Origin of the sequence: Phenylobacterium sp., from assembly GCF_035944335.1 — a bacterium.
Lineage (GTDB): Bacteria > Pseudomonadota > Alphaproteobacteria > Caulobacterales > Caulobacteraceae > Phenylobacterium.
Window position 1 is genome coordinate 55,628 of record NZ_DASZBG010000085.1, and the last position, 54,278, is coordinate 109,905.

General features: G+C 70.1%; 55 protein-coding genes (2 of these 55 running past the window's edge). 26 read left to right on the forward strand and 29 right to left on the reverse strand.

Annotation, left to right across the window (positions count from 1 at the left end):
- Positions 1–167, reverse strand: partial view of a sensor histidine kinase gene (locus VGT80_RS14205; RefSeq protein ID WP_327456884.1) — the beginning only. 1,153 nt of this gene lie to the left of the window's left edge; only the first 167 of its 1,320 coding nucleotides appear in the window; it begins with the start codon at positions 165–167; its stop codon lies off the left edge, out of view.
- Positions 157–696, reverse strand: coding sequence for a response regulator (locus tag VGT80_RS14210; RefSeq protein WP_327456886.1), 540 nt, complete (start codon positions 694–696; stop codon positions 157–159). Before VGT80_RS14210 ends, VGT80_RS14205 begins: the two co-directional genes overlap by 11 nt.
- Before the next feature lie 209 nt (positions 697–905).
- On the opposite strand from VGT80_RS14210, the gene VGT80_RS14215 reads away from it, so the two are divergent.
- Genes VGT80_RS14215 through VGT80_RS14230 form a run of 4 tightly spaced genes read left to right on the forward strand, consistent with a single transcriptional unit; the run spans position 906 to position 5,803 of the window.
- Positions 906–2,165: an efflux RND transporter periplasmic adaptor subunit gene (locus VGT80_RS14215; RefSeq protein ID WP_327456888.1), complete on the forward strand. Its 1,260-nt coding sequence runs from the start codon at positions 906–908 to the stop codon at positions 2,163–2,165.
- A 28-nt stretch (positions 2,166–2,193) separates the two neighbouring features.
- The gene (locus VGT80_RS14220) at positions 2,194–2,874 is read left to right on the forward strand and encodes an ABC transporter ATP-binding protein (RefSeq protein WP_327456890.1); all 681 of its coding nucleotides are present in this window, start codon (positions 2,194–2,196) and stop codon (positions 2,872–2,874) included.
- Between the two features lie 13 nt (positions 2,875–2,887).
- The gene (locus VGT80_RS14225) at positions 2,888–5,344 is read left to right on the forward strand and encodes an FtsX-like permease family protein (protein WP_327456892.1); all 2,457 of its coding nucleotides are present in this window, start codon (positions 2,888–2,890) and stop codon (positions 5,342–5,344) included.
- 9 nt (positions 5,345–5,353) lie between these two features.
- Positions 5,354–5,803, forward strand: coding sequence for a DUF2147 domain-containing protein (locus VGT80_RS14230; protein ID WP_327456894.1), 450 nt, complete (start codon positions 5,354–5,356; stop codon positions 5,801–5,803).
- A gap of 45 nt (positions 5,804–5,848) precedes the next feature.
- Here the strand turns inward: VGT80_RS14230 and VGT80_RS14235 are convergent, their stop codons facing one another.
- Both VGT80_RS14235 and VGT80_RS14240 read right to left on the reverse strand, forming a co-directional pair.
- Positions 5,849–6,232 carry a nuclear transport factor 2 family protein gene (locus VGT80_RS14235; RefSeq protein WP_327456896.1) on the reverse strand — a complete coding sequence of 128 codons (384 nt, stop codon included), beginning with the start codon at positions 6,230–6,232 and terminating at the stop codon, positions 5,849–5,851.
- 6 nt (positions 6,233–6,238) lie between these two features.
- Positions 6,239–6,889, reverse strand: a complete 651-nt coding sequence (locus VGT80_RS14240; RefSeq protein ID WP_327456898.1) for an alpha/beta hydrolase — start codon at positions 6,887–6,889, stop codon at positions 6,239–6,241.
- 189 nt (positions 6,890–7,078) lie between these two features.
- Here VGT80_RS14240 and VGT80_RS14245 point away from each other — a divergent pair, with 189 nt between their 5' ends.
- Genes VGT80_RS14245 through VGT80_RS14290 form a run of 10 tightly spaced genes read left to right on the forward strand, consistent with a single transcriptional unit; the run spans position 7,079 to position 14,647 of the window.
- The gene (locus VGT80_RS14245; protein ID WP_327456900.1) at positions 7,079–7,513 is read left to right on the forward strand and encodes an Rrf2 family transcriptional regulator; all 435 of its coding nucleotides are present in this window, start codon (positions 7,079–7,081) and stop codon (positions 7,511–7,513) included.
- The gene (locus tag VGT80_RS14250; RefSeq protein WP_327456902.1) at positions 7,510–8,685 is read left to right on the forward strand and encodes a cysteine desulfurase family protein; all 1,176 of its coding nucleotides are present in this window, start codon (positions 7,510–7,512) and stop codon (positions 8,683–8,685) included. The genes VGT80_RS14245 and VGT80_RS14250 overlap by 4 nt, the downstream gene beginning before the upstream one ends.
- Entirely contained in the window at positions 8,685–10,154 is a 1,470-nt protein-coding gene (gene sufB, locus VGT80_RS14255) for a Fe-S cluster assembly protein SufB (protein ID WP_327456904.1), read from the forward strand. The genes VGT80_RS14250 and sufB overlap by 1 nt, the downstream gene beginning before the upstream one ends.
- Complete coding sequence (locus tag VGT80_RS14260; RefSeq protein WP_327456906.1) at positions 10,151–10,561, forward strand: hypothetical protein; 411 nt, start codon at positions 10,151–10,153, stop codon at positions 10,559–10,561. Before sufB ends, VGT80_RS14260 begins: the two co-directional genes overlap by 4 nt.
- Entirely contained in the window at positions 10,561–11,307 is a 747-nt protein-coding gene (gene sufC, locus VGT80_RS14265) for a Fe-S cluster assembly ATPase SufC (protein ID WP_327456907.1), read from the forward strand. Before VGT80_RS14260 ends, sufC begins: the two co-directional genes overlap by 1 nt.
- On the forward strand, positions 11,304–12,335 hold the full coding sequence (sufD, locus tag VGT80_RS14270; RefSeq protein ID WP_327456909.1) for a Fe-S cluster assembly protein SufD: 1,032 nt from the start codon (positions 11,304–11,306) through the stop codon (positions 12,333–12,335). Before sufC ends, sufD begins: the two co-directional genes overlap by 4 nt.
- A gap of 4 nt (positions 12,336–12,339) precedes the next feature.
- A complete protein-coding gene (locus VGT80_RS14275; protein WP_327456911.1) occupies positions 12,340–13,554 on the forward strand; it encodes a cysteine desulfurase in 1,215 nt (404 codons plus the stop codon).
- A gap of 3 nt (positions 13,555–13,557) precedes the next feature.
- Positions 13,558–13,920: an SUF system Fe-S cluster assembly protein gene (locus tag VGT80_RS14280; protein WP_327456913.1), complete on the forward strand. Its 363-nt coding sequence runs from the start codon at positions 13,558–13,560 to the stop codon at positions 13,918–13,920.
- Between the two features lies 1 nt (position 13,921).
- Positions 13,922–14,317, forward strand: coding sequence for an iron-sulfur cluster assembly accessory protein (locus tag VGT80_RS14285; RefSeq protein ID WP_327456915.1), 396 nt, complete (start codon positions 13,922–13,924; stop codon positions 14,315–14,317).
- Between the two features lie 48 nt (positions 14,318–14,365).
- On the forward strand, positions 14,366–14,647 hold the full coding sequence (locus tag VGT80_RS14290; RefSeq protein WP_327456917.1) for a 2TM domain-containing protein: 282 nt from the start codon (positions 14,366–14,368) through the stop codon (positions 14,645–14,647).
- A gap of 3 nt (positions 14,648–14,650) precedes the next feature.
- Here the strand turns inward: VGT80_RS14290 and VGT80_RS14295 are convergent, their stop codons facing one another.
- From VGT80_RS14295 to VGT80_RS14330, 8 genes are all read right to left on the reverse strand, one after another.
- Positions 14,651–14,839 (reverse strand): hypothetical protein, encoded by a 189-nt coding sequence (locus tag VGT80_RS14295; RefSeq protein ID WP_327456919.1) that lies wholly within the window; start codon positions 14,837–14,839, stop codon positions 14,651–14,653.
- A 24-nt stretch (positions 14,840–14,863) separates the two neighbouring features.
- Positions 14,864–15,667 carry an enoyl-CoA hydratase/isomerase gene (locus VGT80_RS14300; RefSeq protein WP_327456921.1) on the reverse strand — a complete coding sequence of 268 codons (804 nt, stop codon included), beginning with the start codon at positions 15,665–15,667 and terminating at the stop codon, positions 14,864–14,866.
- A 71-nt stretch (positions 15,668–15,738) separates the two neighbouring features.
- Positions 15,739–16,794, reverse strand: coding sequence for a GGDEF domain-containing protein (locus tag VGT80_RS14305; protein ID WP_327456923.1), 1,056 nt, complete (start codon positions 16,792–16,794; stop codon positions 15,739–15,741).
- Positions 16,795–16,895: 101 nt separating this feature from the next.
- Positions 16,896–18,488, reverse strand: a complete 1,593-nt coding sequence (locus VGT80_RS14310; RefSeq protein WP_327456925.1) for a DEAD/DEAH box helicase — start codon at positions 18,486–18,488, stop codon at positions 16,896–16,898.
- A 211-nt stretch (positions 18,489–18,699) separates the two neighbouring features.
- A complete protein-coding gene (locus VGT80_RS14315; protein WP_327456927.1) occupies positions 18,700–18,912 on the reverse strand; it encodes a hypothetical protein in 213 nt (70 codons plus the stop codon).
- Positions 18,913–18,948: 36 nt separating this feature from the next.
- Positions 18,949–20,214: an FAD-dependent oxidoreductase gene (locus VGT80_RS14320; RefSeq protein WP_327456929.1), complete on the reverse strand. Its 1,266-nt coding sequence runs from the start codon at positions 20,212–20,214 to the stop codon at positions 18,949–18,951.
- A gap of 9 nt (positions 20,215–20,223) precedes the next feature.
- Positions 20,224–22,185 (reverse strand): PQQ-binding-like beta-propeller repeat protein, encoded by a 1,962-nt coding sequence (locus tag VGT80_RS14325; RefSeq protein ID WP_327456932.1) that lies wholly within the window; start codon positions 22,183–22,185, stop codon positions 20,224–20,226.
- A gap of 108 nt (positions 22,186–22,293) precedes the next feature.
- Positions 22,294–22,893: a hypothetical protein gene (locus VGT80_RS14330; protein ID WP_327456934.1), complete on the reverse strand. Its 600-nt coding sequence runs from the start codon at positions 22,891–22,893 to the stop codon at positions 22,294–22,296.
- Positions 22,894–23,152: 259 nt separating this feature from the next.
- On the opposite strand from VGT80_RS14330, the gene VGT80_RS14335 reads away from it, so the two are divergent.
- A complete protein-coding gene (locus tag VGT80_RS14335; RefSeq protein ID WP_327456936.1) occupies positions 23,153–25,183 on the forward strand; it encodes a hypothetical protein in 2,031 nt (676 codons plus the stop codon).
- 84 nt (positions 25,184–25,267) lie between these two features.
- Here VGT80_RS14335 and parE read toward each other — a convergent pair whose 3' ends face one another.
- Positions 25,268–27,334, reverse strand: coding sequence for a DNA topoisomerase IV subunit B (gene parE / locus VGT80_RS14340; protein ID WP_327456938.1), 2,067 nt, complete (start codon positions 27,332–27,334; stop codon positions 25,268–25,270).
- Positions 27,335–27,540: 206 nt separating this feature from the next.
- Here parE and VGT80_RS14345 point away from each other — a divergent pair, with 206 nt between their 5' ends.
- Positions 27,541–27,720: a hypothetical protein gene (locus VGT80_RS14345; RefSeq protein ID WP_327456940.1), complete on the forward strand. Its 180-nt coding sequence runs from the start codon at positions 27,541–27,543 to the stop codon at positions 27,718–27,720.
- A gap of 63 nt (positions 27,721–27,783) precedes the next feature.
- On the opposite strand, the gene VGT80_RS14350 is transcribed toward VGT80_RS14345, so the two are convergent.
- The 3 genes from VGT80_RS14350 to VGT80_RS14360 form a co-directional block, all read right to left on the reverse strand.
- Positions 27,784–29,709, reverse strand: a complete 1,926-nt coding sequence (locus tag VGT80_RS14350; protein WP_327456942.1) for a peptidase M61 — start codon at positions 29,707–29,709, stop codon at positions 27,784–27,786.
- Positions 29,710–29,838: 129 nt separating this feature from the next.
- Positions 29,839–31,248, reverse strand: a complete 1,410-nt coding sequence (gene glnA / locus VGT80_RS14355) for a type I glutamate--ammonia ligase (protein WP_327456944.1) — start codon at positions 31,246–31,248, stop codon at positions 29,839–29,841.
- Between the two features lie 39 nt (positions 31,249–31,287).
- Positions 31,288–31,626, reverse strand: a complete 339-nt coding sequence (locus VGT80_RS14360; protein WP_327456946.1) for a P-II family nitrogen regulator — start codon at positions 31,624–31,626, stop codon at positions 31,288–31,290.
- 259 nt (positions 31,627–31,885) lie between these two features.
- Between VGT80_RS14360 and VGT80_RS14365 the strand changes: the two genes are divergently transcribed.
- The 4 genes from VGT80_RS14365 to VGT80_RS14380 all read left to right on the forward strand — a co-directional run bounded on the left by VGT80_RS14365 (position 31,886) and on the right by VGT80_RS14380 (position 35,835).
- The gene (locus VGT80_RS14365) at positions 31,886–33,427 is read left to right on the forward strand and encodes an acetyl-CoA acetyltransferase (protein WP_327456948.1); all 1,542 of its coding nucleotides are present in this window, start codon (positions 31,886–31,888) and stop codon (positions 33,425–33,427) included.
- A 4-nt stretch (positions 33,428–33,431) separates the two neighbouring features.
- Positions 33,432–34,001 carry a histidine phosphatase family protein gene (locus VGT80_RS14370; protein ID WP_327456950.1) on the forward strand — a complete coding sequence of 190 codons (570 nt, stop codon included), beginning with the start codon at positions 33,432–33,434 and terminating at the stop codon, positions 33,999–34,001.
- Positions 34,002–34,014: 13 nt separating this feature from the next.
- On the forward strand, positions 34,015–35,460 hold the full coding sequence (locus VGT80_RS14375) for an NAD(P)H-hydrate dehydratase (protein WP_327456952.1): 1,446 nt from the start codon (positions 34,015–34,017) through the stop codon (positions 35,458–35,460).
- Between the two features lie 117 nt (positions 35,461–35,577).
- Positions 35,578–35,835, forward strand: coding sequence for a hypothetical protein (locus tag VGT80_RS14380; protein ID WP_327456954.1), 258 nt, complete (start codon positions 35,578–35,580; stop codon positions 35,833–35,835).
- Positions 35,836–35,908: 73 nt separating this feature from the next.
- Here VGT80_RS14380 and VGT80_RS14385 read toward each other — a convergent pair whose 3' ends face one another.
- The 9 genes from VGT80_RS14385 to lptF form a co-directional block, all read right to left on the reverse strand.
- Positions 35,909–36,940 (reverse strand): DUF2891 domain-containing protein, encoded by a 1,032-nt coding sequence (locus VGT80_RS14385; protein WP_327456956.1) that lies wholly within the window; start codon positions 36,938–36,940, stop codon positions 35,909–35,911.
- The gene (locus tag VGT80_RS14390; RefSeq protein ID WP_327456958.1) at positions 36,918–37,874 is read right to left on the reverse strand and encodes a DUF979 domain-containing protein; all 957 of its coding nucleotides are present in this window, start codon (positions 37,872–37,874) and stop codon (positions 36,918–36,920) included. The genes VGT80_RS14385 and VGT80_RS14390 overlap by 23 nt, the downstream gene beginning before the upstream one ends.
- Entirely contained in the window at positions 37,871–38,563 is a 693-nt protein-coding gene (locus VGT80_RS14395) for a DUF969 domain-containing protein (protein WP_327456960.1), read from the reverse strand. Before VGT80_RS14395 ends, VGT80_RS14390 begins: the two co-directional genes overlap by 4 nt.
- 210 nt (positions 38,564–38,773) lie before the next feature.
- Positions 38,774–39,565, reverse strand: a complete 792-nt coding sequence (gene rsmA / locus VGT80_RS14400) for a 16S rRNA (adenine(1518)-N(6)/adenine(1519)-N(6))-dimethyltransferase RsmA (RefSeq protein ID WP_327457000.1) — start codon at positions 39,563–39,565, stop codon at positions 38,774–38,776.
- A gap of 53 nt (positions 39,566–39,618) precedes the next feature.
- Entirely contained in the window at positions 39,619–40,626 is a 1,008-nt protein-coding gene (gene pdxA / locus VGT80_RS14405; protein ID WP_327456962.1) for a 4-hydroxythreonine-4-phosphate dehydrogenase PdxA, read from the reverse strand.
- Positions 40,623–41,993, reverse strand: coding sequence for a peptidylprolyl isomerase (locus VGT80_RS14410; protein ID WP_327456964.1), 1,371 nt, complete (start codon positions 41,991–41,993; stop codon positions 40,623–40,625). The genes pdxA and VGT80_RS14410 overlap by 4 nt, the downstream gene beginning before the upstream one ends.
- 42 nt (positions 41,994–42,035) lie before the next feature.
- Positions 42,036–44,408, reverse strand: coding sequence for an LPS-assembly protein LptD (locus tag VGT80_RS14415; protein ID WP_327456965.1), 2,373 nt, complete (start codon positions 44,406–44,408; stop codon positions 42,036–42,038).
- Between the two features lie 78 nt (positions 44,409–44,486).
- A complete protein-coding gene (locus VGT80_RS14420) occupies positions 44,487–45,590 on the reverse strand; it encodes an LptF/LptG family permease (protein WP_327456966.1) in 1,104 nt (367 codons plus the stop codon).
- Complete coding sequence (gene lptF / locus VGT80_RS14425; protein WP_327456968.1) at positions 45,587–46,723, reverse strand: LPS export ABC transporter permease LptF; 1,137 nt, start codon at positions 46,721–46,723, stop codon at positions 45,587–45,589. The genes VGT80_RS14420 and lptF overlap by 4 nt, the downstream gene beginning before the upstream one ends.
- 148 nt (positions 46,724–46,871) lie before the next feature.
- Here lptF and VGT80_RS14430 point away from each other — a divergent pair, with 148 nt between their 5' ends.
- Together VGT80_RS14430 and VGT80_RS14435 are read left to right on the forward strand one after the other, a co-directional pair.
- Positions 46,872–48,332, forward strand: coding sequence for a leucyl aminopeptidase (locus tag VGT80_RS14430; protein WP_327456970.1), 1,461 nt, complete (start codon positions 46,872–46,874; stop codon positions 48,330–48,332).
- Positions 48,333–48,339: 7 nt separating this feature from the next.
- Positions 48,340–49,026, forward strand: coding sequence for an alpha/beta fold hydrolase (locus VGT80_RS14435; RefSeq protein ID WP_327456972.1), 687 nt, complete (start codon positions 48,340–48,342; stop codon positions 49,024–49,026).
- 4 nt (positions 49,027–49,030) lie between these two features.
- On the opposite strand, the gene VGT80_RS14440 is transcribed toward VGT80_RS14435, so the two are convergent.
- Positions 49,031–50,044 carry a lysylphosphatidylglycerol synthase domain-containing protein gene (locus VGT80_RS14440; protein WP_327456974.1) on the reverse strand — a complete coding sequence of 338 codons (1,014 nt, stop codon included), beginning with the start codon at positions 50,042–50,044 and terminating at the stop codon, positions 49,031–49,033.
- Positions 50,045–50,188: 144 nt separating this feature from the next.
- Here VGT80_RS14440 and VGT80_RS14445 point away from each other — a divergent pair, with 144 nt between their 5' ends.
- On the forward strand, positions 50,189–50,797 hold the full coding sequence (locus tag VGT80_RS14445; RefSeq protein ID WP_327456976.1) for a BON domain-containing protein: 609 nt from the start codon (positions 50,189–50,191) through the stop codon (positions 50,795–50,797).
- A 13-nt stretch (positions 50,798–50,810) separates the two neighbouring features.
- On the opposite strand, the gene VGT80_RS14450 is transcribed toward VGT80_RS14445, so the two are convergent.
- On the reverse strand, positions 50,811–51,248 hold the full coding sequence (locus VGT80_RS14450) for a hypothetical protein (RefSeq protein ID WP_327456978.1): 438 nt from the start codon (positions 51,246–51,248) through the stop codon (positions 50,811–50,813).
- A 68-nt stretch (positions 51,249–51,316) separates the two neighbouring features.
- Between VGT80_RS14450 and VGT80_RS14455 the strand changes: the two genes are divergently transcribed.
- Positions 51,317–51,625, forward strand: coding sequence for a polyhydroxyalkanoic acid system family protein (locus VGT80_RS14455; protein WP_327456980.1), 309 nt, complete (start codon positions 51,317–51,319; stop codon positions 51,623–51,625).
- A gap of 39 nt (positions 51,626–51,664) precedes the next feature.
- Positions 51,665–51,946, forward strand: coding sequence for a hypothetical protein (locus tag VGT80_RS14460; protein ID WP_327456982.1), 282 nt, complete (start codon positions 51,665–51,667; stop codon positions 51,944–51,946).
- A 51-nt stretch (positions 51,947–51,997) separates the two neighbouring features.
- On the opposite strand, the gene VGT80_RS14465 is transcribed toward VGT80_RS14460, so the two are convergent.
- The gene (locus VGT80_RS14465; protein ID WP_327456983.1) at positions 51,998–52,978 is read right to left on the reverse strand and encodes a YihY/virulence factor BrkB family protein; all 981 of its coding nucleotides are present in this window, start codon (positions 52,976–52,978) and stop codon (positions 51,998–52,000) included.
- Positions 52,979–53,110: 132 nt separating this feature from the next.
- Here VGT80_RS14465 and VGT80_RS14470 point away from each other — a divergent pair, with 132 nt between their 5' ends.
- On the forward strand, positions 53,111–54,007 hold the full coding sequence (locus tag VGT80_RS14470; RefSeq protein ID WP_327456984.1) for an ion channel: 897 nt from the start codon (positions 53,111–53,113) through the stop codon (positions 54,005–54,007).
- Here the strand turns inward: VGT80_RS14470 and VGT80_RS14475 are convergent.
- On the reverse strand, positions 53,980–54,278 hold the final stretch of the coding sequence (locus VGT80_RS14475; protein WP_327456985.1) for an ABC-F family ATP-binding cassette domain-containing protein. Its footprint extends 1,582 nt past the window's final position; only the last 299 of its 1,881 coding nucleotides appear in the window; its start codon lies beyond the right edge, outside the window — the gene reads right to left on this strand; its stop codon occupies positions 53,980–53,982. The genes VGT80_RS14470 and VGT80_RS14475 overlap by 28 nt on opposite strands.

Sequence of the window (54,278 nt, forward strand, 5' to 3'; positions counted from 1 at the left end):
AGGTCGAAGGCGACGAGCAGCAGGAGGGCCGCCAGCACCATCGTGGTCGCCCACAGATGCCGTTCGGCGGCCAGGAACGCCCCGAACGCCAACAGCCCCATGGCGCCGGCCCGCAGGCTCGCGCCCAGGGCGAAGCTCGCCGCGCCGGCCGGCGGCCTAGAGGCCATGGCGCGCCATGCGGCGGTAGAGGGCCGGCCGCGTCAGGCCGAGCGCCAGGGCGGCGCGCGAGACATTGCCCTCGTGGATCGCCAGGGCCCGTTCGATGGCCCGCCGCTCCAGATCGTCGAGGTTGAGCGGCGCCCCGGCCCGTCGCTCGGCGGTCAGCCGGGCCGCGGCGGCCATGGCGTCGGCCAGCGCCTCGTTGCGCCAGGGCTTCAGCACGAAATCGACGGCCCCGCGCTTCAGCGCCTCCACGGCCAGGGCCACGCCGCCATAGGTGGTCATCAGCACGACCGACAGGGAAGGGTCCGCGTCCTGCAGGGCGGCGAGCGCGTCGAAGCCCTCCGCCCCGCTGCGCGCGCCGGCCGCGAAGTTCATGTCCAGCAGGACGGCGGCGGCGCCTTGCGCCTTGGCCGCCAATCCCTCGGGGGAGGCCACGGCCTCAACGTGGACGCCGGGACGCATCAGGGCCGTCGCGGCGGCCTTCAGCACGTCGGCGTCGTCGTCCACCACCAGATAGGATTGGGCCCGCTCCACACCCAGACTCTACGGCGCGCCGCGGGGTGCGGCAAAAGCCAGGCTGTTCAACGGCTTACCGTGCCGGGCGGCGGCGACGGCGAGCGCCACTGTTCGAAATCGGACAGCTCAGCTTCCGGGGAGGACCGGAATTTCAGCTAAGTCTCTGATCTGGCAGAGTTTCCGCAAACGCGCACTCGGCTTGATACTGATCCGGCATGACGAACCTGATGGACAAACCCTTGTCCCGCCCCTGGTGGCGGAGCCGGCGCACCCTCGTCCCAGCGGCGGTCGCGGCGGCCGTCGGCATCGTCGTGCTTCTAGGCCTCGGCCTCGCCGCCGGAGCCCGCACCTCCCTGCGGACGCCGGCGGCGAACGTCACCCTCGGCACCGCGCAGATGGGCGTCTTCCATGACGTCACCACCCTGCGGGCCAAGGTGGCGCCGCGCGACGTGGTCTATCTCGACTCCCTGGAAGGGGGTCAGGTGGAGCAGGTCTTCGCCCAGGCCGGCGACACCGTGGCGGCCGGCCAGCCGCTGGTCAGGTTCCGCAACACCGAACTGGAGCTGGAGGTCCTCGACCGCGAGGGCCGGCTCGCCGAATCCATCACCCAGCTGCAGGCCTACGAGAAACAGCTGGAGGACGCCCGCGTCGCCAATGAGCGGGCCGTCGCCCAGATCGACTACGACATCACCCGCCTGTCGCGCGACGCCCACCGCGCCGACACCCTGATCGGCAAGGGGTTCGTGCCGCGCCAGCAGTACGAGGCGGTGCACGACGAGCTGGACCACAACCGGCGCCTGCAGCCGCTGCAGACCTCGATCAACCAGGAAGAAGAGGTGCTGCGCCAACGCCAGCTGCCGCAGATCAAGACCGAGCTCTCCAACCTGCAGGCCAGCCTTGGCGTCGCCCGTTCGAAGCTCGACAGCCTGACCCTGCGCGCGCCCGTGGCCGGTGCGCTCACCGACATGCACCTCAACATCGGCGAGATCAAAAACCGCGGCGAGCGGCTCGGCCAGATCGTGCCGCCCACCGGCTTCAAGATCGAGGCCCACGTGGACGAATACTACCTCGACCGCGTCCATCCCGGGCAGATGGGCGAGGTGGACGTCGGCGGCCGCCCGTTCGCGCTGCGCGTCACCCGCGTCGATCCGACCGTCAAGGACGCGACCTTCCTGGTGGAGCTCGCCTTCGTCGGCCCGATGCCCAAGGACGTGCTGCCGGGCCAGGCGCTCGACGGCCGCCTGACCCTGGGCGGCGACCGCCAGGCCCTGATCCTGCCGGCTGGCGGCTTCCTGGAGCGCACCGGCGGCGACTGGGCCATGGTGCTCGACGCCGGGGGCGATCGCGCCGAGCGGCGCCGCATCAAGGTCGGCCGCCGCAGCGCCGACCAGGTCGAGGTGCTCTCGGGGCTCCGGCCCGGCGAGCGGGTCATCACATCGGACTACACCGGCTACGAGAAGATCGACCGGATCATCCTGACCAAATGAACTGCCAAATGAACGGACGGAGGGGCCAATGCTGAAGCTCGAGGATATCTCCAAGGTCTATCGCACCACCGAGGTGGAGACCCTGGCGCTGGGCGGGGTGTCGCTGCAGATCGACCCCGGCGAGTTCGTGGCCATCATGGGTCCGTCCGGCTGTGGGAAGTCGACGCTCCTGAACCTGCTGGGCCTGCTCGATAGCCCGACCAGCGGCGTCTATTCCTTCTTCGGCCAGGACGTCGCCCGCCTGCCCGAGGCGCAGCTGACCAAGCTGCGGCGCGACAACATCGGCTTCGTCTTCCAGAGCTTCAACCTGATCGACGACCTGACCGTCGCGGAGAACGTCGAGGTCGCGTTGCTCTATCGCAGCGTCGGCGCCGCGGAGCGCAAGCGCCGGGTCGCCGAGGCCCTGGAGCGGGTCGGCATCGCCCACCGCGCGCGCCACCGTCCGCAGCAGCTCTCCGGCGGCCAGCAGCAGCGCGTGGCCGTCGCCCGCGCCCTGGTCTCCGAGCCCAAGCTGATCCTCGCCGACGAACCGACCGGCAACCTCGACACCGCCAACGGCGACGAGGTCATGCGCCTGCTCACCGAGGCCGCCGCGGCCGGGGTGACCGTGATCATGGTCACCCACTCCCTGGTCCACGCCGCGGTGGCCCAGCGCACCATCAAGCTCTTGGACGGCCGGGTGGTCTCCGAAACGCTCTTGGCCGCTTGAGGAGGCTGGATCGATGTTCCGCAACTACCTCGCCGCGGCGCTGCGCAACCTGGCGCGCAACCGGCTCTATGCCGGCATCACCATCGTGGGCCTGTCGGTGGGCTTCGCCGCCGCCCTGCTGATCGCCCTCTTCGTGCGCGATGAGTTCAGCTACGACCGCTTCTTCCCCGACTACCGGCAGATCTACCGGCTCTCGACAATCGTCGCCACCAATGGCGGGGCGCCGTCCGAAGGCGAATACACCCCCATTCCGCTGGCCGAGGTCCTGCGGCTCGACTTCCCGCAGATGCAGCTCGTCGCCCGCTATGGCGCGGCTGGCTATCCGCCGGACGTCAAGCACGGCGAGATCAGCGCGGCGGAGCAGAACGTCGCCTGGGCCGACCCCGAGCTCTTCCAGTTGATGCCCTTCCCGACCGTCGCCGGCGATCTGGCCCATGCCCTCGATGCGCCCGACAGCGTGGTCATCGATCAGACCATGGCCCGGAAGTATTTCAGCGCCGACGCGCCGCTCGGCCAGACCCTGTTCATCGACAAGCACCCCATGCGGGTGACCGCGGTGATCAAGGACCTGCCGTCCAACACCCACATCCTGGGCGAGATCTTCCCGTCGGGCCGAGCGCCCTGGGGGATCATGCACAACATCGAGTCCAGCCAGGGCTTCGGGTCGAACCGGGTGCAGACCTACTTCCGCCTGCGTCCCGGCACGTCGGTCGCCTCCGTCGAGAGCCAGCTCCCCGCCTTCATCCAGCGCCGCTACGGCACGGCGCTGCAGGGCGACGCCAAATACTGGCTGACCCCGGTCAACATCGGCGACATCCACCTGCGCCCCTCGCGCGCCTCGCAATTCACCAAGGCCTCGGGCGATCCCAAGGTGGTCATGGCCATCGCCGCGGTGGGCGTGCTGATCGTCGTGGTCGCCGCCATCAACTTCGTGACCCTGATGACCGCCAGGGCCGCGCGCCGCGCGGTCGAGGTGGGCGTGCGCAAGTCGGCCGGCGCCTCGCGCCGCGACCTCATCGTGCAGTTCATGGGCGAGGCGCTGATCTATGTCGCCGTGGCCGGGGTGGTCGCGATCGCCCTGGCCGAGCTGCTGCTCCCGGCGTTCAACGCCCTGGTGCAGCGGCGGATCGGCTTCGACTACCTGCACGACGCCAGGCTGGCCGCCGGCATGGTGGGGGTCCTGCTGGTCGTCGCCCTGTTGGCCGGCGCCTATCCGGCCCTGGTGATGTCCGGCTTCCGGCCCGCGGCGGTGCTGAAGGGCGGCGTGGTCCAGAGCATCGGCGGCGCGCGCGTCCGCCAGGCCCTGGTGGTGATCCAGTTCGCGGTGCTCGTCGCCCTGATCCTCGGGGCTGGCTCGATCTATCGCCAGACCATGTTCGCCCTCAACGACGCGACCCACCTGGACAAGAAGGACGTCCTGCTACTGCTCGCCAAGCCCTGCACGCGGAACCTCCGCGACCAGATCCGCCAGGTTCCCGGCGTGGTGACGGCGGCCTGCACCTCGGCCTATGCGATCAATGTCGCCGACAATGAAACCACAGCCACCTCCGGGCGCATCCACACCACCGTCGCCATCAATCCCATCGACTATGGGTTCCTGGAGACCTTCCGGCTGAAGCCCCTGGCCGGGCGGCTGTTCGACCCCAATCGCCCCGGCGACGCCGCCTACGGGCTGGATTTCCACCAGCCGCTGGTGATCAACGAGACCGCGGCGCGGGCGCTGGGCTTCGCCCGCCCGGCCGAGGCGGTCGGCAAGTCCATCGTCTGGAACGGCGTCATGGATTACGGCCTGCCGGAGGCGGCGCGTGGGCAGTACATGCAGAATTCGCCCTCGACCATCATCGGCGTCCTGCCGGACTTCACCTTCGGTTCGGCGCGCGCCAAGATCCAGCCGCAGATCTACGTGATCGGACCCAAGGTGGGCGGGCCGTTCGATTCCCTGGCGCTGGCCGTGCGCCTCGACCCCAACCACAAGGCCGAGGCCCTGGCCGGCATCGACCGGCAGTGGAAGCGCACCCAGTCGGGACCCATGACCACCTACTTCGTCGACCTCTTCATGCTGCGGCTCTACGTCGACACCATCGTCCAGGGCGCGATGATCACCGCCTCGGCCATCGTGGCGCTCTCCATCGCAGCGCTGGGCCTGTTCGCCATGTCGGCCTACACCACCGAGCGGCGCACCAAGGAGATCGGGGTGCGCAAGGCCATGGGCGCGAGTTCGGGCGATGTCCTGAAGCTCTTGTTGTGGCAATTCACCAAGCCGGTGATCTGGGCCAACCTCATCGCCTGGCCGGTGACCTGGTTCATCCTGCAGCGGTGGCTCTCCAGCTTCGCCTACCACGTCGACCTGCCGCTCTGGACATTCCTGGCGGCCGGCGCGGCGGCCCTGGTGATCGCCTGGGCGACCGTCTTCTTCCATGCGCTGAACGTGGCCCGCTCGAAGCCCGTCGGCGCGCTCCGCTACGAATAGGAGGCGACCATGTTGAAGTTCTTGGCCACGGCAGGCGTCTGGCTGGCCTTCGCAGGCGTCGCCCACGCGGCGAGCGCCGCGTCCGATCCGGTGGCCGGCGACTGGATGACGCCGGGGGGCAGTGCGAAGGTGCACATCGCCGCCTGTCCGGCCAACCCCAGCCAGCTCTGCGGGATCATGGTCTGGCTGAAACAGGGCCTCGATGCGGCCGGCAGGCCGGCGCTCGATCGCGCCAATCCGGACCCGGCGCTGCGCACCCGGACGCTGGTGGGGATGCCCTTCATCACCGGCTTCACGCGCGAGGCCCAGGGCCGCTGGAGCGGCGGGCGCATCTACGATCCCGACAGCGGCAAGACCTACAGGTCGAAGATGCGCATCAACGACGACGGGACCCTGAAGCTGGAAGGCTGCGTCCTCATCATCTGCCAGGCGCAGACCTGGAAGCGGCCGGCGCCGTAGCCGCCTGAGGTCGAAGCCGGCGGCGTCCTGAGGCGCGGGCGAGCCTCAAGTCTCCGCCAGGGTGATGTAGAGCTCGCTCTCGATCACCCATTGGCCGGTCTGCCGGCGCCAACAGGCGAGGTAGCGGCCGCTCATCTCGCCGCCTTTCCAGCGGGCGGTCCAGCGGCCGGTCTCGGCGGCGCGGTCCCCCGCCCGGTCGATCTCCACCGTCTCGGCGTCTCGGACATAGGTTTCGAAGTCCGGGTCGGCGAACTGTCGGGCGAAGGCCTCGACGATGGCCGCTCCACCCAGGATCAGGCCGCCGTCGCCGGCGATCAGCCGGGCGTCGGCCGCGAAGAACGGCCTCAGTCGCGCGGCGTCGTGACCCGCGATCAGCTTGTTGGTCAGCTTGCGCCGCGCCCGGATAGCGTCTTCAGGCGCGACAGCCACGCCGCGCTAGGCCGGCTGGGCGGCCAGGCGCTTGTCGAGATAAGCCCCGACCCGGCCTTCCAGGTCGGGCAGGTTCTCGGCCCAGAAGTGGCTGGCGCCCTCCACCACGTCGTAGTCGATGGTGATGCCCTTCTGGGTGCGCAGCTTGGAGACCACGCGCTCCACGTCCACCGAGGGGACCACGCTGTCGGCGCTGCCGTGCAGGATCAGGCCCGAGGCCGGGCAGGGGGCCAGGAACGAGAAGTCGTAGGCGTTGGTCGGCGGCGACACCGCGATGAAGCCGTCGGTCTCGGGCCGGCGCATCAGGAGCTGCATGCCGATCCAGGCGCCGAACGAATAGCCGGCCACCCAGCACTGCGAGGCGGCCGGGTTGGTGGACTGCAGCCAGTCGAGCGCGGTCGCCGCGTCGGCCAGCTCGCCGATGCCGCCGTCGAACTCGCCCTGGGAGCGTCCGACGCCGCGGAAGTTGAACCGCAGCACCGAGAAGCCGCGCTTCATGAACAGGTGGAAGAGCTGCACGGTGACCGGATTGTTCATCTGCCCGCCCGCCTTGGGGTGCGGGTGCAGGATCAGCGCCACGGGCGCCGTCTCGGTCTTGCCCTGGGAGTACCGTCCCTCGATCCGCCCGGCCGCGCCGGTCAGAACCACCTCTGGCATGCGAACCCTCTTGCAACCTCGGCCCAGGAAACCCGGCCTGAATACTTGACTGCTGCGCTTGGTCTTCCTAAGTCCCAACCCTGACGGCCGGACCGGGCAGGCGAGCCCCGCGCAAGGCGGCGGCTTGTAGCATAGCCGGGCCGCGATGCGCGGAAAAACGACTGCGCGGAAAACGATGAGGGTGAGACCATGCGCCTCTCCACCAAGGGCCGATACGCCGTCATGGCGATGGTCGACCTCGCGCGCCGCGAAACCGACGCCGTGCGCGCCGTGGCCCTGGCCGACATCGCCGCCCGCCAGGAGATCTCGCTCTCCTACCTCGAGCAGCTGTTCGCCCGCCTGCGTCGCCGCGGCCTGGTGACCAGCGCCCGGGGTCCCGGCGGCGGCTATCGCCTGGCCCGGGGGCCGCAGGACACCACCATCGCCGACATCGTCCATGCCGTGGACGAGCCCTTGCGCGCCACCCGCTGCGGGGCCGGCAAGGGCTGCATGATCAAGGGCGAGCGCTGCCTGACCCATGACCTGTGGGCCGATCTCGGCGAACACATCGAGGACTATCTCGCCTCCGTCAGCCTGGCCGACGTGGCGACCGGCCGCCTGACCGCCGATCGGCGCGCCGCATGACCGCCAATTCGAACCCGCGGGTCTATCTCGACTACAACGCCACCGCCGTGGTGCGCCCGGAAGCCGCCGCCGCGGTCGCCCATGCGCTGGAGGTGGGGGGCAATCCCTCGTCCGTCCACGCCGCCGGCCGCGCCGCCCGCGCGCTGGTCGAGCAGGCGAGGACCGATGTCGCCGCCCTGATCGCAGCGCCCACCTCCACCATCGTCTTCACCTCGGGCGGCACCGAGGCCAATGCGCTGGCTCTGGAAAGCGCCATCGCCGCAGGCTCGAAGCGCCTGCTGATCTCCGCCATCGAGCACGACAGCGTGCGCGAGACCGCCCAGGCCTCCGGCCTCGCGGTCGAGGCGATCCCCGTCGATCGCAGCGGTCGCGTGGACTTGACCTGGCTGTCCGAGCGCCTGGCGCGCTGGGACGCCGCCGACGGCAAGCCGTTCGTGGCCCTGATGCTCGCCAACAACGAGACCGGCGTCATCCAGCCGGTCGCCGAGGCCGCCGAGCTGGTCCGGGCCGCCGACGGTTGGCTGCACGTCGACGCGGTCCAGGCCGCCGGCAAGATCGCCGTCGACAGTCGTGCGCTCGGCGCCGACACCCTCTCCATCTCCGCCCACAAGATCGGCGGCCCGCAGGGCGTCGGCGCCCTGACCTTCGGCCCGCGCGCCGTGCTGTCCCGCCGCCAGCACGGCGGCGGCCAGGAACGCGGCCGCCGAGGAGGAACCGAAAACGTATCTGGAATCAATGGGTTCGGCGCAGCGGCTACGGCAGCACGTGAAACACTTGAGCAGCCCGTCGATGTTGAAGGAAAAGCCGCCTGGCGCGACGCCGCCGCCGCCCGCTTGAAATCCGCCGGCGCCGTCGTCGTCGGCGAGGCTGCCCCGCGCCTTCCGAACACGCTCTGCGTCGCGGCCCCCGGCTTCGCCGCCGACACCCAGGTCATGGCCCTCGACCTGGCCGGCGTCATGGTCTCGGCCGGCGCCGCCTGCTCGTCCGGCAAGGTCAAGGTCTCGCCGGTGCTGGCCGCCATGGGCCTCGGCGACCTCGCCGGCTGCGGCATCCGCGTCTCCGGCGGCTGGAAGAGCACCGAGGCCGACTGGAACCGCTTCGTCGACGCCTGGTTCGAGGCCTATCGGCGCCACACAGCGCGCCACGCGCCCGCCGCCGCTGGAGCCGCCTGATGGCCGCCGTCCGCCAGACCGTCGAACACGTCGAGAGCCTCGAGCGCTACAAGCACGGCTTCGTCACCGACGTGGAGCAGGAGTTCGCCCCCAAGGGTCTGAACCCCGACATCGTCCGCTTCATCTCGGCCAAGAAGGGCGAGCCGGAGTGGATGCTGGCTTGGCGCCTGGAGGCCTTCGAGCGCTGGCTGGCGCTGGATGAGCCCAACTGGGCCAAGGTCAGCTTCCCGCGCATCGACTACCAGGACAGCTACTACTACGCCGGTGGCCCGAAGGGTCCGAAGCCGAAGAGCCTCGACGAGATCGATCCGGAGATCCTGGAGACCTACAAGAAGCTGGGCATCCCGCTGCGTGAGCAGGAAGTGCTGGCCGGGGTCGAGGGCGCGCCGCGCTACGCCGTCGACGCCGTCTTCGACAGCGTCAGCGTCGTGACGACGTTCAAGAAGGAGCTGGCTGAGGCCGGCGTCATCTTCTGCCCGATGAGCGAGGCGATCCGCGACCACGGCGAGCTCGTGCGCAAGTACCTGGGCTCCGTCGTGCCGGTTTCCGACAACTATTTCGCCTGCCTGAATTCGGCGGTCTTCTCCGACGGCAGCTTCGTCTATGTGCCGCCGGGCGTCCGCTGCCCGATGGAGCTGTCGACCTATTTCCGGATCAATGCCGAGAATTCCGGCCAGTTCGAGCGCACCCTGATCATCGCCGACAAGGGGTCCTACGTCTCCTACCTCGAAGGCTGCACCGCCCCGATGCGCGACGAGAACCAGCTGCACGCCGCCGTCGTCGAGCTGGTGGCGCTGGAGGACGCGGAGATCAAGTACTCGACGGTCCAGAACTGGTACCCGGGCGATCCGGAAACCGGGAAGGGCGGCATCTACAACTTCGTCACCAAGCGCGCCGACTGCCGCGGCGACCGCTCGAAGGTCTCCTGGACCCAGGTGGAGACGGGCTCGGCGATCACCTGGAAGTACCCATCCTGCATTCTGCGCGGGAACGAGAGCACGGGCGAGTTCTACTCCATCGCCATCACCAACGGCCGCCAGCAGGCCGACACCGGCACCAAGATGATCCACCTGGGCGCCAATACCCGCTCGCGGATCATATCCAAGGGCATCTCCGCCGGCCGATCGTCCAACACCTATCGGGGTCTCGTCTCGGCGCACCCGAAGGCCAAGGGCGCCCGCAATTTCACCCAGTGCGACAGCTTGCTGATCGGCAAGCACTGCGCGGCCCACACCGTGCCCTATGTCGAGGCGCGCAACGGGCAGGTGGTGTTCGAGCACGAGGCGACCACCACGCGGCTCTCCGACGACCAGCTGTTCTACGTGATGCAGCGAGGCCTCTCCCAGGAGGAGGCGGTCCAGTTGCTGGTCAATGGCTTCGTCAAGGAGGTGCTGCAGGAGCTGCCCATGGAGTTCGCCGTGGAAGCCCAGAAGCTGGTGGCCATTTCGCTGGAAGGGAGCGTTGGATGACCTCGAAGACCCGTAAAGGCGCGGCGCGCAAGCTGACGCTGAAGGACGCCTTCGAAGTGGAATTCGCCCGCCGGGAGATGGAGCGGCGCGCCCGCGACGAAGCCGAGCGCAAGCAGCAGGAAGAAGATCTCGCCCGCGCCACCCAGCTCCTGGAGGCGCTGCAGGCCGACCCCGAGTTCCTGGCCAAGCGCGCGCTGGTCGCCGACCGCCGCCGCTACACGGTCTCCATCGATCACAGCGATTTCCGCATCGCCGCCTATTTCGAAGCCGGCAAGGCGAGCGTGACGCTGTCGGACAAGCGCACCACCACCCCGGGGGCCGCCGCGCCCCGCAAGCAGCTGACCGTCGAGACCCTGGAAGACGCCCTGGCCGTGATGGCCCAGTTCCTCGTCGACGAGACCCGCTGATGCTGACCGTCAAAGACCTGCACGCCACCGTCGGCGAGACCGAGATCCTCAAGGGTCTGTCGCTCGACGTGCCCGCGGGCCAGGTGCACGCCATCATGGGCCCGAACGGGGCGGGGAAGTCGACGCTGTCCTATGTGCTGACCGGCCGCCAGGGCTATGAGGTCACGCAAGGGTCAGCCACGCTGGATGGCGAGGACCTGCTGGCGCTGAACCCGGACGAACGCGCCGCGCGCGGGGTCTTCCTGTCGTTCCAATATCCGCTGGAGATCCCCGGCGTTCCGGCCCTGACCTTCATCCGCACCGCGCTCAATGCGCAGAAGAAGGCCCGCGGCGAAGACGAGGTCGCCGCGCCGGCCTTCCTCAAGCTCGCCCGCGAGAAGGCCGCCGCGCTTAAGATCGACTTCGAGATGCTCAAGCGCCCGCTCAACGTCGGCTTCTCCGGCGGCGAGAAGAAGCGGATGGAAATCCTGCAGATGGCGATCCTTTCGCCCCGCATGCTGATCCTCGACGAAACCGACTCCGGCCTCGACATCGACGCCCTGAAGATCGTCGCCGAGGGCGTCAATGCGCTGCGCGCGCCCGATCGCGCCATGCTGGTGATCACCCACTATCAGAGGCTGCTGGACTACATCCGCCCCGACCGCGTGCACGTGCTGGCCGGCGGCCGCATCGCCGCCTCCGGCGGGCCTGAGCTGGCGCTGGAACTGGAGCGCGAAGGCTACGACAAGTACGCGAGGGCGGCTTGAACCTCGCCGGCGCCATACGCGACCTCGATCCGGCGCAACTGCCCGGCAAGCGCGACGAGGACTGGCGCTGGACCGATTTGCGCGGCCTGGTCCGCGTGGTGCCGGAGCCCTCGACGCCGGTCGACCCGCGTGACGTGGGTCAGGGCCCCTTCGAGCACCTCGTCAGCGCCTCCTATGTCGTGGCCAATGGCGCCGGGGACGTGCGGATCGAGGTCGCTGCCGGCGAGGACAAGACCCTGGCGCTGCGCCTGCTCTCGCGCGGGGCGGGCTCGCACACCGCCCGCGTGGAGGTCGAGGTCGCCGCTGGCGCCCGCCTGACCTTGCTGGAGACCTATGAAGGCGACACCGGCGGCTATGTGGCCCATGCGTCGCTGGCGGTTAGCCTGGGCGACGGGGCCGTGCTGGAGCGCATCGTGCTGGCCGCCGACGGCGCCGAGGGCGTCTCGGTCAGCGAAGCCGAAGTTCGGCTCGGCGCGGGCGCCGACTACGGCCAGACCGTGCTGCTTTCAGGCGCCCGCCGGCAAAGGGTCGAGACCCGCGTCGCGCATCCGGGCGGCGGGGCGAAGCTGCGGCTCGACGGGGTCTATCTGGTCGCCGACAAGCGCCACGCCGACCTCACCACGGTCGTGACCCACGACGGGACCGACGGCGTCACCATGCAGATGGCCAAGGGCGTGGTCCGCGATCAGGCGCGCGGCGTCTTCCAGGGCCGCATCGTGGTGGCGCGCGGCGCGGACCGAACCGACGCCCGGATGGAGCACCACGCCCTGATCCTCTCCGACCGCGCCGAGGTGGACGCCAAGCCCGAGCTGGAGATCTACGCCGACGACGTGGCCTGCAGCCACGGCAACACCGTGGGCGCGCTGGACGAGGACGCCCTGTTCTACGCCCGCCAGCGCGGCATCCCGGAGGCGCAGGCCCGTGGCCTGCTGACCGAAGCCTTCATCGGCGAGGTCATCGACCGGATCGCCCACGAGGGCGCGCGCGGCATTGTGCGGCTGTGGGCGGCGGAAAGGCTGACGGGCTGATCCCATGTCCTTCGACGCCGAAGCCGTCCGCGCCGAATTCCCGATCCTGTCGCGGCAGGTGAACGGCCATCCGCTGGTCTATCTCGACAGCGCCGCCTCGGCCCAGAAGCCCAGGGCCGTGATCGAGGCCATGACCCACGCCATGGAGTTCTCCTACGCCAACGTGCACCGCGGCCTGCACACCCTCGCCAACGAGACCACCGAGGCCTACGAGGGCGCCCGCAAGAAGGTCGCCGCCTTCATCGGCGCGGCGCCGGGCGAGATCGTCTTCACCAAGGGCGGCACCGAGGCCATCAACCTGGTCGCCGCCGGGCTGGGCGCCACGCTGCAGGCCGGCGACGAAGTCCTGCTCACCGAGATGGAGCACCACGCCAACATCGTGCCCTGGCACTTCCTTCGCGAACGCCAAGGGGTGGTGCTGAAGTTCTGCCCGATCACCGACGACGGCGCGCTCGACCTGGAGGCCTTCCAGCGCCTGCTGGGGCCGCGCACCCGGGTCGTGGCGCTGAGCCACATGTCCAACGTCCTGGGCACCATCAATCCAGTGATGGACCTGACCCGCATGGCGCACGAGGCGGGCGCCCTGGTGCTGCTCGACGGCTGCCAGGCCATCGTCCACAAGACCGTCGACGTGAAGCAGGTCGACGCCGACTTCTACGTCTTCTCCGGCCACAAGCTCTATGGCCCGACCGGCATCGGGATCCTCTACGGCAAGGCTGAGCAACTGGCGGCGCTGCGTCCCTATCAGGGCGGCGGCGAGATGATCGGACAGGTCTCGCTCGACGAGATCACTTATGCCGACCCGCCGCACCGCTTCGAGGCGGGCACGCCGCCGATCCTCGAGGCGATCGGCCTGGGCGCGGCCATCGACTGGCTGTCGGGTCTCGATCGCGTCGCCGTCGGCGAGCACGAGCACCGGCTCTACGCCCGGGTGCGCGAGGGCCTCTCGGGCGCCAACTGGCTGAAGGTGCTGGGCGAGGCGCCGGGCAAGGGCGCCATCCTGTCCTTCACCGTGCAGGGCGCGCACGCTCACGACGTGGCGCAGATCCTCGATCGTTACGGCGTGGCGATCCGCGCCGGGACCCACTGCGCCGAGCCCCTGATGCGGCGTTTCGGCGTCACATCGAGCGCGCGGGCCTCCTTCGCCCTATATAACACCGAAGGTGAGGCCGACTCGTTCGTCGAGGCGCTCACCAAAACCCAGGCTTTCTTCGCGTAGATCATGGACGACGCCGCTTCCACCCTCGGACAGACCGCCACACCGCTCTCGCAGGCGGAGTTGGATGCGATCACCGATCAGCTCATCGAGAAGCTGAAGACCGTCTACGACCCCGAGATCCCTGTCGACATCTATGAGCTCGGCCTCATCTACAAGGTCGACGTCTCGGACACCAAGGACGTGGTCATCGACATGACCCTCACCGCGCCCGGCTGCCCGGTGGCCGGCGAAATGCCGGGCTGGGTCGAGGACGCCGTGAAGGAGATACCGGAGATCAAATCCTGCAAGGTCGAGCTGGTGTTCGATCCGCCGTGGGATCCCTCGCGGATGTCCGACGAGGCGAAGCTGCAACTGAACATGTTTTGATATGCCCGAGCTTTCCGTCACCCCAGCCCCGCGAGGGCGCCGCCCCCGGCCCAAGGTCGTCACCTTGAGCGACGCCGCCGCGGCGCGCGTCAAGGAGATCATGGCCAAGGCCGAGCGGCCCTATGCCGGTCTGCGGGTGGGCGTGAAGAACGGCGGCTGCGCGGGCCAGGAGTACGTCCTGCAATACGCCGAAGCCGCTGAGCCGCTCGACGAGGTGGTCGAGGACAAGGGCGTCACCATCCTGATCGAGCCCAAGGCCGTGCTGTTCCTGATCGGGACCGAGATCGACTACGAGACCTCGAAGCTCGCGGCCAAGTTCGTGTTCCGCAACCCCAACGAGACCGACGCCTGCGGCTGTGGCGAGAGCGTCACCATCGAGCCGGCCAAGCTGGATTAGGTCTGCCGATCGGCGTTATGGTCGCGGGGCCAAGTCCGGGAGCCGCACATGACCGACGACGCCGACCTGCGCCGCATCGCCACCCATCGCGCCGACATGAAGCTCGGCTTCCGCAGCCACGTGATGGCCTATGCGATCGTCAACGCCGGCCTGTTGGCGATCAATCTGGTGACCTCGCCCGATCACCTCTGGTTCTACTGGCCGATGATCGGCTGGGGCATCGGGTTGGCGGCCCATGCGGCCGCGGTCTACGCCGACGGCGAGCACATCCGCGAGCGGATGATCGAGGAAGAATACGAGAAGCTGCGCCGCCGCGCGGCCGGGCTTTGAACCTCAGGCCGCCGGCCTGCGCCCCGCCCACATGATGACGCCCCACCCTGCGGCGGCGAGCACGGCGCCGTAGATCGTCCACTGGATGTGGCCGGTCATGAAGCTGCCGGGGAGGATGTTTAGCCCCTGCAGCATCCACACCGCGCCCATCAGCATCATCAGCATGCCGGCGATGGTGAGAACCCACTTCATCGGTCTTCCCTCTGCGAAGGCGCCTCAGCGCCCCTTGAATTCGGCCGGCCGTTTCTGGACGAAGGCCATGATGCCTTCGCGGGCGTCCTCGCTGCGAGCGGCGTCGCCCTGGGCGTAGGCCTCGGCTTCGACCTGCATGTGCCATTGGGCGTCGAGGGCGTCCCATATCAGGTTGCGGGTCATGCCGAGCGAACTTGGGCCGTTGGCCAGGGCGACGGCCAGTTGCATGGTCGTGGTCATCAGGTCCGCGTCGGGAACGCAGCGGTTGATCAGGCCCCAGTCGCGGGCCGTGGCGGCCGGCAGCTTCTCGCCCAGCAGCATCAGCTCCATGGCGCGCGCCTTGCCGATCAGCCGCGGCAGCAGGTAGGTCGCCCCGCCGTCGGGAACGAGCCCGACCCGCCGGAAGGCCAGCAGGAAGTAGGCGCTCTCGGCGGCCACGATGAGGTCGCAGGCCAGGGCCAGCGAGACCCCGACGCCCGCCGCCACGCCGTTCACCGCCGCCACCAGCGGCTTGGGGGACTTGCGAAGCGTGCTGACGAACGGGTTGTAGACCTTGAGCAGGCTTTCGTTCGGCCCCTTCGAGCCGCCGCCGCGCCCCGCGACGCTGCCGCCGGAGAGATTCGCGCCGGAGCAGAACCCGCGGCCCTCGCCGGTGATGACGATGGCGCGGACGGCGTCGTCATGGATGAAGCTGTCCACCGCGGCCTGTAGCTCGCTCATCAGTTCGCCGCCGGCGGCGTTCAGCGTCGAGGGATCCGACAAGGTGATGACGCCGACCCGGTCGGTGACCTCGGTCTTGACCTTCGGGGCTGCGGAATTGCCGTCCATCGCGTCCTCCTCGAACCTTGTTCGTTCGATCTAAGGGCGCGGACGCGGCGTCAGGCTAGCGAAAAACGTCGTCAGGCGGCCTCGGCGGCGATCGGATCGGCGGCGGAGGTGCGGTTGCGGCCACCGCGCTTAGAGGCATAGAGCGCTGCGTCGGCCCGTTCGATCAGGGCGGCTGGGCCTTCGCCCGCGTGCCGTTCGGCGAGGCCGGCGGAGAGGGTGACGGCCCCCAGGTCCTCGTTGGTCGAGCGGCGCTTGAGCACCCGGGAAGCGACCTCCAGGCGGATGTCTTCCAGCATGGCCAGGGCGGCGCGCGCGGTCTCGCCGGGAAAGATAAGGGCGAACTCCTCGCCGCCGTAGCGCGCGGCGGTGCGCGGCGCGTCACCGAAGCGGCCGATGACGCTGGCCACATAGCGCAGCACCTGGTCGCCGGTCTGGTGGCCCCACGTGTCGTTGAAGGCCTTGAAGTGGTCGATGTCCAGGACGGCGAGGCTGAGCGTGCCCCCTTCGGCCTCGGCCTGTTGGCAGGCATGCTCCAGCGCCTCGTCGAAAGACTTGCGGTTGGCGAGACCGGTCAGGCCGTCCGTCATGGCCTCGCGACGGGTCTGCTCCAGGTGCTCGCGCAGGCGGCCGACCTCGGCGGTGGTGTCGGCCAGCTGGCTCTCCAGCGTCTGGTTCTCCTGGCGGACCCGCTGGGTCGCCTGGGTCAGGGTCTCGACCATGGATTTGATCTTGCCGGTGTCCTCGCCGGCCAGAGACTCTGAGGCGTTGGCCAGTTCCTGGTCGTAAGCCTCGCTGGACTCCCGCGCCGAGACGATCGCCCGGGTGACGCTGTCCAATTCCTTCGACAGGGCGTCGCCGGTGTCGAGGATCTCGCTGGACAGCTTCTGCTTGGGCAGGAACTTGGCCGCGAGCGTCTCGCCGACCGCGTCGGTGAACGGCTCGTTGGCCTCGAGCATCTGGTCGATCTCGGCGCCCAGCGGGCTGTCCTTGGCGGCCACATAGTGGACCCACAGCTCGAAGTTCAGCGCCGTGGGCCAGACCTTGTGGGTCTCCATGGCGGCCAGCGCCGTGCGCGCCAGCTCATAGGCCTGCGGCGCGCGGAGTGAGGTTTCGACATCGGCCGACATGGTCGTTTACGTCCCCAAGCGTGCGCCGCCGGCCGGGCGGCGCAGGATTCCCCGAGGTTGTAAGTCTATCCCGGCAGGTTCAAACGCCGGGTTAAGGCCGCTCAGTCTTCGGAACGCCGGGGTCCGGGCGGCCGGGCCAGGAAAGCCGGCACGTCGCTGCCGAAGCCCACCACGCCGTCACCGCCCTCATCGCGGTCGCGCTGCCGACGGTCGTCGCGGCGGGGCGGACGCTCGGCCTGGACCGGCGGCGGGGGCAGGGGACGCTCCGGCCGGGGTCGACGTTCGCGGGTTCTCGGCGCCTCGACCTCGGGCTCGGCCGCCCGTGCGCGGGGCTCCGGAGGCGGCGGGGCCGCCCGCGCAGGCGGCGGGGCCGCCGGCTCGGGCGCGGGCTGGGCCCGCGGCGCCTCGGCTTCGGCGTGGGCGCGGGGTTCGCGCCGCGGCCGTTCGCCACGGCCGCCGCTGCGCTCGCCGCCCCGGCCAGAGCGCTCGCCACGACCACCGCCGCGCTCACGACCACCGCGCTCCCGGCCTCCGGCGCGGGGCTCGTCCTTGATATTGGCCCAGTCGAAATCGAGGGTGATTTCTTCGGGCGTGTTGCCGGTCAGCTTCAGGATCTTGTCGAGGTTCCGGGCGTCGGCCGGGGTGACGATCATGAAGGTCTGGCCCGACTTGCCGGCCCGGCCAGTGCGGCCGATCCGGTGCACATAGTCGTCGGCGTGGTGCGGCACGTCATAGTTGAAGACGTGGCTGACATCGGGGATGTCGAGGCCGCGGGCGGCGACGTCGGAAGCGCACAGGAGGCGAAGCTCCCCCGTGCGGAAGGCCGCCAGCGTGCGCATGCGGGTCTGCTGGTCGAGGTCGCCGTGGATCGGGGCGGCGTCCAGGCCGTGCTTGCGCAGCGACTTGGCGACGACGTCGACCTCGGACTTGCGGTTGCAGAAGACGATGCCGTTCTTCACGTCCGCCCGGTCGATCAGGGCGCGCAGCGCGGTGCGCTTGGCCTTCGGATCGGTGGTCGGGATGCGCACCAGGTTCTGGGTGATGGTCTCGGCGGTGGTCGCCGGCCGCGCGGCCTCGATCCGCACCGGGTCCTTGAGGAACTGCTTGGTGAGGCGGGTGATCTCCGGCGGCATGGTGGCCGAGAAGAACAACGTCTGCCGCTTGGGCGGCGTCAGCTTGAAGATCCGCTCGATGTCGGGGATGAAGCCCATGTCGAGCATGCGGTCGGCCTCGTCGACCACCATCATCTGCACGCCGGTGAGCAGGAGCTTGCCGCGCTCGAAGTGGTCCAAGAGCCGGCCGGGCGTGGCGATCAGCACGTCGACGCCGCGATCCAGCTTGGCTTCCTGGTCGTTGAAGGAGACACCGCCGATCAGCAGGGCCCAGGTCAGCTTTTGGCCCTTGGCGTACTTCTCGAAGGCTTCCGACACCTGGTCGGCGAGCTCGCGGGTCGGCTCGATCACCAGCGCGCGGGGCATCCGGGCCCGGGCCCGGCCGGCGGCCAGTTTGTCGATCATCGGCAGGGTGAAGGCGGCGGTCTTGCCGGTGCCGGTCTGGGCGATGCCCAGCACGTCGCGGCCTTGCAGCACCACGGGAATGGCGTCGGCCTGGATCGGGGTAGCGGTGTGGTAGCCCGCGTCGGCGACGGCCTGAAGGGTCGCGGACGACAAGCCAAGTTCGGAAAATTCGGTCATTCGTTACAGATTGAGCGGGGACCCGCCCGGTGTCTGGGGGGTGGACCGCGGCGGCGCAGGCGGAGATCGCCGCGCGCGGCGGAAGATAGGGGCGATGTCGCCCAAGTCAACGCGTGCCGCGCTGCGGGGTTCAGAAACACGCTCGCGGCGGCCGGAGCTTCGGCGCAAAACCGGGCTCCGGGCCGCGCGCGGGAGCTTCGGCCAAGGACGCTCAGGTCAGGCCCGCCTCGACGGCGGGGGGATTTTTCTTGGACGCTATGTCGTCCTTGATCTGCTTGGCCCTGGCGATCATCACCGCCTCGGCCAGCAGCGCCGGGCCCGTGGGCGAGGCGATGAGCTCCCCCAGCGGCCCCTTGCGCACCGACTTCGGCACCTTCACGCCAGCGATACGCTTGGGCAGATAGGTCTGGGTCTTCTTCGCCATGCCGAAATCTCCACGTCGCCTGCAGTTCAAACGTGCTCATGATCGGCCACGTTCCGGCGTCGTCCGAAGCAGGGCCGGATCGACGTGCTCGGGCCGCGCGCCGAGGCCAACGAAGCGGGCCGGGAAGCGGCGCAGGAACGGCACGGCGGTCACCAGCCGCAGCGGCCAGGGCACGCCGGTCGGGCGGTCCCGGCCCAGGAATCGGTCGATGACGCGGTCCTGGATGAACACCTGGGCGGCCTGGGTGATGCGGGTCGGCGGCTCGCGGCGGGCCTGGACGGCGGCGAGGTCGGCGGCGGAGAGGCGGCCCTCGCGCAGGGGCGCGGCCAGGTGGTTGGCGGCGGCGACCGCGTCCTGGATGGCCAGGTTGATGCCGATCCCGCCGATCGGCGACATGGCGTGGGCCGCGTCGCCGATGCAGATCAGGCCCGGGCGGCTCCAGCGCTCCAGCCGGTCGACCTTGACGCTCAGCAGCTTGACGTCGTCCCAGCTGCGGAGCTCGGCCAGCCGCGCGGTGAAGGATGGCTCGGCGATGGCGACCTCGGCCTTGAACGCCTCGAGGCCGCGGGCGTGGACGGTGTCGAGCCCGCCCTTGCGGATGATATAGGCGCACTGCCAGTAGTCGCCGCGATCGATGGTGACCAGGAAACGGCCGCGCCGCAGCCGGCCGAGCGTCGGGCCGCCGTCGCCGGGCTGTTTCGACAGCCGCATCCAGAGCACGTCGATGGGGACGCCGATGTCCTGCACCTTGAGCCCGGCGGCGTCGCGCACCAGCGAGCCGCGGCCGTCGGCCCCGACCACCAGGTCGGCGCGGACCTCCAGCGGGCCCTCGGGCGTGCGAACCTTGAGGCCGACGACGCGGCCGGCGTCCTCGACGACGCCCTGCGCCTCCGCCTGCAGCATCAGGGTGAAGGCGGGCAGCTTGCGCCCGGCCTCGGCCAGCAGGTCGAGGAAGTCCCACTGGGGCATGAGGGCGATGAACTTGCAGCGGGTCGGCAAGCGGCGGAAATCGGCGACCTTCAGCTCGCGGCCCTCGATGACCACCTTGATCTCGGCGAGCCGATCGGGGTTGCGGGCCAGGAAGCCGTCGAGGAGGCCGATCTCGGCGAGCACATCGAGCGTCGAGGGGTGGACGGTGTCGCCGCGGAAATCGCGGAAGAAGTCCGCGTGCTTTTCCAGCACCACGACCTCGACGCCGGCGCGCGCCAGGAGGTAGCCGAGCATCACCCCGGCCGGGCCGCCGCCGGCGATGACGCAGCGGGTCTCGATCCGCCGCGCCTTCGAGGTCGCCGATCTCGCCATGCGTCGAGGCTAGCGGCCGTCCACCGAATAGGCGAGCAGCACGTTCACCCCGTTGCCGCCGGTGCGCGAGGCGCCGTTGAAGCCGCTCATCACATAGACCATGCCGCCCGCGATCGCGGGACCCAGGCCATCGATGCTGCCGCCGGGCTGGTCCTTGACCTGGTTGACGGTGTCGTAGGTCCGCGCCGTGGTCGAGCTTTCCCAGACGATCCTGCCGGTGGCGGCGTCATAGGCCCGGAACCAGCCGTCCGTCGTGCCGGAGAACACCAGGCCGGGGATGACCGACGGCGCTGCCGACTGGGCGTTGACGCAGACGCCGTTGGTATAGTCGCGGCTGCGGTCGCCGGCGTAGTGGCAGGGCGCATGGGGCGCCGGGGTATGCCAGAGCACCTTGCCGGTGGCCGGATCGAGGGCCGAGAGGCCCGGCTTGGCCGGGCCGGGGGGCGCGCCTTCGAGCGGTGGCTTGCCCTGCTTGGCGGCCATCTCGTCGAAGATGTCGATGATGTCGGAAATGGCCACATAGAGCCGCCTGTCGTCGGCGGCCATGCCCCACTCGACGCCGCCTAGCGCCGAGCCGGAGCCCACCTTGGTGCTCCAGATCAGCCGCCCTGTGTCGGGATCCATGCCATAGACCGTGCCGGACTTCTGGCCCGAGAGCACGATGTCCTTGCCGCCGGGCAGGTGGAAGAGGATCGGCGAGGCGCCGTAGTCGTAGTCGGGGCCAGTCGGATTGGGGCAGTTCACCCCGCGCACCGCGCCGTTGCAGCCGATGATGAAGTTGTCGCCCGGCGTCACCTGGTGGCTCCAGCGGACCTTGCCGGTGGCCATGTCCATGGCGACGATGGCGTCGGCGCCCAGGGTCGGGACCTCGGTGAAGCTGTCGCCGGTCGCCACATAGACGAGGCCGCGCCTGGCGTCGACGGTGGGCGCCGACCAGATGGCGCCGCCGGCGGGACCCTGCAGCTGGGTCCCGACCGAGTTCTTTCGCGTCGGACGCAGCGGCTCGGTGATGTCGTAGGTCTTCCACTGCACCTTGCCGGTGGCCAGATCGAGCGCCGAGAGCGAGCCGCGGAACGAGCAGCAGGCGTAGGTGGGCTGCGTCGCGGCGCCTTCCTCGCCCGAACTCATCGGCACGAAGAGCTGGTTGCCCGAGACGATCGGCGCGCCGGTGATCGTGCCCACCGGATTGCTCTCAAGCTGCGGGCTCGCCCAGAGTTCCTGGCCGGTCTGGGCGTCGAAGGCGTGGACCGTGCGGTTGCGCTCGCCCACGAAGGTCGCCCAGCCGGAGGGCGAGACCGGGGTGCGGACGATCATCGGGGTGGTGCGCGAGGTGACCCCTTCGGTCAGCCAGCGGACGCAGCCGGTCCTGGCGTCCAGCGCATAGAACTTGCCGGAGCGGTTGGTGATGAACAGCCAGTCGCCGATCACCGTGGGCATGCCGCCGCCGGTCATGGCGAAGGCCCACTTGACCTTCAGCTTGCCGACCTCGGCGCGGGTCAGGCCGGGATGGCGCTGGAAGCGGTGCGAGGTGGGATCGACGCCGACGCTGGCCCAGTCGGAGGCGCTTTGGCGGATCGGCGGGGCGGGGCCCGTGCATTTCACGTCTACGCCGACATTGGCCAGGAGCGGCGGGGGCCCGCGGGTCGGCGTGGGCGCGGCATGAGCCTCGGGCCCGGGCGCGGCGGCGGTCAGATAGGCGGCGACCGCCTGCTTGTCCTCGGGCGTGAGGCCGGCGGCCATGGGGACCATCGGTCCGGTGGTCAGGACCTCGACGATCTGGCCAGGCGCCATGGAGGCAAGCGTGGTGCGGTTGGGCGCGCGGCCCACGGCCGGGTCGTGGCAGGCCTTGCAGCGGCCGTTGAAGATCGCCTCGCCGTCCGGCGCGGTCTGGGCGTGCGTCATCAGCGGGGCGGCGAAGGCGGCCGCGCAGATCAGCGCCGCGCCCGCGGCGATCCAGTTTGAAAGCTTCATTCCCCCCGACCTTCTTCTTGAGGCGACGCGCAAGCGTCTTCCTGCACGCACATTGCAGGCGTGTGTCGACGGGCTCAAGGGGGTGTCGCGGGGGCCGGCAGGGTCGACTCAGGCGGAGGAGCGGTAGGGGTCCCTATTCCCACCGTCATCCTCCGCTCGCCCGCAGGGCGATGCGGGGGACCCAAGCTGAGATGGACGATTGGCGAGGCCGCTTGGGACCCCCGGATCGGGCTTATCGCCCGACCGTGGGATGACGGTGGGGGTGGCGGCGGCGGGAAAAGAAAGCCCCAGCTTGGCCGCGAAACGCTCGACCTGTTCATCCAGATCCTCGGCCTCGAAGGTCTCGGGGTCCTGGGCCTCGAGGGTGATGAGCTCGTCGAGGTCGTAGTCGAGGACGGTGCGGGTCTCCTCGCTCTCGGCCTCGGTCCAGATCAGGCCCTCGACGGCGGCCTTCACCTGGCCCTTGCGTTTCTCCAGCCGGCGCTTGGCGAGATCGATCACCTCGGCGGAGGCTTCACGGCCCCCGCGTTCGGCCTCGCGGGCGATACGCATCCGAAGCGCTGCTGTCTGGCGGACGCCGCGGGATAGGCGGTGGAACGTCAGCGCGAGCCGGGCTCGCTGATCAGGCTCTGCGGCCATGGCGTCGGCCTGCACCTGCAGGCTGAGCTCGAGACCGGCCTGGAAAAGCGACTTCAGCCCCTCGTCCAACTCGGTCGCGATGTCGGCCGCGCATAACATAAGAACAAAGATAGAACATCCGAAGCCACAAGGCAAGAAGATTCTTGAACCACGGAACTCACGGAAAACACGGAAGCGGCGGTGCGACGGGAGGTTCAGTGGGTTCCGTGTTCCGTGGTTTGAAATTCGAGGGCGCTGCGCGCGGGGCCCCAGGATGGGGCTGGCCGGGATGCCGCGTTGACGCGCCGGGAAGCTTGGCCTTCCATACCGACAGTGGGGGAGCGTCGGTATGTCGGAGTTTCTGGGGGGCGCCGAGGCGGATGACGCCGCGGCGGAGTCGGCGGGTGCGGGCACGAGCGCGGCGGCGGTGGCGATCGCGCTGCAGCGGGCGCGATCGCGCAAGCGGGGCGGGCAGGCCTCGGCCGAGGACCGGTTCCTCGAGGAACAGAGCGGCCTGATCGCCGATCAGCGGCGCCACCTGCACGAACAGCTGAAGACCATACGCCTCAAGCACTTCGGCGAGGTGCTGAAGGTGACTTTGCAAGTCTTGACCATCCTGGTGGGCGTACTGCTGCTTGGCGGGTTCGCGGCCATGGCCTGGCACGCGGCCCACGACGAGAGCCTGGTGATCGAGGGCATCGGCTCGCCGCCGGACCTGGCGGCCAAGGGCGTGACCGCCGCGGCGCTCTCCACAGGACTGGAAGACCGGCTGTCCCAGATGCGGTCGCAGACCGCGAGTCCGGTGGCCGCCGCCGAGGTCCGCGAGGCGGTCGCCAACGAGGTGAAGGTGGAGATCCCCGAGACGGGGGTCTCGGTCGGCGAGGTCAGCCGGGCGCTGCGCGACTGGCTGGGCCACGAGACCCATGTCACCGGCGAGGTGAGCCACATCACCAGCGGCCCGGAAGCCGGGGGGCTGGCCTTGTCGCTGCGGATCAGCGGCCAGCCCGGCGTGCGGCTGGTGCAGGCGGACGGCGATCAGGAGGCGCTCCTCCAGCGCGGCGCCGAGCAGATCTACCAATGGCGCGAGCCGCTCAGGTATTCGGCCTATCTGCAGCAGCACGGCCGACCGGACGAGAGCGTGGCGGTGCTGAAGCACGCCGTGGCGACCGCGCCGACCCCGCAGGCGCGGGCCGAGGCGCTGAGCGTGCTGAGCGGGGCGGTCAACATGACCTGGCCGCCCCTGGCCAGGCGGGCCCTGCTGGTGCGGGCGATGAAGCTGGTCCCCGGGCGCGGCTCGGCCTACGTCAACGTCGTCAGCCAGGACTATTCGCTGGGGCGCTGGGAACTGGCGCTGAACGAGGCCCGCACGGCCCAGCGGATGCCCCCGCCGCCGGCCAGCGCCGAAAGCGGCAAGACGCTCTGGCGCCTGCTGGGCGAGAGCAACCAGGGCCTCTATCTGAACGACTACAGCCGCGAGCTGACCCAGGCCTGCGGCACCTATGAGGTCGAGCCCTGCCAGCCGACCGCCATCGCCGACGCGGTGCTGGGCGACGAGGGGACCGAGTTGATCCGCAACGACCCCGTCCTGGCGGTGGGTGGGCGGCTGCCGGCCTTCGTGGTGCGCATGGCGCGGATCCACGCCGTGACGCCCGCCGCGCGCCTGCTGGCGGCCAAGGGCCCTTCGTCGGCCGGGCCCGACGCCTCGCTCACCGCCGCCGTCGCCTCGACCTGGGTCTTCGCCGCCGTGGAGATCGACCAGCAGCGGGAGGACTGGGCGGCGGTGCTGCGCGACAGCGGCGCCTGGGAGACAATCACCGCGCCTTGGCCGGGACTGATCATTCCGATGTCGCCGGAGCTGAACCGCGCCCTGGCGCTCGCCAAGCTGGGCGACGTTTCGGCGGCCGAGGCGCTGGTCGGCCGGACGCCGCGCGACTGCTATCCCTGCCTGCGGATGCGCGGCCGGGTGGCGGCGGTGAAGGGCGACATGGCCGGCGCCAACCACTGGTTCGCCGAGGCGGCGCGCCAGGCGCCCTCGCTGCCCATGGCCGACGACGACTGGGGCCGCGCCCTGCTGGAGGCCGGCGACGCCGCCGGGGCGGCCGCGCATGGCAAGGCCGCGATCGCCAAGAGCCCCAACGACGCCGACGGACTCACCCTGTGGGGCGAGGCGCTGTTGGCGCAGGGCGACGCCAAGGCGGCGGCCGACAAGCTTGGCGCGGCGGCGAAGCTCGCCCCCTGGTGGGGCCGGGTGCGCCTGAAGCACGCCGAGGCCCTGGCGAAGCTGGGCCGCGCCGACGAGGCGCGGGCCGAGCTGCGGGCCGCCGCCGGCCTCGACCTCGCGCCGTCCGAACGGGCCGAGCTCGCCGGGCGGAAGGTGTGAGCCGAGGGCCCTCGGCCCACGATCCGGAGTTGGCCCAGCCGGCCCTCACCCGACCTCTCCCGCGAGCGGGAGAGGAGCCTTTGCTCAGACGTCGAGGTCGGCCGCGGCGAACTCGGCGTTTTCCTGGATGAAGCGGAAGCGCAGCTCCGGCTTGCGGCCCATCAGGGCTTCCACGAGGCTTTCCACGGCTTCCTCGGCGCGGGGCAGGGTGATGCGGGCGAGCGTCCGCGTCGCCGGGTCCATGGTGGTTTCCTTGAGCTGGGCAGGCATCATCTCGCCCAAGCCCTTGAAGCGGCTCATCTCGGGCTTCTTGTTCTTGAATTCGGTGGCCAGCAGCTCGTCGCGGTGGGCGTCGTCGCGGGCATAGACCGCCTTGCCGCCATGGCTCAGGCGGTAGAGCGGGGGCAGGGCGAGGTAGAGGCGCCCGGCGCGGATCATGTCGGGCATGGTCCGGTAGAAGAAGGTGATCAGCAGGCTGGCGATGTGGGCGCCGTCCACGTCGGCGTCGGTCATGATGATGATGCGCTCGTAGCGCAGCTCTTCCTCGCGGTACTTGGCGCCGCCCTGGGCGCCGAGCGCCAGCATCAGGTCGGCCAGCTCCTTGTTGCCGCCGGTCTTGTCGGTGGAGGCCGAGGCGACGTTGAGGATCTTGCCGCGCAGGGGCAGGATCGCCTGGGTCTTGCGGTTGCGGGCCTGCTTGGCGGAGCCGCCGGCGCTATCGCCCTCGACCAGGAACAGTTCAGCGCCGTCGATGGCGCCGCCGGAGCAGTCGGCGAGCTTGCCCGGGAGCCTGAGCTTGCGCGTGGCCGAGGCGCGGGCGACCTCCTTGTCGCGGCGGCGCTTCAGCCGCTCCTCGGCGCGCTCAACGACGAATTCCAGCAGCGCGGTGGCCGACTTCGGCTGGGCGGCCAGCCAGTGGTCGAAGGGGTCGCGCAGGGCGGTTTCCACCAAGCGCTGGGCGTCGGTGGAGGACAACCGCTCCTTGGTCTGGCCCTGGAACTCCGGATTGGCGACGAAGACGCTGACCAGGGCGCCGGCCTGGGCGACCACGTCGTCGGCGGTGATCAGGCCGCCCCGCTTCTCGCCGGTCAGTTCGGCATATTGCTTCAGCCCCCGCGTGAGGGCGGCGCGCAGGCCCGCTTCATGGGTGCCGCCTTCCGGAGTCGGCACGGTGTTGCAGTAGGACTGCAGGAAGCCGTCGGCCTCGCCGAAGCCGGCCGGCGTCCAGGTGATCGCCCACTCGACCTTGCCGGTCTCGCCGGGCCGCGCGTAGCGGCCGGCGAAGGGTTCGGGCGTGACGGTCTCGATGTCCTTGACGCGCTCGGCCAGGAAGTCGGCCAGGCCGTTGGGGAAGCGGAAGACAGCCTCGGCCGGCGTCTGGTCGTGGATGCGCGACGGGTCGCACGTCCAGCGGATCTCGACGCCGCCGAACAGATAGGCCTTGGAGCGGGCCATGCGGTAGAGGCGGGCGGGCTTGAAGGCCACGCCCTCGCCGAAGATCACCGGGTCGGGGGCGAAGGTGATGGCCGTGCCGTGCTTGCGGGTGGGGGCGATCTGCTGGATGGGCCCCAGCGGCTTGCCGCGGGTGAAGGCCTGGCGCCACTCGTGGCCGTCCTTCCAGGCGGTGACCTCGACGCGCTCCGACAGCGCATTGACCACCGAGACGCCGACGCCGTGCAGGCCGCCGGAGGTCTCATAGGCCTTGCCGGAGAATTTCCCGCCCGAGTGCAGGACGGTCATGATCACTTCCAGGGCCGACTTGCCCGGATGCTTTGGGTGCGGATCGACGGGGATGCCGCGCCCGTCGTCCTTGACGGTGAGCGCGCCGTCGGCCTCGAGGATCACCTCGATCACCTTGGCGTGGCCGGCGACGGCCTCGTCCATGGCGTTGTCCAGCACCTCGGCGAACAGGTGGTGCAGGGCCCGCTCGTCGGTGCCGCCGATGTACATGCCCGGCCGCTTGCGGACCGGCTCGAGGCCTTCGAGGACCTCGATGTCCTTGGCCGAATAGCCGCCCGAGGCTTTGGCGCCCGCGGCGCCGGCCAAATCGGGGCGCGGCTCATGGCTCTCCGCCAGCGGGGCCGCGGGCACGGGGTTCAGCGCGTCGTCTCCGAAGAGATCGAGGGGTTGGGCGGCGGACTTGGGGGTCATGTGACCTGGAGGGTGAGGCGATTCTGGATGGGTATGAATCGCGCCGCGCTTCGACGCAATGCGGCTGCGTGGCCTTGCCAGGCGCCCGATTTGCAGCGAGCGTGGCTTTAGGGGATCGCGCGAGGCCTGTGTCGGGTCAAAACGAGACGCGAAGCCCGGGTAAGGGAGGGACGACCATGCCGAACCAATCGGCGCGCAAAAGACGCATGCCCATCGAAATGGCCAACCTCGGCGCGGGTCTGGCCGCCTGCGCCACGGTGATCGCGGCGGGCGCAGGCCTGTCGGCGGTGCTGCCGGCGACCTCGCCCTGGCTCACCGCCGCCGCCTGGCTGGCCCCTGCGGGCCTGGCCTTCGCCGCCTACTGGTGGGCCGCGCAGAAATTGTAGGACGCGTCGCGCGGTGAGGCCGCAGCGGTTGAGCGGCCGCGGCTCGGCGGCCGGTCCGATGCGTTACCTGGGCGCGTAGATGGCGCTGAGCAGGTCGGGTTTGCCTTCCAGGCGTTCGAGGTGGGGGTATTTGAGGCCGCCGCGGTAGTCGAGGGCGACGACGCGGAAGTGGTCGCCATCCTTGACGATCAGGGTGACCGGCGGGCCCGACTTGGCGTTGGTGATCGCCTCCTTCAGCAGATCCATGTCGTAGGCGATGCCGTTCACCGCGATGATCTTGCCGCCCACCGTCAGCCCCGCCTTGAAGGCCGGGCTGTCCCACAGGACCCCGGTGACGGTGGCCTCGCGGTTGAGGGTCAGGCCGAGGGAATAGGTGAGGTCGACCGATTTGCGGTTGGTCTCGTTCTGCTTCCAGTAGTCGCTGGGCGTCTCGGTATAGACCAGCCTGTAGCCGCCGCGCGCCAGGCCATCGAGAGGGTACCTGGGCGCCACCTCGTTGATCCGCTCGCCCAGGAACTTCGCCCAGTCGTAGGGCATGACGGCGTTGAGCCCCGCGACGATGTCGTCGAAGCTGTAAGTCACCTCGGAATAATTTCCGTCCTCGATGCCGAAGAAGCCGCGGGCGAAGTCGTCGAGCGACTTGGCCCCATTGGTGCGCTCGCGGATCAGGGTGTCGGCGTCGAGCCAGACGAGCTGGCCCTCGGAATAATAGTCCTCGCTGCGCTGCCAGCTGGTCCAGGCCTGCGCCCGGCGGTTGGCGATGATCGGATCGTTGGTGGTGTCCTCCACCGAACGCCAGGCGCGGCCCGGGCGGCCGGTGGAATAGGTGGCCGCGGTCATGGCCAGGGCATCGAGCGTCTGCTGCCTGGTGACCAGGCCCGACCGGGCGCCCAGGACAAAGCCCCAGTACTGGTCCTGGCCCTCATAGACCCAGAGCAAGGAGTCGCGCATGGGCACGTTGAGGTTGGGCGTCCAGAGGTCGGCGGGCCGCCGGAACTTGCCGTCCCAGGAGTGACTGTATTCGTGCGGCAGGAGGTTGCGGGCCGGCGCGTTCTTCGCCCAGTCGGTGAAGTAGTCGGGCCGCGTGCCGTCTTCCGAGGAGCGGTGGTGCTCCAGGCCGATCGAGCCTAGCCGGTCGGAGAGGGAGAACAGGAAGTCGTAGTGGTTGTAGTGCCGCGCGCCGTAGAGCCGGTCGGCCTGGCGCACCAACTCGCGATGCTTCTCGATCTCCTCAGGCGTGGCGGCCAGCAGCTCGGGGCGGTCGGCGGCGACGTCGAGGCGGACGGGCGACTTGCCCGAGGTGTCGAGGTCGAACGACTTGAAGTAGCGGCCGGCGAGCAGGGGCGAATCCATCAGCACGTCGAAGGGGGCGGGCTTGAAATGGACCCCGCCGGCGCCTGTGGAGGCCGGCTCCAGCGCCGTGCCGTAGCCCCAGCCGTCGGGCAGGCGGATGCTGGCGGCGACCGGGATGCGCCGCATGAAGTAGCCGGCGGGATAAAGCGCCAGGTCGATCCACTCGGCGCTGAGCATCTCCGGGGTTATCAGCACCCGGCCCTGGTCCATGGCGGTGGGCGTCAGGAACTGGAAGTCGACGTCGAGGCTGGTCGCCCCGGGTGGCGGGGTGACGTGAAAGGCGAAGACCTCGACCGGGTCCCGGGTCCAGGGAACGACCTGACCCTTGGCGTGGATGACGAGGCCGGCCACGCCATAGAGCGGATTGCGCGGCGTGTGCCCGCCCGGCACCCATTCGGGATAGAGCAGGGTCATGGGGCCCGAGGCGGTCACCGGGATGGTCTCGTGGACGGTGAAGATGCGCCGGTCGAGGTCGGTTGCGTCGACCTCGACATGCAGCATGCCGGGATAGGCGATGTCGCGCGGCGCCTCGATCGGCGGCGGCATCGGGGCGGGCTGGGGACCGGGCGAGGGCTGGGCTGCGGCCGGAGCGGCAAGGGCGAGCGCGGCGCAGGCCACGAGGAGGCTGGTCTTCACGCGGTTCCGGTCTCTGAGAGGTCGATCCTTGCGCTGTTGTAGAGGCGTCCGCGGAAAGCTCAAAGGGGCTCGAAAGCCAAGGGCCGCGGATTGCCCGCGGCCCTTGTTCGTCGCGTCAGGACGTGACGCCTAGCACTTGAAGTACATGTCGAATTCCACCGGGTGCGGGTGGAGGGCCAGGCGCATGACCTCCTCCATCTTCAGCTCGATGTAGGCGTCGATGAAGTCGTCGTCCATGACCCCGCCCTTCTTGAGGAAGGCGCGGTCCTTGTCGAGATTCTCCAGCGCCTCCTTCAGGCTGCCGCAGACCTCGGGGATCTTCTTCTGCTCGCGGGGCGGCAGGTCGTAGAGGTTCTTGTCGGCCGGCGCGCCCGGATCGATCTTGTTCTCGATGCCGTCGAGGCCCGCCATCAAGAGCGCCGTGAAGGTCAGGTACGGATTGCCCATGGGGTCGGGGAAGCGGCATTCCAGGCGCTTGGCCTTGGGGCTGTCGACGTGCGGGATGCGGATCGAGGCCGAGCGGTTGCGCGACGAATAGGCCAGCTTCACCGGGGCTTCGTAGCCCGGGACCAGGCGCTTGTAGGAGTTGGTGGTGGAGTTGGAGAAGGCGTTGATCGCCTTGGCGTGCTTGATGATGCCGCCGATGTACCAGAGGCACATGTCCGACAGGCCGGCGTATTTGTCGCCGGCGAACAGCGGCTTGCCGCCCTTCCAGATCGACTGGTGCACGTGCATGCCCGAGCCGTTGTCGGCGAACATCGGCTTGGCCATGAAGGTGGCGGTCTTGCCGTAGGCGTGAGCCACGTTGTGGATCACGTACTTATAGAGCTGCAGGCGGTCGCCCATGGTGATCAGCTCGGCGAACTTCAGGCCGAGCTCGTGCTGGGCCGGCGCCACCTCGTGGTGGTGCTTTTCCGGCTGCATGCCGAGCTCGCCCATCACCGCCAGCATCTCGCCGCGGAGGTCCTGGGCGCTGTCGATCGGATTGACCGGGAAATAGCCGCCCTTCGGGCCCGGGCGGTGGCCCATGTTGCCTTCCGGATAGGACTTGCCCGAGCTCACCGGCAGCTCTGTGGAGTCGTAGGAATAGCGGGTGTCGTGCGGGGCCGTGTTCCACTGCACGTCGTCGAACACGAAGAACTCGGCCTCCGGGCCGAAGAACACCGTGTCGCCCACGCCCGAGGACTTCACGTAGTTCAGCGCGCCCTTGGCGATGGAGCGCGGGTCGCGGTTGTAGGGGGTGCCCGTGTCGGGGTTCACCACGTCGCAGAACAGGGCCAGCGTGGTCTGCTGGTAGAAGGGGTCGATGATGGCCGTGGCGAGGTCCGGCCGCAGCTTCATGTCGCTCTCGTTGATCGCCTTCCAGCCGGCGATCGAGGAGCCGTCGAACATGGTCCCGTCGGTCAGGAAATCGTCGTCCACGAGGTCGATGTCGAAGGTGACGTGCTGCATCTTCCCGCGCATGTCGGTGAAGCGGACGTCGACGTATTTGACGTCCTTCTCCTTGATCTGCGCCAGGATGTCTTTGGCGGTCGGCATTGATGGGATCCCCTGTTGAAGTCTCGATAAGGTGGCGGACTAGACGGCGGCGGCGCCGGTCTCCCCGGTGCGGATGCGCATGACGTCCAGGATGTCGGAGACGAAGATCTTGCCGTCGCCGATGCGCCCGGTGCGGGCGGCCTGGGCGATCGCCTCCAGGGCGCGTTCGAGCTGGTCGTCGGGGACCACCACCTCGATCTTGATCTTGGGCAGGAAGTCGACGACGTACTCCGCGCCGCGGTAGAGCTCGGTCTGGCCCTTCTGGCGCCCATAGCCCTTGGCCTCGATCACCGTCATGCCCTGGACGCCCAGCTCCTGCAGGGCCTCCTTCACCTCGTCCAGCTTGAACGGCTTGATGATGGCTTCGATCTTCTTCATGGCCCGACTGTTACTCGCCCCCAGACGCGGTCGCGGTCGCGGTCGCGTGCGCGTGCGCGTTCGGGGCGGACGGAGCACGCGCCACGCGCGCCGCACAAGCGGAGCGGCGTCGCATCGCGCGCCTGCCGCGCATCAAAGAGGCGGGCGCCCAAAAACCAGGCGCCGTGAGCGCAAAAAATGCGCAGTCCCCGATTGGCCTTGTGGCGGCGGCTTCGGCGCCTAGGATCGCCGCCGTCCGGGCCGGGAGGCGGGCGAAACCGTGACCGATCGTCTGCCAGTGCTCATCGGCGTGGGCCAGTTCACCTATCGCGGCGATCCGGCGGTCTCGCCGGGGCCGACCGCCCTGCTGAAGATTGCGGCGGAACGGGCGGCGAGGGATGCGGGCCTGGGCGCCTCGGCCCTGGCCGGGATCGACGGCCTGGCCGTGGCCGGGTTCGCGGTGGATGCGCCGGGCGACCGGCGACCGATCCCGCGCAGCTCGAACCCGCCGCAGAGCCTCGCCCGGCGGCTGGGGGCGAGCCCGGCGTGGAGCGTCTATTCGCATGTCGGCGGCAACACGCCCCAGCACATGATCAATGTGATCGCCGGGCGGATCGCGGCCGGCGAGACGGAGCTGGCGCTGGCGGTGGGCGCCGAGTTCCTGGGCTCGGCGACCAAGCGGTTGAAGCAGGGGCTCTCCTTCGATGACTGGGTGGGCGAGGAGGACCAGGACCTGCCCGCGCCGCAGCGCATCGGCGATGACCGCCCGGGCGTCAGCGCCTACGAGGCCCGCCACGGTCTGGTCAGGCCGATCAACACCTATCCGCTGTTCGAAAACGCGCTTCGGGCCCGCGACGGCCGCTCCATCGCCGACCATCAGGCCCGCCTCGGCCAGCTGTTCGCCCGCTTCACCGAGGCGGCGGCGGCCAATCCGTACGCCTGGTTCCCGGTGGCGCGCTCGGCGGACGAGCTGGTCACCGTCTCGGAGAAGAACCGGATGGTGGGCTTCCCCTATCCGAAGCTGCTGAACGCCATCATGGAGGTCGACCAGTCGGCCGCGGTAATCCTGGCCAGCGAGGCCAAGGCCCGCGAGCTCGGCGTCCCGGAGGACAAGTGGGTCTATCTGCACGGCTGCGCCGACGCCCACGATCTGTGGCATGTGCTGGAGCGGCAGGATTTCCACTCCAGCCCGGCCATGCGCTGGACCGGCGAACAGGCGCTGGCGATGGCCGGGATCGGGATGGACCAGGTGGCCCACATCGACCTCTATTCCTGTTTCCCGGTCGCGGTGGAGATCGGCGCCGAGGAACTGGGTCTGTCGCTGGACGATCCGCGGGGCTTCACGGTGACCGGCGGACTTCCCTACGCCGGCGGGCCAGGCAACAACTACGTCATGCATTCCATCGCCGCGATGGCTGAGACGCTGAGGGCGCAGCCCCAGTCCTACGGCCTCGTCACGGCCAACGGCTGGTATCTGACCAAGCAGTCGACGGGGGTGTGGTCGGCGCGGCGGCCCGATCGGCCGTTCGAGCGGCAGGACCCGGCGGTGCTGCAGCGCCGCATCGATGCGCTTCCCCATCCCGACGTCATCGAGGCGCCACAGGGCCGTGCTCAGATCGAGACCTACACCGTGGTCCACAAGCGCGATGGCCCGTTCCTCGGCATTGTCGTGGGCCGCGACGACGCCGGCCGCCGGTTCGTCGCCCACGCGCCGAACGATCCTGCCACCCTCTCAGGCCTGGAGGCCGGCGAGCAGGTGGGCCGTCCCGGAACCGTCCGCCCGGCCAAACTCGGCCAGACCAACCTCTTCATCCCGGATTGATCCCATGCCGCGCCTCTACCTCATCCGCCACGGCAAGCCGGCCGCCACCTGGGGCGACGCCGACCAGGATCCGGGCCTCGACGAGACCGGCCAGGCCCAGGCCCGCGCCGTCCGCGACTGGCTCTTGGCGCTGCCGAAGGACGAGCAGCCCCAGCGGGTGGTGAGTTCGCCGCTGCGCCGCTGCCGCGAGACCGCCGAGCCGACCGCGGCGGCGCTGGGTGTCGCCATCGAGGTCGACCCGATCGTGGGCGAGATCCCGACGCCCGCGGCCCTGCATCCCAACGAGCGGGCGAGCTGGCTCAGGCAGGTGTTCCAGGGCACCTGGGGTGAGATCCAGGGCGACTTGGATTACGACCAATGGCGGCGCGACATCGTGGGCTCGCTGCGGTCGCGCGGCGACACGGCGGTGTTCTCGCACTACGTGGCGATCAATGCGGTGGTCTCGCACCTGCTGCGCGACGAGAAGGTGCTGCATTTCGGGCCCGATCACACCTCCATCACCGTGCTGGAGACCGACGGCACGGGCTTGACCCTGGTGGCCAAAGGACGCGAAGCCTCCACCGGAGTGCTTTGAGACGGAGCGGCCCTTGGCGGCGCGACAGATCCTCACGGTCGCCGAGACGGCGCAGGCCGACAAGGCCGCCATCGCGGCGGGCACGCCCGGCTCCGTCCTGATGGAGCGGGCCGGGACGGCCGTGGCCGACGCCGTGGCGGCCCATTTCCGCCCCCAGGACGTCATCGTCGCCTGCGGACCAGGCAACAACGGCGGCGACGGCTACGTGGCGGCCAGAGTGCTGAAGGCGCGTGGCTGGCCCGTGCAGGTCCGGGCGCTGGGCGAGCCCACGACGGAGGACGCGAAGGCGGCGCGGGCGCTGTGGGACGGGCTGGTCGGGCCGCTAGACGGCGGCTTCGGCGAGGCCGTGGTCGTTGACGCGATGTTCGGCGCCGGGCTGTCGCGGCCGCTGCAGGGCGCGGCGGCGGCGGCGGCGCAGGCCATGGCCCAGGTCTCCGAAAAGGTGGTGGCGGTGGATGTTCCGAGCGGCGTGCCGGGCGACACCGGCAAGCCCCTGGGCCCCAGCGCCTCTGCGCGGCTGACGGTCACCTTCCAGGCCAAGAAGCCGGCCCATGTGCTGGAGCCGGGCCGCGGTCTTTGCGGCGAGGTCCTGGTCGCGGACATCGGCCTGGGCGAGACCTCGGCGAAGCTGTTCGAGAACGGCCCCGAGCTCTGGCTGGCGCGCTTCCCGTGGCCGGACGCAACCAGCCACAAGCATGCCCGCGGGCGGCTGATCGTGGTCTCGGGCGAAGCCTGGAGCACCGGGGCGGCGCGGCTCTCGGCGCGGGGAGGCCTTCGCATCGGCGCGGGCCTGGTGACCCTGCTGTCGCCGCCGGACGCCCTGGCGGCCAATGCGGCGCACCTGGAAGCCATCATGCTGCGCGGCTTCGAGACCGACGTGGAGCTGGAGCAGGGCGCGGCCCAGGTGGACGCCGCGGTCATCGGCCCGGCGGCCGGCGTCTCGGAATCGACCCTGCTGAACGTCCTGGCGCTGGCCCGGACGGGCGCCGCCCTGGTGCTCGACGCCGACGCCATCACCGTGTTCCGCGACGATCCGGAGGAGCTGTTCTCCCTGCTCGACCGCGACGACGTGCTGACCCCGCACCCCGGCGAGTTCGACCGCATCTTCCCGGGCCTGCTGGCCGGGTCTCCGGAGCGGATCACCGCGGCGCGCAAGGCCTCGGAGCGGGCGGGCGCCGTGGTGCTGCTGAAGGGCTCCGACACCGTCATCGCCGCGCCGGACGGGCGCTGCGCTGTCAACGCCAACGGCTCGCCGTGGCTGGCCACCGCCGGCTCCGGCGACGTGCTGGCCGGCTTCATCGGCGGGCTGGTCGCGCAGGGTATGGAAAGCTTCGAGGCCGCCTGCGCCGGAGCCTGGATCCACGCCGAATGCGCCGAGCTGCACGGACCGGGCCTGATCTCCGAGGACCTGCCGGGCCTGGCGCCGGCCGTGCTGCGGCGGCTGTTCGACGAGCGCTAGCGGGCTCATCCCCAGGCGCGGCGGTTCAATCCACAGCTCAGGCCCGCCGGGCCTTTGCGCCGGCCCGCGATTCGGTCGCAGGCTTGCCTCAGGCCAAGCGTTTCTGAGGAGCCGTCGATGGAGGTCGAACGCCTCTCGCCCGTGAACCAGGACCTGCTGCGGCAGGCCCTGCCGCAAGGCCAGCTGGTCAATGTGCTGTACCGCGACGGATCGCGGCTGGACGCAGGCTTCGAACGCGAGCGCCGCTGTTTCGCGCTCGGCGAACGCGGCTGGCTGAGCTTCCTGGGCTGGGACGGCCGGCCGGCGGACGGCGCCGACTGCCTGTCGCGCTGGGCGCTCACCGCCGAGGCGCAGGCGCTGCTCGGCGGGGCGTGAGCGCGGCCTGGCCTCCGGCCAAATTATTCGTCCTCTGGGCAAGCCCCGGGATGACGGTCTGGATGCGTGGTTGCTACTCCCCGGCGGTCAGCGCCAGGAGCGCAAACGAAGCCAGCCAGTGTTCGCCCATGTAGTCGCCGGCCACGTGCGGCAGGCTGGCGGCCAGGTGGCGTGAGGCGGCGGCTTCGGCGGCGGCGCGCGTGGGGTCGCCCGGCGGCAGGGTCGCGGCGATCTCGCGCCAGCACCAGGCGCGGGAGAAGTTGAGGCCGTCCAGATGGGCGATCTTGCCGTCGCTGCGGTCGCTGACCGTGGCGGGCTGGAACAGGCTCCTGGGCTCGCCGCGGGCGGCGCGCGGCAGGAAGTTGGCGAGCCAAGCGCGGAAGTCCTCGGGCTCCAGGAAGCGTCGCATACACTCGGCTTCGATGAGCGTGGGCGAGAGGAAGTCGTCCTGAGATGGCTCCCAAGCTTGGGCATCGCGGTCGCCGAGGTACCAATAGCGGACCTTGTGCGCCATCTGGACGAGGAGGCCGATATCCCCGGCCGCTTCGGCGTAGTCGCGGGCGAGTGCGAAGGCGAAGGCCGTCGAAGAATGTACACCCGTGCGGATCGGGTAGTCCGCTTTTGGGATGAAGAGGGAGAAGCGGTCGGCGAAGGCTTCGGCGAGCGGGCGCAGCGCGGCGGCCCAGCGATGGTTGTCGGCGGCCATGAGCTCGGCCTGCAGCTTCAGGAGCCAGCCCCAGCCGTAGGGCCGCTCGAACCCGCGGGCCGACGGCCGCTGTAGATAGTGGACCTCGCCGGCCACCTTCTGGGGCGTCAGCTGCGCCTCGAAAAGGGCGCGGATGGCCGGGGCCTCGGGGATGCCGGGCTCGCGACGCAGGAGGCTCGCCAGCAGCCAGTAGCCGTGGACGCAGGAGTGCCAGTCGAAGCTGCCGTAGAAGACCGGGTGCAGGGCCTGGATGCCCAGCGCGTCGGCCTCGCTCTCCAGCACGTGGTCGAGCTTGTTGGGATAGGGCCGGGTGACGTGGCCCAGCGCAATGGCCGCGAACTTGGACGCGAGCTGCGGCGTCAGGCGCTGCGCGGCGCTATCTGGGGAAGGCGAAGGCATACATCAGCACCATGTTGGCGGCGAGCATGAGAAGGGCGGTCGGGACCTGCGCCTTGATGACCGCATAGCGGTCGGGCAGTTCCAGCAGCGCCGGCGGCACGAGGTTGAAGTTGGCGGCCAGCGGCGTCATCAGCGTGCCGCAGAACCCCGAGAGCATGCCCAGCGAGGCGACCGCGGCCGGATGGCCGCCGAACCGGTGCATCAGGATTGGCAGGCCCACGCCGGCGGTCAGCACCGGAAAGGCGGCGAAGGCGTTGCCCATGATCATGGTGAAGCCGGCCATGCCCAGGCAGTAGACCGCGACGGCGGCGGCCCGGGTGTCCATGGGCAGCCAGTGGGTGACGAGATCGCCGATGACCTTGCCGACGCCGGCGAGCGCGAAGACCGCGCCCAGCGCGGCCAGCACCTGGGGCAGCAGCGCGGCCCAGCCGACGGTGTCCATCAGCCGCCGGCCTTCCTGCAGCGGACTGAGGATCGGCTGGCGCAGCAGGATCAGCGCCAGGCCGATGGCGATGACCGCCGCCAATGCCAGCGAGACCAGGGTCGATTGCTTGGGCTCGAGCAGCGGCTGGCCGGCGACATGCAGGGGCTTCAGCACCAGGATGGCGAACACCAGCACGACGGGAAGCGCCAGCGCCGGGATGAACAGCTTCTCGCCGAAGCGGGCGGCGAGCGCCTGGCGCTCCTGCGGCGAGGTGGTGGCCGGCTGGCCGCGGCCCAGCAGGCCCAGGCCCGCGATCAGGGCCAGGCCCACCACCAGGAAGCCGTTGCCGAGGTCGCCTAGGCGGTCGCCGGCCAGGAAGCTCAGCGACACCAGGCCCCAGAAGGCGGCGTTGCCCAGGCGCTTGGGATTGCTGCGATCGGTGGCGCTGAACACCGCGAAGGCGGCGAACATCAGGCCCGCCAGGACGTAGACGACCCCGAGCTTGATCATTCGGCCGCCGCCGTCCGGCTCGCCCTTTGGGCCGCGCGGCGCAGGCCGAGGTCGAAGAGCACGAGCCGCGTCCCGTGGATCAGGAAGGCGCAGACCGCCGAGGGGATCGCCCAGACCGAGAGCTGCAGAGGATCCAGGGTGATGCCGCTCTGGCTGAGGAAGCCCACCATCAGCAGGATCGAGCCGATCGCTACGAAGATGTCCTCGCCGAAGAAGACGCCGACGTTCTCCGTCGCCGAGGCCATGGCGCGGATGCGGTGGGTGGTTTCCGGCGGCAGGCGACCGACGCGATTCTCGACGGCGCCCTCCGCCATGGGGGCGATCAGCGGGCGCACCGTCTGGGCGTGGCCGCCGATGGAGATCAGGCCGATGGCCGCGGTGATCTGGCGGAACAGCAGGTAGGCGATCAGCAGCGGGCCCACCGACAGGCCCCTGAAGCGGGCGATGAGGGTCCTGGCGCGTTCCTGCAGGCCGGCGCGTTCCACCACGCCCACCAGTGGCAGGACGATCAGCACCGCGGAGACGAATCGGTTCTCGTTGAACGCCTTGCCGAGCGTCGCCAGCACCGTGAGCGGCGGCACGCCGGCCGCAAGCCCGGTGACCAGCGCGGCGACCACCACGACCAGCAGGGGATTGAACCGGGCCGCGAAGCCCAGGACGACCACGGCCACGCCCAACAGGGTCAGCATTCAGGCTCCCGCATAGTCCAAGTCGATGGAGTCATCAGCCCATCAAATTCAATATCTGACCGTCATGGCCGGGCTTGTCCCGGCCACCCAGACGCACCGGCGGCGCAGATCAGGGCGCGAAAGGCGCGGCAGATTGCTGAGAGTTCCGCGTTTCTGGGTGGCCGGGACAAGCCCGGCCATGACGGTCCTAATGTGTGGGATCATGGAGCCTCAAGCGTCGCGCGTGCGCAACCAGGCGTCGGCCAGGCGCAGGAAGCCGGCCACGTCGACGGTCTCGGCGCGGGCTTGGGGATCGAGACCGGCGGCCAGGGCGAGGGCCTCGCCGCCCCCGCCTTCATGGGCGAGCGTCTTCAGGCTGGCGCGGAGCATCTTGCGGCGCTGGCCGAAGGCCGCCGCTGTGACGGTTTGCAGGGCGTCGAGGCGCTGGGCCGAGGGCCGGTCGGCGCGCGGCGTCAGGCGCACCACGGCGGACTCCACCTTGGGCGGCGGGGTGAAGGCGCGGGCCGGGACGTCCATGACCACGCGGGCCTCGCTGGTCGCCTGGGCGATGACGGCGAGGCGGCCGTAGGCCTCGGCGCCGGGCTGGGCGGCGATCCGCGCGGCCACTTCCTTCTGAAACATCAAGGTGAGGGAGCGCGGCGTCCAGGGGCCCGTCAGCCACTTGATCAGCAGGGGCGTGCCGACATTGTAGGGGAGGTTGGAGACAACATGGGCTGGACCGCCGGCCAGGGCCGCCTCGTCGACCTTCAGCGCGTCGCCGATGACCAGGGTCAGCGCGCCGGCCGACGCCGCGGCGAGCTCCTCCAGCAACGGCCGGAAACGCTGGTCCTTCTCCACCGCGATGACCCGCGCGCCGGTCTCGACCAGGGCCCGCGTCAGGCCGCCGGGGCCCGGGCCGACCTCGATGACCGCATCGCCGGGCCGGAGGTCCGCCAGGCGGGCGATCTTGCGGGTGATGTTGAGGTCGAGGAGGAAGTGCTGGCCGAACGACTTCCGGGCCATCAGACCGTGATCGGCGAGAACCTCGCGCAGGGGCGGCAAGTCCGCCAGGCCGGTCACCCGCCCCGGGTCCGCGAGATATCCCGCGCCATCCGCAGGGCCGCGATCAGGCTGTCGGGCCGGGCCACGCCGCGGCCGGCGATGTCGAAGCCCGTGCCGTGGTCGGGCGAGGTGCGCACGATGGGCAGGCCGAGCGTCACGTTCACACCGCCCCAGAAGTCGAGCATCTTCACCGGGATCAGCGCCTGGTCGTGATAGAGGCAGACCACGGCGTCGTAGCGGGCGCGCATCTCCGCCGGGAACAGGGTGTCGGCGGGGTAGGGGCCGGTGGCGTCGACGCCGAGGTCCCTCAGCACGGCCACGGCCGGGCCCACGATCTCCACCTCCTCTCGGCCGAGCGTGCCGCTCTCGCCGGCGTGCGGATTGAGGCCGGCCACGGCGAGGCGCGGGCCCTCGACGCCGAAGTCGCGCCGCAGGGCCTGGGCGGTGACCAGGCCGGCATTGACGATGGTCTCGACGGAAAGCTTGCCGGCGACCTTGGCCAAGGGCTCGTGGACGGTGACCAGGGCAGCCCGCAGGTCGCCCGCGATCAGCATCATCACCGGGCCGCGCGCGCCCTGATAGGCGGTGGCGGCCGTCAACTCGCCGAGGAACTCGGTGTGGCCGGGGAACTTGAAGCCGGCCTGGTAGAGCGGGGCCTTGGCGATGGGCCCGGTGACCACGCCGCTGACCGCGCCGGAGAGCGCCAGGCCGACGGCGGTCTCGATCCACTGGATGATCGCCGCCGCAGCCGCCGCGGAGGGATGGCCGGCGACCACCGGGGCGCGCAGCGGCAGGTCGAGGACCGGCAGGGCGTCGGGGAAGATCGCGGCGGCTTCGTCGGCGGAGGCCACGCGGCGCAGCAGCTTCGACCCCGCGCCCGAGGCGGAGGCCAGCGCGTCATGGTCGCCGACCACCACGAAGGCGGGCCCCTCTTTGCGGAGCGCGTTCCAGGCCTTGACGACGATCTCCGGGCCGATGCCGGCCGGATCGCCGAGGGTGAGGGCTAGGGGTTGCCCCGTCACCGCGTCTCGATGGTCGCCGAGGTGCGCAGGTCGCGCATGTATCGGCGGGAGATCATGGAGAGCTGCTGGCCGTAGAGGCGGTTCTCGATCTGCTCGTGGGTGATCTGCTGGCCGTTGGAGGCGTGCTTGCTGCACACCGCCACCAGATGCAGGCCGACGTTGGTCTGGATCGGCGCCGAGACCTGGCCGGGCTGCAGGGTTTCCGCCGCCTGGCGGAACTGTGGCGCGAGGTCGGTGATCTCCGCCTCGCCCAGGTCGCCGCCAACCACGCCGGGCACGGTGGCGGCCACCTTCTCGATGTTGTCGCAGCCCTTGATCTGGACGCGCAGGGTCTCGAGCTTAACGCGGGCGGATTCGACGTCGCCGGCGCTGGGCTGGGGCGGCAGGGCGATGGCGGCCTGTTTCAGCGCCACCAGGGTCGAGCCGGCGCCGGAGCGCTTTTCCTTGAGGTAGACGATGTAGACGCCGTCCTTCACCGGGATCGGGGCGGACAGCTGGCCGGGGCGCAGCTGCTCGAGGGCGGCGTCGACCTCGGCCGGCATCTCGCCGGGGCTGACCCAGCCGGCGTCGCCGCCGGCGGCGGCGGTGGCCGAGGCGGAGAACTGGCGGGCGACGGCGGCGAAGGGCGCACCCTGCTGCAGCTGAGCCACCAGTTGCTGGGCGCCCTGCAGGGCGGTCGCCTGACCGCCCACGCGGCTCGCGTCGATGAACACTTCGCTGAGGTTGTACTGCGGCTTGGTGGCGTCGGCCGCCATCCGCTGCTGCATGGCCTTGATCTGGTCCTCGCCGATGCGCAGGCGGCTGCCATAGCGGCCGCGGATCCAGGTCTGCCAGCTGAGCTGGGCGCGCAGCTGCTGGCGGAAGGTGTCGGGGCCCACGCCCTGCTGGGCGAGCGCGGCCAGGAATTGCGCCCCGGTCAGGTTGTTCTGCTTGGCGTAGCCCTCGAGCTCGGCGGTCACCTCGTCCTCGGTGGCGATGATGGTGAACTTCTGCTCCTTCTCGACCCGCTTCAGCTCCTGCATCTGCAGACGCTCGTCGATCAACGAGACCAGCGCCTCGCGCTCGAACTGCGGCAGGGTCTGCTCGGTGGGCTGCACGCCGGAGGTGGCGATCAGGAGGCGCACGCGCTGGCCGAGGTCGTAGGTGGAGATGATCTCGTCGTTGACGATGGCGGCCACGGCCTCGGAGACGCCGCGCGGGGCGGCGGGCGCGGCGGCCGGCGGGGCGGGCGTCCCGGCGCCCAGCGGCCCGCGCAGGTCCTGCGCGTGAGCGCCCATTGGGGCGAAGAGAGGCAGGCCGATGGCCAGCGCGAGAGACAAAGCTGCGCCCCGCGCCCCCGGGCCGGTGACGTTACGCGCGCGCATCATGGTTGAGATCATTCCTTCGAGCGGCCTCATGGGCCCGCATTCCTATCGCACTGTAAATGGAGAACCCAATGTGGCGAGCGTTAGGCGCAAGGCAATCGAATCCGTCGGACCCAACCGGCCGATGATGGTGTCCTCCCGCCTGTAGATGACGTCGATCCGCGCGCAATCGTCGCGGTAGTAGACGCCGAGGTCGCGGATCACCCAGGCCTTCTGGATGAGGTCGCGGTTGCCGTAGGCGGTGACGCCCCAGTTCTTCCCGATGGGCACGTCGCCGCCCATTTCGAAGTTCTCGATTCGCTGGCCCGCGGGGATCAGGGCGTTCCCCACCAGGGTCGGGCCCAGCACATTGGCGTCGTCGCGCAGGTAGCGCACATAGCCCGAGCCCCACTTGTTGGCGACGTTCGCGCCGGCCTCGGCGCGGTGGACGCTGAAGTCGTTGGCGTCCAGCCGGGCGCGGGCGAAGAACGACAGCCAGCTCAGGGGCTTGGCGTCGGCGGCGACGATCCAGTCCGAGGACGTGGTCTGCAGGCCGCTGTTGGCCGGGAAGACGGTGTTGCGCTCGGCCCGGAAGCTGCGCCCGACCAGGAGGTTGGCGCGGCGCGCGTCGTCCCACATCACCGAGACCCGCCCGCCGACGTTCAGCCGGGTCCCGTCCTCGTAGAGGTCGTAGCCGGGGAACTTGTTGGCGCGGAACAGGGTGGTCTCGTCGAACTCGAAGGCGACGCTGTCCTCGTTGAGGAAGATGGGCTTGCCCGAGGCGTCGTGGCCCACCACGATCTGGCGCGCGCGCGGCGAGACAGCCAACTGGGCGATCGGCTCGACGACCACGGTGGCGTCGCGCCAGCGGCGATACATGGGATAGGTCAGGTCGGCGCCGGCCACCACCAGGCCGCGGGCCTCGGACTTCGTCGTGGTCTGGGCGCCCGCGCCGGTCAGCACATCGCCCAGGCTGTAGCCGTCGGCGCGGACGTTGAGGAACGGCTCCAGGCGCAAGCCCGAGGCGGATGTGTAGGCGCTGCGCCAATCGAGCTCGCCGCTGGCGCGGCGGCTGTCGAGGCCGGGCAGGCGCGTGGTCGGATCGGTGGGCGACTGGTCGCGGGTCAGGGCCACGGCGCTGGCGTTCACCCGCAGCCGCCCGCCCAGGATCTTCTCGGGCACGTCGTAGCGGGCCTCGATCAGCGGGGCGACCAGGGGGAAGGTGCGGTCGTTGTCGCCGGCCCGCAGGCCCTGGAAGCTCATGGCCGCGGCGGAGAAGTAGGACTGCTGGTCCTGGCGAGCCGTGTAGACCTGGCTGATCAGCCGCCGGTCGTCGGGGATGTAGGGGCCACGCGTCTCGTAGACATTGCCGATCTGGTATTTGTCGAACAGCAGCGGGTCTGAGGTCCGCTCGGCGGTGAAGCCCCAGCGCCAGGCGTCCGTGAGCTGGAAGCCGCCGCGGGCCAGGATATAGCTGCGGTTGGTGTTCTCGCCGAAGCTGTGGCCGGTGCCGTCGAAGTCGGTGTCGTGGGTGTAGCCGAACCGCGCGTCGACCTCGCCGGAATAGAAGCGCTCGCGGAAGCGGCCGTTGAGGAACGGATTGACCTTGGTGTTGATCTGCGGGCTCAGCGTCAGGTCGGCGTAGGGCGAGAGCACGAAGAGATAGGGCTGCTCGTAGGAGAAGCCGCGGCGGTCGGAGATCTGGATCTTCGGACCGAGCAGGCCCGAGCCGCGCTCGGCCGACGGGTCGGCGTGCCAGAACATCGGCAGGTAGAGGATCGGCACGCCCAGCACGTGGATGCGGGCGTGGCGGTAGTAGATCACGTGGTGGACCTTGTCCTCCACGATGCGGTCGGCGCTGATCGACCAGGACGGGGTCTTGGCGTGGCCCTCGGCGCAGATCGGGCAGGGCGTGTAGATCGCCCGGTTCAGCTCGCGGATGTCTTCCGAACGCTGCACGGCCGAGGCGCCGGCCAGCTTGATCTCGGTGTGCTGGGCGTCGTTGGTCGGGATGCGCGCGGCGAAGCCCTGGGCGACGCCGGCCTTCATCTTGTCGTCGAGCACCATCTCGTCGGCGTATTCGCTGCTGCCGTCGGCGTTGAGGATCTGCACGTGGCCGATGGCGCGGATGACCCCTTGGCCCTGCTGATCGCCCTGGCGGTAGATCACCTTGTCGGCGCGCAGGGTGCGGTCCTGGTAGCGGATTTCGACGGACCCTTCGGCGGTGGCGACCTTGTGCTCGTCGTCGCGGATGATCTGGTCGGCTTCCATGTAGAGCTCGCCCGGCTGCAGGCCGTCGGGGATCGGCGGCGGCGCGGGGGCGGGGCGGAAGGCGCGGGCGGTCTGGGTCGCCGCCGGGTTCGCCCACAGCACCGCCATGGCCGCACCCGCGAGCAGGGTCAGTCTGGCGGCAGACGGCGGGCGCCGGCGCGGTCTCATGAAAGCTATGGATCCCCTATCCGGCGCAGCCGGTACGAAACGCGGCCTGACCGATGCATAGCCGGGCAGGCAAAGGATTCAACCGTCTTCGGTGAAGAACAGCAGGCTGAGGCCCGCGAGCAACGCCACCAGGGCCGGGGCCCAGGCGGCGGCGAACAGCGGGATGATGTTGGCCTTGGCCAGGGCGCCGGCGAACTGATTGAAGAAGAACAGCACGAATCCCAGCGCGACCCCGGCGCCGGCCAGGCCCGCGAGGCCCCCGAGTCGCGCCAGGCGCAGGGAGAAGGCCGCCGCCAGGATCGACATGGCCGCATAGAGCACCGGCGTCGCCAGGAGTTGGAACAGCCGCAGCCGGTAGCCGGCCGCCGAGAAGCCCGCCTGCTCGGTGAGCCGGATGGCCTCGGGCAGGCGCCAGAAGGAAATCGCCTCGGGCGAGGTGAACCGTTCCATGGCCGATTCGGCGTCGAGGGTTGAGCGGATGGACAGCGTGTCGGAGTGCACCGAGCTTTCGCCGGCGGTCGCCTCGCGGACCTCCTTGAGCTGCCAGAAGCCCGGCATCAGGCGGGCCTCGGAGGCCTCGATTCGCTGGCGGAAGACCGGCGCGCCGGTGGGGCTCTTGGTGTAGATGAACAGCGAGACGCCGCGCAGCCGCACATAGCCCTGGACCGTGTCGCGGGCCTTGGCGTGGATGACGATCTGCGTGCGGTCGTCACCCTGCCGCAGCCAGATGTCCTGCGGGATATCGCCCAGGTAATTCTGCATCAGGTGGTTGCGTTCAGCCTCGAAGCGGCTGTTGAGCGCCGAGGCCACAGGGTTCAGCAAGATCACGGCCAAAATGCCGATGACGAAGGCCCCGCCGGCCGAGGGCAGGATGAAGCGCCAGGCCGAAACGCCGGCCGCGCGCATGGCGACCAGCTCGCTGCGCCGGTTGAGGCCCACGAAGGCGCCGATGCCGCCAAACAGGAAGACGAACGGCAACAGCACCTGGATCAGCGAGGGCGCCCTCAGCAGGGTCAGCCAGAAGACCTGGCTCACGGCCACGTCGGCCTTGACGCCCACCCCCCGCGACAGGTCGACGAACTCCACCAGCAGGATCACCGCCGAGATCACGGCGAGCGCCGCCCCGACGCTGCCCATCACGCGGCCGACCACGTAGCGTTCGATGCGCCCGGTCCCGATCATGTGGCGGCCGCCAGGGCTGGGCGCGGGCCTTGTGGCATGGCGATCCGCCGGGCGGCGCGCTGGCGGAAGATGCTGCGCAGCGCGAAGGCCGTGGCGCCCAGCGGGACGGCATATTGCAGGACATTCAGCCAGACATTGCTCTCGCAAGCCGCCTGGGCGACGAAGCCGAGGATGCGGGTGAGCGCCGCGACTGCGGCCATGCCGGCGATGCGACGCCCGTAGCCCAGCCGCGAGAAGCCCCCGCCGATGATCGCCGACAGCGCCAGCGCCATGAAGGCGATGTTGTAGAGCGGGGTGGCGATGCGGGCGTTGCCCTCGGCCAGCAGGCTCTTGCGGTTGCGCTGCTCCCAGCTCTGCTTCAGGTCGGGGAAGAACAGCTCGTGCTCGAAGCGGTCGGACGGCTTGTAGGCGACCAGCTCGGCGGTATTGGAGAGCGCCGCCAGGTCGAAGGTGTACTCATCGGAGGTCAGGAAGTTGAGCACGCCGGCGGGCGAGAACTCCTGGGTGGATTCGTTCTGCAGGATCAGCACCGGGCGGCCCAGCCGCTTGGCGATGTGGCCGCGCTCGGCCATGTAGGTGGTCGACCCGCCGTCCGACTTCGTCTGATGGATGAAGAGATTGTGGAAATAGCCTTTGCCATCGATGCTTTGGGCATAGACGGTCAGACCCGGCGCCGGCTCAGTGAACTCACCCTCGCGCACCAGGGTGGAGGCCAGGTCGGTCCTCACCCTGAACAGCTCGTCGCGCATCGCCCGCTGGGCGATCGGCTGCAGGAAGAGGTTGGACAGCAGCATGATGAAGGCGATGGTCCCGGCCAGCCGGATGGCCGGCGAGATCACCCGCCAGCGGCTCATGCCGCCGGCGAAGCAGACCACGATCTCCTGCTCGGTGTGCAGCCGGTTGAGCGCCACCAGGGCGGCGACGAAGACCGCCACCGGCAGCACCATGTTGATCAGCTGCGGCATGGCCAGCAGGGTGACCTGCAGGAAGACCAGGGCGCTCTGGCGCTGGTTGACCATCAGGTCGAGCGCCGAGAGGCTCTGGCTCAGCATGGCCACGGCGGTGAGGGCCGCGGTCGCCAGCACCGTGGGCCCGAGAAGCTGACGCAGGAGGTATCGATCAATCAGGCGCATGCGCAATAAATACGGCTCACCCGGAGGATTTGGCGCGCCCCGGCCGCGAAGCTGTTCTAAATCATGCGTCGCCGCCCCGCACAACCGGCCCCGTGCCGGCCCTGATCGGGCGGCGCCCGCAAGCCCCTGAAGCCTTAAGAGAGTTCCGATGGAAATCGAGTTCGTCGCGGCCGAGGCCGCCGCGCCGCAGAAGACCGCGCTGGCGCGGGTGGTGTTCGAGGGCGCGGCCCTGGACGGTCAGCTGGCCCGCGCCGCGGCCGCCAGCCGGTTCACCGGCGCCAAGGGCCAGACCCTGGACATCCTGGCGCCTGCCGATGGCCTTGGGGGCGGCGCGGCCCGGCTGGTCCTGGTGGGCGCGGGCAAGGCCGACGGCTTCGACGCCATCGCCGCCGAGCATGCCGCGGCCACGGCCTATTCCGCGGTGAAGGCCTCGGGGCTGGAGGTGCTGCGCATCGAGCTTCCGGTCGCCGATCCGCCGTTCGCGGCGCGCGCCGCCCTGGGCGTGCGCCTGGCCAGCTATCGCTTCGACAAGTACCGGACCAAGGAGCCGGCGGAGAAGAAGCCCTCGATCGGCAAGACCCAGGTGGTCACCGGCGATGCGGACGCGGCGCTGGCCGCCTTCCCGGCGCTGGCGGCCCTGGCCGATGCGATCAGCTTCACCCGCGACCTGGTCTCCGAGCCGCCGAACGTCCTCTATCCGGCCGAGTACGCCCGCCGCGTGAAGGCGCTGGAGAGCCTCGGCCTGGAGGTCGAGATCCTCGGCGAGGCGGAGATGACGAAGCTCGGCATGGGCTCGCTGCTGGGCGTCGGCCAGGGCAGCATCCGCGAGAGCCAGCTGGTGGTGATCCGCTGGAATGGCGCGGCCGACAAGACGGCCCAGCCCGTCGCCTTCGTCGGCAAGGGGGTCTGCTTCGACACCGGCGGCATCTCCATCAAGCCGGCCGACGGCATGGAGGACATGAAGTGGGACATGGGCGGCTCGGCCGCCGTCGTGGGCCTGATGCACGTGCTGGCCGGCCGCAAGGCCAAGGTGAACGCCGTCGGAATCCTCGGCCTCGTCGAGAACATGCCCGACGGCAACGCCTACCGTCCGGGCGACGTGCTCACCTCGATGTCCGGCCAGACCATCGAGATCATCAACACCGACGCCGAGGGCCGCCTCGTGCTGGCCGACGCCGTCTGGTACTGCCAGGACCGCTTCAAGCCGAAGTTCATGGTCGACCTGGCGACGCTCACCGGGGCGATCATCATCTCGCTCGGCAACGACTACGCCGGCCTGTTCTCCAATAACGACGAGCTGTCGGGCAACCTGCTGGCCGCCTCCGCCGCCGAGGGCGAGCCGCTTTGGCGCATGCCGCTGCCGGAGGCCTACAACAAGCAGATCGACTCGATGATCGCCGACGTGAAGAACACCGGCGGCCGGCCGGGCGGTTCGATCACCGCGGCCCTGTTCATCCAGAAGTTCATCAATGGCGTGCCCTGGGCGCACCTCGACATCGCCTCGACCGCCTGGAAGAAGCCCTCGAGCGTCCCGACCATCCCCGAGGGGGCCACCGGCTACGGCGTTCGCCTGCTGAACCGCATGGTGGCCGACAAGTACGAGGGCTGAGCCCGCCGTGGCGCGGTTCGTCCTGCTGCACAGCCCGCTGCTGGGCCCCTCCAGCTGGCGGGCGGCGGCCGATGAGCTGCGGGTCCTGGGCGAGGTCGCAGAGACCCCGGCCTGGCCCAGCCTGACCCGCCTGGACCACGGGTTCTACGTTCCGATGGCCGAGCACCTCGCGGGACAGGTGGCGCAGGACGGCGAGCCGCCCGTGCTGGTCGCCCACAGCGGGGCCGGCGCCCTCGTGCCGGCGGTCGCCGCGCGGCTTGCGAAGGTGAGGGGCGCGATCTTCGTGGACGCCATCCTGCCGCATCCGGCGCACAGCTGGTTCGAGACGGTCCCGCAGGACCTGCGCGAGCGCCTGCGGTCCGGCGTGCAAGCCGGGCTCCTGCCGCCCTGGCATGAATGGTGGCCGCCGGGCGCGCTGGCGCGGCTCGTGCCGGATGAGGCGGCCCGGCGCGGGCTGGCGGACGAGCTGGAGCCCATCCCCGCGGCCTATTTCGAGGAACCGGCGCCGGCCGGCGATGCGCCGCCGCAGTCTGCCTTTCTGAAGCTCAGCGAAGCCTATGAGGACGAGGCGAGGCTCGCCAACCGGCTGGGCTGGCCGCTGGTCCGGCTGCCGCTGCAGCATCTGGCCCCGATCAGTCACCCCGCGGCGGTGGCGGGGGCGTTGAAGGGACTGGCAGAGCGTCTCGCCGCCTGAGGCCTCAGCGCCGTCGGAACAGGGTGTCGCCGGCCAGGGCCAGGGCGGCGATGACCAGCGGCAGCAGGTAGTAGGACAGCCGGTAACCCAGGAAGGCGGCGGCCAGCGGGGCGGGGGCCGCGTCCGGCAGGAGGGTGGAGATCATGCCCTCGAACACCCCGGCGCCGCCCGGCACGCTGGAGATCAGCCCGACGACGCAGGCCACCGCATAGGCGCCCACGAAGCTCGCGTAGCTGGTCATGCCGTGCGGCAGCAGGATCCAGATGATGCCGGCGGCGATGCCGTTGTCGACCACGCCGAGGATCAGCTGGAACACCGCGTCGAGGGCGGTGGGCAGGCTGAGGCTGCGGCCGAAGGCCTTGAGCGGCTTGCCGTGGCGCAGCGCGCAGATGGCGATCCAGCCGAAGGAGCCGGTCAACAGCAGCACGCCGGCCGCACGCGCCAGCCATACCGGGATGGCGGTGGCCGAGAGCTCGGCGGTGCTGGCTAGCAGCAGGCCCCCGCCGCCCAGCGCGCCCAGGCCCACGGCGAAGGACATGCCGTTGAACAGGGTGGCGGCCGCGACCTGGGTCAGCCCGACCCCGTGGCGGTCGTAGAGCCGCGCACGGACGGCGCCGGCCACCAGCAGGTTCGCCCCGATGGCGTGGCCGATGGCGCTGGCCAGGAAGGAGCCCGCGATGGCGACCCCCCACGGCAGGGTTTTGCCGGCCCATCGCAGGCCCAGCCACTCGACGACGCCCATCAGGAGGAAGCTGAGCACCGCGAGCACCAGAGCTCCGAAGATCGCGGCATGGCCCCAGCCGTCCATGGCCCGGGCGACGGCCGTCCAGCTAAGGCCGCGGAATTCGCGGCGCAGCACGAAGAAGGCCGCGATCAGCAGGATCACCGGCACGATCCTGAGCGCCAGCTTGGTGTAGCGGACCAGCGGCCGCGCGGCGGCGGCCGGCAGGGCCTGGCCCAGCTCCGCCTCGACGGGCTTGGCGGGCGATGCGTTGGGTGGTGACTCGGATTTCAGCACGACGGCCTCAAGTGTCGGTCGAGTCGCAGGCGCAGGTCACCCGGTCAAGCCAGTGACCCGGCGTCACGGTTCCATCTTTGAGCGGAACCGAAGGCCACGGCGCAGGTTGTGGGAACAAGCCTTCCAAGCCCAAGGAGACCTCCCATGCCCCGGTTCGACTGGCGCGATCGTGACGCGGACCGACGCGACGCGCGACCCGACCCCCGCGAGCGAGAGGACTTCGGCCAGGCGGACTATTCCCGCGACTATGGCTATGACCCCGAAGCCCGCAGCGGCTATCGCGCGGCCGATCGCGTCGCGCCGGCCGGCGAGGACTATGGCCAGGCCGACTATTCCAGCGACTGGGCCTATGACCCCGACCGTGGCCCCTACCGCCGCTCCGCCGAGCCCGATGGCGGCCCGCGCGACCCCGAGGGGCGGTCCCGCGACGAGCGCGAGCCGCGCTCGTGGATGGGCCGGGCGGGAGACTTCCTGGCCGGCCGCGACGCCGCTGCCGATCCCCGCATCCCGCGCCGCCGCGGCCCGTCGGACCGGGTGCTCTGGGCGATCATCGTCGAACGGCTCGAGGACCAGCGCGGCCTCGACCTGCGCGATCTCGAGGTGCTGGTGGAGGACGCCGAGGTGACCCTGAACGGCACCGTCCGGCGCAAGGAGGACAAGCGGCGGATCGAGGACATCGTCGACATCGACGGCGTGCGCCACGTCCAGAATAATCTCCGCGTTCGGGACCGCGGCCACTGGACGTTCCTCTAGGCTGCGGATCGGTTCAGACCGCCCCGCGAGTCCGCCTCGGGAAGCGGCGCCGGAAGCGCTCGACCACCACCGGGGCGAAGGCCGCGGCCAGGCCGCCCATGTCGGCGACCCAGTTGTCCACCAGCGGCCAGATCTGCGCCCCCGACAGCAGATGGGTCGCCTCGAGCAGCACCGCGAAGGTGACGACGGACACGCCGATCCGGCGAAGCCTGGTGCGCGGCATGGCCGCCAACGCGAACAGGGCCGCCACATAGAAAGCCGCGAAATGCTCGAGGTAATGCGAGCGGACGAACTGCGGCACCATGGAACGCGGCAGGAAGACCGTAACGACGATCGCCAGCAGCGCGCCCAGGAACGCCAGCCGCGCCAGCACGGCCAGCGGCCCGGTGTCGGGATAGCGCCCCTCGCCGAAAAGCGACCTGTCCTCGACCTGCGGCGCGCCCTGGCTCATGGCGCGCGACGCTAGAAGGCTTCGGCCACCTGCGGAACCCCTTCGGGCCGCTCACCCGTTAGAAGACCATGAGCAAGGCCGTCACCGTCACCATTCCGCATGAGCTGGGCCGCGAAGAGGCCCGCAAGCGGATCGAGGCGGGGTTCGGCGACCTGTCGCGCCATCTGGGCGGCATGGGCTCGGTGACCAAGGCCTGGGACGGCGACCGGCTGTCCTTCGCCTTCGCCGCCATGGGCCAGGCGGTATCCGGGTCCGTGGACGTCGCCGACCGGGCGATCCGCCTCGAAGTCCTGCTGCCGACCCTGCTGGCGATGATGGCCGGCAAGTTGAAGGGCCGGCTGCAGTCGGAAGGCCAGCTGTTGCTGGAGAAGAAATAGCGCCGGGCTTTCCGGCGACCGATCAACCAGGAGCCAACCATGTCCCGCAAACAGACTGAAGAAGAGGCCCACCGCGCCTTCGCCCACGGCTCCAGCGGCTCCAATGCCGACATGGCCGTGGAAGGCCAGGCGCAGCACGAGGACCGGCACATCCAGACGCCGCATTCGCGTCCGGCGAAGCCCCTGCCGGAGGGCGAGAAGCACGATCACCTGGCCGACAAGGAAGCCTGCGCCGAGAACCGCCAGGAGGCGCTGCTGGACGAGGCGATCGAGGAGACCTTCCCCGGCTCCGACCCGATCAGCCCCAAGCACATCACCTGAACCTTGCCTCCCGCGTGAGCGGCGGCAAACGGGAGAGGGCAAGACGCGGCGCTAGACCGCCCGGGTCTGGGCTTCCACCTCGGCGTTCAGCTCGCCGCCCGCCAGGATGATGATGTTGGTCAGCCAGTTCCACACCATGAAGCCGACGACCGCGCCCAGCGAGCCGTAGGTCCGGTCGTAGTGGGCGAAGTTGCCGACGTAGAGCGAGAAGGCGGCCGAGACGGCGATCCAGAGGATCAGGGCCGCGAGGCTGCCAGGGCTGATCCATTGCAGGCGCGCCGGGCCGCGGCCGGGGCCATAGCGGTAGAGCAGGGCGATGCCCACGCCCATGGCCACCAGCAGGATCGGCCAGCTGACGACGTTGAGCATGAAGGCGGCGTGGTGGCCAAGGTAGGCCTCCACCGCGGGCCCGGCGCCGAGCACGGTGATGGCGGCCGTGCCAAAGGCCAGGAATCCCAGCGTGAAGACCATGGATATCAGCGTCTTGTGGATGAAACTTCGCTTGTCGTGCGCCTCGTAGGCGATGCTCAGGCCGGTCATCAGCGCCTTCACCGCCCCGTTGGCGCTCCAGATCGAGGTGACGAGGCCCAGGATGAAGGTGATCGATAGCCCGCCCTTCTGGGCCGCGGCCATGCGCAGCATCTCGTCGCCGAAGAACTGCAAGGCGCTGGCCGGCAGGACGACGGAGAGCATTTGCAGATGGTGCTGCGCCTGGGCGACGTCGGAGAACAGGCCGTAGAGCGCCACGAAGGCCGCCAGGCCCGGGAAGATCGCCAGCAGGGTGTAGAAACTGACGCCGGCCGCGATCATCGGGATCTGATCCTGGGTGAACTCGCCTCGGGTGCGGACGAGGATCTCCTTCCAGCCCTGCAGCGGAATCTGCAGAGGCGAGCGGGCCCCGCGGCCGCCGCCACGCGGGCGGACGCCCTTGGGGGCGACAGGCTCGGTTCCGCGCAGGGCGAGCACCCCGGCGCCGGCCAGCATGGCGATGGGCGCGGCCTCTAAGACCAGCTTGGGAAGGCGCCGGGCCATGTTCGTCCCTCGATCCTGCAACGCGGCGGCAATGCCCGAAGGCGTCGGCGGTTCCTTGAGCTAAGCCCTTGATGCGGCGCTGGAAGCAAGCGGCTTGCGCGGCCCTCGGCGCCGCATGCTAAGCGTGGCCGCATGAGACGGCCCTCCGCGCGGATCGACCAGCAAGGCCTGAGCACCATCAAGCTGGGCGCCTCGCGCTTCAGCCTGGACGATCCCTACTACCTGGTCCTGTCGATGAGCTGGCAGGCGTTCCTGGGCAGCGTGCTGGCGCTCTACCTCACGGCCAACCTGATCTTCGCGGCGCTCTACTGGGCCGCGCCGTCCGCGGTCGCCCATGCGCGGCCAGGCAGTTTCAGCGACGCCTTCTTCTTCTCCATCGAGACCCTGGCCACCGTCGGTTACGGCGAGATGAGCCCGCAGACCATGTACGGCCACAGCGTGGCCACGGTGGAGATCTTCGTCGGCATGTTCCTGACGGCGCTGGTCACCGGCGCCTTCTTCGCCCGTTTCGCCCGGCCGCGGCCGCGGCTGATCTTCTCCGAGGTGGCGGTGATCGCCCCCTACGAGGGCCGCACCGCCCTGATGGTGCGGGTGGCGAGCCGGCGGCTGCATGCGATCAACGAGGTGCACGGCCGGATCAGCTATCTGCGCACTTTCCACCTGCCCGACGGGGGCACCTTCCGGCGGTTCTTCGACCTGAAGCTGGTGCGCAGCGAGAACCCGGTGCTCAGCCTGTCGTGGACCCTGATCCACCCGATCGACGAGGACAGTCCGCTGCACGAGATGACCGAGGAGCGGCTGCGCGCCGAGGCGCCGCGGCTGCTGGTCTCGATCAACGGCTTCGACGAGGCGATCTCCTCGCAGATCAACGACCGCCACAGCTACCGGCCGCAGGATGTCCGGATGAACCACGTGTTCGCGCACATCCTGGAGGACAAGGACGACGGCGCCATCCAGATCGATCTGGACCGCATCCACGACACCGTGCCCGTGCCCGAAGGTCAGGCCGTGGGCTTCAGCGATTCATAGGCCTCCTGGGCCGCCAGCCACTCCTGCTCGGCGGCTTCCAGGGCGGCATGGGCGGCCGCCCGCCTACGGCCAAGCTCGCCCAGCCGGACCGGATCGCCGGCCAGGGTCTTGGGATCGGTCAACTCGGCGTCGACCGCCTCCAGCGCCTGGGCGGCGCGGGCCAGCGCGGCCTCGGCCGATTCGGCGCGGCGGCGCAGGTTGCCGGTAGGCGTCTTGCGGGCGGTGGGCTCGGGCGGCGGCGGCGCCTCCGGCTCGGCCTTCACCTGGCTGG

What these genes read in the sequence shown, in the direction of transcription:
- VGT80_RS14215 (WP_327456888.1), top strand. Translation starts at nt 906, where the DNA reads ATGGACAAACCCTTGTCCCGCCCCTGGTGGCGGAGCCGGCGCACCCTC.
- VGT80_RS14220 (WP_327456890.1), top strand. Translation starts at nt 2,194, where the DNA reads ATGCTGAAGCTCGAGGATATCTCCAAGGTCTATCGCACCACCGAGGTG.
- VGT80_RS14225 (WP_327456892.1), top strand. Translation starts at nt 2,888, where the DNA reads ATGTTCCGCAACTACCTCGCCGCGGCGCTGCGCAACCTGGCGCGCAAC.
- VGT80_RS14230 (WP_327456894.1), top strand. Translation starts at nt 5,354, where the DNA reads ATGTTGAAGTTCTTGGCCACGGCAGGCGTCTGGCTGGCCTTCGCAGGC.
- VGT80_RS14240 (WP_327456898.1), bottom strand. Translation starts at nt 6,889, where the DNA reads ATGCCAGAGGTGGTTCTGACCGGCGCGGCCGGGCGGATCGAGGGACGG.
- VGT80_RS14245 (WP_327456900.1), top strand. Translation starts at nt 7,079, where the DNA reads ATGCGCCTCTCCACCAAGGGCCGATACGCCGTCATGGCGATGGTCGAC.
- VGT80_RS14250 (WP_327456902.1), top strand. Translation starts at nt 7,510, where the DNA reads ATGACCGCCAATTCGAACCCGCGGGTCTATCTCGACTACAACGCCACC.
- sufB (WP_327456904.1), top strand. Translation starts at nt 8,685, where the DNA reads ATGGCCGCCGTCCGCCAGACCGTCGAACACGTCGAGAGCCTCGAGCGC.
- VGT80_RS14260 (WP_327456906.1), top strand. Translation starts at nt 10,151, where the DNA reads ATGACCTCGAAGACCCGTAAAGGCGCGGCGCGCAAGCTGACGCTGAAG.
- sufC (WP_327456907.1), top strand. Translation starts at nt 10,561, where the DNA reads ATGCTGACCGTCAAAGACCTGCACGCCACCGTCGGCGAGACCGAGATC.
- VGT80_RS14275 (WP_327456911.1), top strand. Translation starts at nt 12,340, where the DNA reads ATGTCCTTCGACGCCGAAGCCGTCCGCGCCGAATTCCCGATCCTGTCG.
- VGT80_RS14280 (WP_327456913.1), top strand. Translation starts at nt 13,558, where the DNA reads ATGGACGACGCCGCTTCCACCCTCGGACAGACCGCCACACCGCTCTCG.
- VGT80_RS14285 (WP_327456915.1), top strand. Translation starts at nt 13,922, where the DNA reads ATGCCCGAGCTTTCCGTCACCCCAGCCCCGCGAGGGCGCCGCCCCCGG.
- VGT80_RS14290 (WP_327456917.1), top strand. Translation starts at nt 14,366, where the DNA reads ATGACCGACGACGCCGACCTGCGCCGCATCGCCACCCATCGCGCCGAC.
- VGT80_RS14295 (WP_327456919.1), bottom strand. Translation starts at nt 14,839, where the DNA reads ATGAAGTGGGTTCTCACCATCGCCGGCATGCTGATGATGCTGATGGGC.
- VGT80_RS14300 (WP_327456921.1), bottom strand. Translation starts at nt 15,667, where the DNA reads ATGGACGGCAATTCCGCAGCCCCGAAGGTCAAGACCGAGGTCACCGAC.
- VGT80_RS14305 (WP_327456923.1), bottom strand. Translation starts at nt 16,794, where the DNA reads ATGTCGGCCGATGTCGAAACCTCACTCCGCGCGCCGCAGGCCTATGAG.
- VGT80_RS14310 (WP_327456925.1), bottom strand. Translation starts at nt 18,488, where the DNA reads ATGACCGAATTTTCCGAACTTGGCTTGTCGTCCGCGACCCTTCAGGCC.
- VGT80_RS14315 (WP_327456927.1), bottom strand. Translation starts at nt 18,912, where the DNA reads ATGGCGAAGAAGACCCAGACCTATCTGCCCAAGCGTATCGCTGGCGTG.
- VGT80_RS14320 (WP_327456929.1), bottom strand. Translation starts at nt 20,214, where the DNA reads ATGGCGAGATCGGCGACCTCGAAGGCGCGGCGGATCGAGACCCGCTGC.
- VGT80_RS14325 (WP_327456932.1), bottom strand. Translation starts at nt 22,185, where the DNA reads ATGAAGCTTTCAAACTGGATCGCCGCGGGCGCGGCGCTGATCTGCGCG.
- VGT80_RS14335 (WP_327456936.1), top strand. Translation starts at nt 23,153, where the DNA reads ATGTCGGAGTTTCTGGGGGGCGCCGAGGCGGATGACGCCGCGGCGGAG.
- parE (WP_327456938.1), bottom strand. Translation starts at nt 27,334, where the DNA reads ATGACCCCCAAGTCCGCCGCCCAACCCCTCGATCTCTTCGGAGACGAC.
- VGT80_RS14345 (WP_327456940.1), top strand. Translation starts at nt 27,541, where the DNA reads ATGCCCATCGAAATGGCCAACCTCGGCGCGGGTCTGGCCGCCTGCGCC.
- glnA (WP_327456944.1), bottom strand. Translation starts at nt 31,248, where the DNA reads ATGCCGACCGCCAAAGACATCCTGGCGCAGATCAAGGAGAAGGACGTC.
- VGT80_RS14360 (WP_327456946.1), bottom strand. Translation starts at nt 31,626, where the DNA reads ATGAAGAAGATCGAAGCCATCATCAAGCCGTTCAAGCTGGACGAGGTG.
- VGT80_RS14370 (WP_327456950.1), top strand. Translation starts at nt 33,432, where the DNA reads ATGCCGCGCCTCTACCTCATCCGCCACGGCAAGCCGGCCGCCACCTGG.
- VGT80_RS14380 (WP_327456954.1), top strand. Translation starts at nt 35,578, where the DNA reads ATGGAGGTCGAACGCCTCTCGCCCGTGAACCAGGACCTGCTGCGGCAG.
- VGT80_RS14385 (WP_327456956.1), bottom strand. Translation starts at nt 36,940, where the DNA reads ATGCCTTCGCCTTCCCCAGATAGCGCCGCGCAGCGCCTGACGCCGCAG.
- VGT80_RS14390 (WP_327456958.1), bottom strand. Translation starts at nt 37,874, where the DNA reads ATGATCAAGCTCGGGGTCGTCTACGTCCTGGCGGGCCTGATGTTCGCC.
- VGT80_RS14395 (WP_327456960.1), bottom strand. Translation starts at nt 38,563, where the DNA reads ATGCTGACCCTGTTGGGCGTGGCCGTGGTCGTCCTGGGCTTCGCGGCC.
- rsmA (WP_327457000.1), bottom strand. Translation starts at nt 39,565, where the DNA reads ATGGCCCGGAAGTCGTTCGGCCAGCACTTCCTCCTCGACCTCAACATC.
- VGT80_RS14410 (WP_327456964.1), bottom strand. Translation starts at nt 41,993, where the DNA reads ATGATGCGCGCGCGTAACGTCACCGGCCCGGGGGCGCGGGGCGCAGCT.
- VGT80_RS14415 (WP_327456965.1), bottom strand. Translation starts at nt 44,408, where the DNA reads ATGAGACCGCGCCGGCGCCCGCCGTCTGCCGCCAGACTGACCCTGCTC.
- VGT80_RS14420 (WP_327456966.1), bottom strand. Translation starts at nt 45,590, where the DNA reads ATGATCGGGACCGGGCGCATCGAACGCTACGTGGTCGGCCGCGTGATG.
- lptF (WP_327456968.1), bottom strand. Translation starts at nt 46,723, where the DNA reads ATGCGCCTGATTGATCGATACCTCCTGCGTCAGCTTCTCGGGCCCACG.
- VGT80_RS14430 (WP_327456970.1), top strand. Translation starts at nt 46,872, where the DNA reads ATGGAAATCGAGTTCGTCGCGGCCGAGGCCGCCGCGCCGCAGAAGACC.
- VGT80_RS14445 (WP_327456976.1), top strand. Translation starts at nt 50,189, where the DNA reads ATGCCCCGGTTCGACTGGCGCGATCGTGACGCGGACCGACGCGACGCG.
- VGT80_RS14450 (WP_327456978.1), bottom strand. Translation starts at nt 51,248, where the DNA reads ATGAGCCAGGGCGCGCCGCAGGTCGAGGACAGGTCGCTTTTCGGCGAG.
- VGT80_RS14455 (WP_327456980.1), top strand. Translation starts at nt 51,317, where the DNA reads ATGAGCAAGGCCGTCACCGTCACCATTCCGCATGAGCTGGGCCGCGAA.
- VGT80_RS14460 (WP_327456982.1), top strand. Translation starts at nt 51,665, where the DNA reads ATGTCCCGCAAACAGACTGAAGAAGAGGCCCACCGCGCCTTCGCCCAC.
- VGT80_RS14465 (WP_327456983.1), bottom strand. Translation starts at nt 52,978, where the DNA reads ATGGCCCGGCGCCTTCCCAAGCTGGTCTTAGAGGCCGCGCCCATCGCC.
- VGT80_RS14470 (WP_327456984.1), top strand. Translation starts at nt 53,111, where the DNA reads ATGAGACGGCCCTCCGCGCGGATCGACCAGCAAGGCCTGAGCACCATC.